Source organism: Enterobacter sp. HMSC16D10, from assembly GCF_001807145.1.
Lineage (GTDB): Bacteria > Pseudomonadota > Gammaproteobacteria > Enterobacterales > Enterobacteriaceae > Enterobacter > Enterobacter roggenkampii.
Genome location: NZ_KV787865.1, coordinates 182,894 through 239,293, shown reverse-complemented (window position 1 = coordinate 239,293; position 56,400 = coordinate 182,894). Strand labels below are relative to the sequence as shown.

The 56,400-nt window shown below is 55.6% G+C and carries 57 protein-coding genes and 1 pseudogene (1 of these 58 running past the window's edge); 20 read left to right on the top strand and 38 right to left on the bottom strand.

The features are described from left to right. The 4 genes from map to HMPREF3143_RS10200 all read left to right on the top strand — a co-directional run. A protein-coding gene (gene map, locus HMPREF3143_RS10215) for a type I methionyl aminopeptidase (protein ID WP_008501913.1) crosses the window boundary here: on the top strand, positions 1-11 show its final stretch. 784 nt of this gene lie to the left of the window's left edge; only the last 11 of its 795 coding nucleotides appear in the window; the start codon falls outside the window, past its left edge; its stop codon occupies positions 9-11. Between the two features lie 62 nt (positions 12-73). Beyond that, positions 74-2,749 carry a bifunctional uridylyltransferase/uridylyl-removing protein GlnD gene (glnD, locus tag HMPREF3143_RS10210; protein WP_070532979.1) on the top strand — a complete coding sequence of 892 codons (2,676 nt, stop codon included), beginning with the start codon at positions 74-76 and terminating at the stop codon, positions 2,747-2,749. 32 nt (positions 2,750-2,781) lie between these two features. Next, entirely contained in the window at positions 2,782-3,606 is an 825-nt protein-coding gene (gene dapD, locus HMPREF3143_RS10205) for a 2,3,4,5-tetrahydropyridine-2,6-dicarboxylate N-succinyltransferase (RefSeq protein ID WP_008501915.1), read from the top strand. 111 nt (positions 3,607-3,717) lie between these two features. Beyond that, on the top strand, positions 3,718-4,107 hold the full coding sequence (locus tag HMPREF3143_RS10200) for a DUF3461 family protein (RefSeq protein WP_008501916.1): 390 nt from the start codon (positions 3,718-3,720) through the stop codon (positions 4,105-4,107). A gap of 89 nt (positions 4,108-4,196) precedes the next feature. On the opposite strand, the gene cdaR is transcribed toward HMPREF3143_RS10200, so the two are convergent. The 3 genes from cdaR to dgt form a co-directional block, all read right to left on the bottom strand. Then, entirely contained in the window at positions 4,197-5,354 is a 1,158-nt protein-coding gene (cdaR, locus tag HMPREF3143_RS10195; RefSeq protein WP_008501917.1) for a DNA-binding transcriptional regulator CdaR, read from the bottom strand. Positions 5,355-5,501: 147 nt separating this feature from the next. Beyond that, the gene (gene degP / locus HMPREF3143_RS10190; protein WP_008501918.1) at positions 5,502-6,938 is read right to left on the bottom strand and encodes a serine endoprotease DegP; all 1,437 of its coding nucleotides are present in this window, start codon (positions 6,936-6,938) and stop codon (positions 5,502-5,504) included. A 130-nt stretch (positions 6,939-7,068) separates the two neighbouring features. Further along, positions 7,069-8,583, bottom strand: a complete 1,515-nt coding sequence (gene dgt, locus HMPREF3143_RS10185) for a dGTPase (RefSeq protein WP_008501919.1) — start codon at positions 8,581-8,583, stop codon at positions 7,069-7,071. 82 nt (positions 8,584-8,665) lie between these two features. On the opposite strand from dgt, the gene mtnN reads away from it, so the two are divergent. From mtnN to HMPREF3143_RS10170, 3 genes are read left to right on the top strand one after another with little or no spacing between them, the layout of a single operon-like run. Further along, complete coding sequence (mtnN, locus tag HMPREF3143_RS10180) at positions 8,666-9,364, top strand: 5'-methylthioadenosine/S-adenosylhomocysteine nucleosidase (protein ID WP_008501920.1); 699 nt, start codon at positions 8,666-8,668, stop codon at positions 9,362-9,364. Further along, positions 9,357-10,157 (top strand): vitamin B12 ABC transporter substrate-binding protein BtuF, encoded by an 801-nt coding sequence (btuF, locus tag HMPREF3143_RS10175; protein ID WP_021240491.1) that lies wholly within the window; start codon positions 9,357-9,359, stop codon positions 10,155-10,157. Before mtnN ends, btuF begins: the two co-directional genes overlap by 8 nt. Positions 10,158-10,184: 27 nt before the next feature. Continuing rightward, on the top strand, positions 10,185-10,808 hold the full coding sequence (locus HMPREF3143_RS10170) for a TRIC cation channel family protein (protein WP_008501922.1): 624 nt from the start codon (positions 10,185-10,187) through the stop codon (positions 10,806-10,808). A 58-nt stretch (positions 10,809-10,866) separates the two neighbouring features. Here HMPREF3143_RS10170 and erpA read toward each other — a convergent pair whose 3' ends face one another. Together erpA and clcA are read right to left on the bottom strand one after the other, a co-directional pair. Then, positions 10,867-11,211: an iron-sulfur cluster insertion protein ErpA gene (gene erpA / locus HMPREF3143_RS10165; protein ID WP_008501923.1), complete on the bottom strand. Its 345-nt coding sequence runs from the start codon at positions 11,209-11,211 to the stop codon at positions 10,867-10,869. A gap of 79 nt (positions 11,212-11,290) precedes the next feature. Then, positions 11,291-12,691 carry a H(+)/Cl(-) exchange transporter ClcA gene (clcA, locus tag HMPREF3143_RS10160; protein WP_021240492.1) on the bottom strand — a complete coding sequence of 467 codons (1,401 nt, stop codon included), beginning with the start codon at positions 12,689-12,691 and terminating at the stop codon, positions 11,291-11,293. 176 nt (positions 12,692-12,867) lie between these two features. On the opposite strand from clcA, the gene hemL reads away from it, so the two are divergent. Next, complete coding sequence (gene hemL, locus HMPREF3143_RS10155) at positions 12,868-14,148, top strand: glutamate-1-semialdehyde 2,1-aminomutase (protein ID WP_008501925.1); 1,281 nt, start codon at positions 12,868-12,870, stop codon at positions 14,146-14,148. 84 nt (positions 14,149-14,232) lie between these two features. On the opposite strand, the gene fhuB is transcribed toward hemL, so the two are convergent. The 6 genes and pseudogenes from fhuB to hrpB all read right to left on the bottom strand — a co-directional run bounded on the left by fhuB (position 14,233) and on the right by hrpB (position 25,489). Then, on the bottom strand, positions 14,233-16,215 hold the full coding sequence (gene fhuB, locus HMPREF3143_RS10150; RefSeq protein ID WP_070532959.1) for a Fe(3+)-hydroxamate ABC transporter permease FhuB: 1,983 nt from the start codon (positions 16,213-16,215) through the stop codon (positions 14,233-14,235). Then, a complete protein-coding gene (fhuD, locus tag HMPREF3143_RS10145; RefSeq protein ID WP_063417722.1) occupies positions 16,212-17,102 on the bottom strand; it encodes a Fe(3+)-hydroxamate ABC transporter substrate-binding protein FhuD in 891 nt (296 codons plus the stop codon). The genes fhuB and fhuD overlap by 4 nt, the downstream gene beginning before the upstream one ends. Further along, a complete protein-coding gene (gene fhuC / locus HMPREF3143_RS10140) occupies positions 17,102-17,899 on the bottom strand; it encodes a Fe3+-hydroxamate ABC transporter ATP-binding protein FhuC (RefSeq protein ID WP_008501928.1) in 798 nt (265 codons plus the stop codon). Before fhuC ends, fhuD begins: the two co-directional genes overlap by 1 nt. 50 nt (positions 17,900-17,949) lie before the next feature. Next, positions 17,950-20,160, bottom strand: a pseudogene (gene fhuA / locus HMPREF3143_RS10135) (ferrichrome porin FhuA). Between the two features lie 231 nt (positions 20,161-20,391). After that, positions 20,392-22,917 carry a bifunctional glycosyl transferase/transpeptidase gene (gene mrcB, locus HMPREF3143_RS10130; RefSeq protein ID WP_008501930.1) on the bottom strand — a complete coding sequence of 842 codons (2,526 nt, stop codon included), beginning with the start codon at positions 22,915-22,917 and terminating at the stop codon, positions 20,392-20,394. Between the two features lie 142 nt (positions 22,918-23,059). Beyond that, positions 23,060-25,489, bottom strand: a complete 2,430-nt coding sequence (gene hrpB, locus HMPREF3143_RS10125) for an ATP-dependent helicase HrpB (protein WP_046091654.1) — start codon at positions 25,487-25,489, stop codon at positions 23,060-23,062. A 73-nt stretch (positions 25,490-25,562) separates the two neighbouring features. On the opposite strand from hrpB, the gene thpR reads away from it, so the two are divergent. The 9 genes from thpR (at position 25,563) to panD (ending at position 32,502) form a co-directional block, all read left to right on the top strand. Next, complete coding sequence (gene thpR, locus HMPREF3143_RS10120) at positions 25,563-26,117, top strand: RNA 2',3'-cyclic phosphodiesterase (RefSeq protein ID WP_070532957.1); 555 nt, start codon at positions 25,563-25,565, stop codon at positions 26,115-26,117. Then, positions 26,107-26,811, top strand: a complete 705-nt coding sequence (gene sfsA / locus HMPREF3143_RS10115) for a DNA/RNA nuclease SfsA (RefSeq protein ID WP_021240498.1) — start codon at positions 26,107-26,109, stop codon at positions 26,809-26,811. Before thpR ends, sfsA begins: the two co-directional genes overlap by 11 nt. 176 nt (positions 26,812-26,987) lie before the next feature. Beyond that, positions 26,988-27,443, top strand: coding sequence for an RNA polymerase-binding protein DksA (dksA, locus tag HMPREF3143_RS10110; RefSeq protein ID WP_001155232.1), 456 nt, complete (start codon positions 26,988-26,990; stop codon positions 27,441-27,443). Positions 27,444-27,502: 59 nt separating this feature from the next. Then, positions 27,503-28,393 (top strand): tRNA glutamyl-Q(34) synthetase GluQRS, encoded by an 891-nt coding sequence (gluQRS, locus tag HMPREF3143_RS10105; RefSeq protein ID WP_008501938.1) that lies wholly within the window; start codon positions 27,503-27,505, stop codon positions 28,391-28,393. A 42-nt stretch (positions 28,394-28,435) separates the two neighbouring features. Continuing rightward, positions 28,436-29,833 carry a polynucleotide adenylyltransferase PcnB gene (gene pcnB, locus HMPREF3143_RS10100; RefSeq protein WP_084832167.1) on the top strand — a complete coding sequence of 466 codons (1,398 nt, stop codon included), beginning with the start codon at positions 28,436-28,438 and terminating at the stop codon, positions 29,831-29,833. Beyond that, the gene (gene folK, locus HMPREF3143_RS10095) at positions 29,830-30,309 is read left to right on the top strand and encodes a 2-amino-4-hydroxy-6-hydroxymethyldihydropteridine diphosphokinase (protein ID WP_021240500.1); all 480 of its coding nucleotides are present in this window, start codon (positions 29,830-29,832) and stop codon (positions 30,307-30,309) included. Before pcnB ends, folK begins: the two co-directional genes overlap by 4 nt. 123 nt (positions 30,310-30,432) lie before the next feature. Then, positions 30,433-31,224 (top strand): 3-methyl-2-oxobutanoate hydroxymethyltransferase, encoded by a 792-nt coding sequence (panB, locus tag HMPREF3143_RS10090; RefSeq protein WP_070532953.1) that lies wholly within the window; start codon positions 30,433-30,435, stop codon positions 31,222-31,224. Positions 31,225-31,235: 11 nt separating this feature from the next. After that, positions 31,236-32,087, top strand: a complete 852-nt coding sequence (gene panC, locus HMPREF3143_RS10085) for a pantoate--beta-alanine ligase (protein WP_008501942.1) — start codon at positions 31,236-31,238, stop codon at positions 32,085-32,087. 34 nt (positions 32,088-32,121) lie between these two features. Beyond that, complete coding sequence (gene panD, locus HMPREF3143_RS10080) at positions 32,122-32,502, top strand: aspartate 1-decarboxylase (RefSeq protein WP_006173750.1); 381 nt, start codon at positions 32,122-32,124, stop codon at positions 32,500-32,502. A 3-nt stretch (positions 32,503-32,505) separates the two neighbouring features. Here panD and HMPREF3143_RS10075 read toward each other — a convergent pair whose 3' ends face one another. The 4 genes from HMPREF3143_RS10075 to HMPREF3143_RS10060 form a co-directional block, all read right to left on the bottom strand. Continuing rightward, positions 32,506-33,753, bottom strand: coding sequence for a polysaccharide deacetylase family protein (locus HMPREF3143_RS10075; RefSeq protein WP_063616190.1), 1,248 nt, complete (start codon positions 33,751-33,753; stop codon positions 32,506-32,508). A 64-nt stretch (positions 33,754-33,817) separates the two neighbouring features. After that, positions 33,818-34,258, bottom strand: a complete 441-nt coding sequence (locus tag HMPREF3143_RS10070) for a PTS sugar transporter subunit IIA (protein WP_008501944.1) — start codon at positions 34,256-34,258, stop codon at positions 33,818-33,820. 104 nt (positions 34,259-34,362) lie between these two features. After that, on the bottom strand, positions 34,363-35,133 hold the full coding sequence (locus tag HMPREF3143_RS10065; RefSeq protein ID WP_008501945.1) for an ABC transporter permease: 771 nt from the start codon (positions 35,131-35,133) through the stop codon (positions 34,363-34,365). Beyond that, the gene (locus HMPREF3143_RS10060; RefSeq protein ID WP_008501946.1) at positions 35,130-36,056 is read right to left on the bottom strand and encodes an ABC transporter ATP-binding protein; all 927 of its coding nucleotides are present in this window, start codon (positions 36,054-36,056) and stop codon (positions 35,130-35,132) included. Before HMPREF3143_RS10060 ends, HMPREF3143_RS10065 begins: the two co-directional genes overlap by 4 nt. Before the next feature lie 107 nt (positions 36,057-36,163). On the opposite strand from HMPREF3143_RS10060, the gene can reads away from it, so the two are divergent. Then, the gene (gene can, locus HMPREF3143_RS10055) at positions 36,164-36,826 is read left to right on the top strand and encodes a carbonate dehydratase (protein ID WP_008501947.1); all 663 of its coding nucleotides are present in this window, start codon (positions 36,164-36,166) and stop codon (positions 36,824-36,826) included. A gap of 91 nt (positions 36,827-36,917) precedes the next feature. On the opposite strand, the gene hpt is transcribed toward can, so the two are convergent. From hpt to HMPREF3143_RS09970, 19 genes are all read right to left on the bottom strand, one after another. Then, positions 36,918-37,454, bottom strand: a complete 537-nt coding sequence (gene hpt, locus HMPREF3143_RS10050) for a hypoxanthine phosphoribosyltransferase (RefSeq protein WP_023293251.1) — start codon at positions 37,452-37,454, stop codon at positions 36,918-36,920. Positions 37,455-37,676: 222 nt separating this feature from the next. Continuing rightward, on the bottom strand, positions 37,677-38,012 hold the full coding sequence (locus HMPREF3143_RS25605) for a hypothetical protein (protein ID WP_072059680.1): 336 nt from the start codon (positions 38,010-38,012) through the stop codon (positions 37,677-37,679). 50 nt (positions 38,013-38,062) lie between these two features. Next, positions 38,063-38,413, bottom strand: coding sequence for a hypothetical protein (locus HMPREF3143_RS10045; protein WP_023304450.1), 351 nt, complete (start codon positions 38,411-38,413; stop codon positions 38,063-38,065). Next, a complete protein-coding gene (locus tag HMPREF3143_RS10040) occupies positions 38,410-39,024 on the bottom strand; it encodes a tail assembly protein (RefSeq protein ID WP_023304451.1) in 615 nt (204 codons plus the stop codon). Before HMPREF3143_RS10040 ends, HMPREF3143_RS10045 begins: the two co-directional genes overlap by 4 nt. Before the next feature lie 13 nt (positions 39,025-39,037). Further along, positions 39,038-40,699 (bottom strand): terminase large subunit, encoded by a 1,662-nt coding sequence (locus HMPREF3143_RS10035; RefSeq protein WP_048210791.1) that lies wholly within the window; start codon positions 40,697-40,699, stop codon positions 39,038-39,040. After that, positions 40,683-41,039 (bottom strand): phage terminase small subunit P27 family, encoded by a 357-nt coding sequence (locus HMPREF3143_RS10030; protein ID WP_023326190.1) that lies wholly within the window; start codon positions 41,037-41,039, stop codon positions 40,683-40,685. Before HMPREF3143_RS10030 ends, HMPREF3143_RS10035 begins: the two co-directional genes overlap by 17 nt. A 128-nt stretch (positions 41,040-41,167) precedes the next feature. Then, positions 41,168-41,320, bottom strand: a complete 153-nt coding sequence (locus HMPREF3143_RS26265) for a hypothetical protein (RefSeq protein WP_014072017.1) — start codon at positions 41,318-41,320, stop codon at positions 41,168-41,170. Beyond that, positions 41,313-41,756, bottom strand: a complete 444-nt coding sequence (locus HMPREF3143_RS10025) for an HNH endonuclease (protein ID WP_039274465.1) — start codon at positions 41,754-41,756, stop codon at positions 41,313-41,315. The genes HMPREF3143_RS26265 and HMPREF3143_RS10025 overlap by 8 nt, the downstream gene beginning before the upstream one ends. Then, positions 41,756-42,049: a head-tail connector protein gene (locus HMPREF3143_RS10020; RefSeq protein WP_023304515.1), complete on the bottom strand. Its 294-nt coding sequence runs from the start codon at positions 42,047-42,049 to the stop codon at positions 41,756-41,758. Before HMPREF3143_RS10020 ends, HMPREF3143_RS10025 begins: the two co-directional genes overlap by 1 nt. Then, on the bottom strand, positions 42,042-42,380 hold the full coding sequence (locus HMPREF3143_RS10015; protein WP_023304516.1) for a phage head closure protein: 339 nt from the start codon (positions 42,378-42,380) through the stop codon (positions 42,042-42,044). The genes HMPREF3143_RS10020 and HMPREF3143_RS10015 overlap by 8 nt, the downstream gene beginning before the upstream one ends. Continuing rightward, the gene (locus HMPREF3143_RS10010; RefSeq protein WP_048210790.1) at positions 42,377-43,612 is read right to left on the bottom strand and encodes a phage portal protein; all 1,236 of its coding nucleotides are present in this window, start codon (positions 43,610-43,612) and stop codon (positions 42,377-42,379) included. Before HMPREF3143_RS10010 ends, HMPREF3143_RS10015 begins: the two co-directional genes overlap by 4 nt. A 1-nt stretch (position 43,613) precedes the next feature. After that, entirely contained in the window at positions 43,614-44,174 is a 561-nt protein-coding gene (locus HMPREF3143_RS10005) for an HK97 family phage prohead protease (RefSeq protein ID WP_006178876.1), read from the bottom strand. A 51-nt stretch (positions 44,175-44,225) separates the two neighbouring features. Further along, on the bottom strand, positions 44,226-45,392 hold the full coding sequence (locus HMPREF3143_RS10000) for a phage major capsid protein (protein WP_048210788.1): 1,167 nt from the start codon (positions 45,390-45,392) through the stop codon (positions 44,226-44,228). A 233-nt stretch (positions 45,393-45,625) separates the two neighbouring features. Then, complete coding sequence (locus HMPREF3143_RS09995) at positions 45,626-45,889, bottom strand: hypothetical protein (RefSeq protein ID WP_019077815.1); 264 nt, start codon at positions 45,887-45,889, stop codon at positions 45,626-45,628. 18 nt (positions 45,890-45,907) lie between these two features. Continuing rightward, positions 45,908-46,357 (bottom strand): single-stranded DNA-binding protein, encoded by a 450-nt coding sequence (locus HMPREF3143_RS09990; RefSeq protein WP_048210787.1) that lies wholly within the window; start codon positions 46,355-46,357, stop codon positions 45,908-45,910. A 295-nt stretch (positions 46,358-46,652) separates the two neighbouring features. Continuing rightward, entirely contained in the window at positions 46,653-49,007 is a 2,355-nt protein-coding gene (locus HMPREF3143_RS09985; protein WP_070532951.1) for a toprim domain-containing protein, read from the bottom strand. Further along, positions 48,997-49,143 carry a hypothetical protein gene (locus HMPREF3143_RS09980; protein WP_227794302.1) on the bottom strand — a complete coding sequence of 49 codons (147 nt, stop codon included), beginning with the start codon at positions 49,141-49,143 and terminating at the stop codon, positions 48,997-48,999. Before HMPREF3143_RS09980 ends, HMPREF3143_RS09985 begins: the two co-directional genes overlap by 11 nt. 62 nt (positions 49,144-49,205) lie before the next feature. Beyond that, complete coding sequence (locus tag HMPREF3143_RS09975) at positions 49,206-49,400, bottom strand: hypothetical protein (RefSeq protein WP_070532948.1); 195 nt, start codon at positions 49,398-49,400, stop codon at positions 49,206-49,208. Further along, positions 49,393-49,584: a host cell division inhibitor Icd-like protein gene (locus HMPREF3143_RS09970; protein WP_048210784.1), complete on the bottom strand. Its 192-nt coding sequence runs from the start codon at positions 49,582-49,584 to the stop codon at positions 49,393-49,395. The genes HMPREF3143_RS09975 and HMPREF3143_RS09970 overlap by 8 nt, the downstream gene beginning before the upstream one ends. A gap of 217 nt (positions 49,585-49,801) precedes the next feature. Here HMPREF3143_RS09970 and HMPREF3143_RS09965 point away from each other — a divergent pair, with 217 nt between their 5' ends. Next, positions 49,802-50,005, top strand: coding sequence for a YlcI/YnfO family protein (locus HMPREF3143_RS09965; protein WP_048210783.1), 204 nt, complete (start codon positions 49,802-49,804; stop codon positions 50,003-50,005). A 310-nt stretch (positions 50,006-50,315) separates the two neighbouring features. Here the strand turns inward: HMPREF3143_RS09965 and HMPREF3143_RS09960 are convergent, their stop codons facing one another. The 4 genes from HMPREF3143_RS09960 to HMPREF3143_RS09945 form a co-directional block, all read right to left on the bottom strand. Continuing rightward, positions 50,316-51,122, bottom strand: coding sequence for an antA/AntB antirepressor family protein (locus HMPREF3143_RS09960; protein WP_048210782.1), 807 nt, complete (start codon positions 51,120-51,122; stop codon positions 50,316-50,318). Between the two features lie 20 nt (positions 51,123-51,142). Beyond that, a complete protein-coding gene (locus HMPREF3143_RS09955; RefSeq protein ID WP_048210781.1) occupies positions 51,143-51,427 on the bottom strand; it encodes a helix-turn-helix transcriptional regulator in 285 nt (94 codons plus the stop codon). Positions 51,428-51,506: 79 nt separating this feature from the next. Further along, complete coding sequence (locus HMPREF3143_RS09950; RefSeq protein WP_048210780.1) at positions 51,507-52,346, bottom strand: DUF6387 family protein; 840 nt, start codon at positions 52,344-52,346, stop codon at positions 51,507-51,509. Next, positions 52,343-53,566, bottom strand: coding sequence for a tyrosine-type recombinase/integrase (locus HMPREF3143_RS09945; protein WP_048210779.1), 1,224 nt, complete (start codon positions 53,564-53,566; stop codon positions 52,343-52,345). The genes HMPREF3143_RS09950 and HMPREF3143_RS09945 overlap by 4 nt, the downstream gene beginning before the upstream one ends. A 406-nt stretch (positions 53,567-53,972) precedes the next feature. Between HMPREF3143_RS09945 and HMPREF3143_RS09940 the strand changes: the two genes are divergently transcribed. Then, a complete protein-coding gene (locus HMPREF3143_RS09940; protein ID WP_070532945.1) occupies positions 53,973-56,363 on the top strand; it encodes a glucose/quinate/shikimate family membrane-bound PQQ-dependent dehydrogenase in 2,391 nt (796 codons plus the stop codon). Positions 56,364-56,400: the final 37 nt, after the last annotated feature.

The window sequence follows — 56,400 nt, the reverse complement described above, 5'->3', positions numbered from 1 at the left end:
ACATTGAGTGATAAGAAGCCGGCAAATGCCGGCTTTTTTAATGGCGATAGCTTTTTCTTATGGGTGGCGCACGATGAGTAATCTTTTACCCGAACAGTATGCTAACACAGCCCTTCCCACCCTCCCCGACCAGCCCGATAACCCGGGCGTCTGGCCGCCGCACGAGCTGACCTGCGCGCATATTAAATCCCATATGGATGTTTTCCATCGCTGGCTGGGTAGCGCGTTCGATGCAGGCGTATCTGCCGAGCAGCTCATTGAGGCGCGCACCGAGTTTATCGACCAGCTCCTGCAGCGTCTATGGATCGACTACGGTTTCGGGCAGGTTAGCGACATCGCGCTGGTTGCCGTCGGGGGCTATGGCCGCGGTGAGCTGCATCCGCTTTCCGATATCGATCTCCTGATCCTAAGCCGCAAAAAGCTGCCGGACGAACAGGCGCAAAAAATCGGCGAGCTTCTGACCCTGCTCTGGGACGTGAAGCTGGAAGTCGGCCACAGCGTTCGCACCCTGGAAGAGTGTCTGCTGGAAGGGCTATCGGACCTAACCGTTGCCACCAACCTGATTGAAACCCGTCTGCTGATTGGCGACGTCGCGCTGTTCCTGGAGCTGCAAAAACATATCTTCAGCGACGGCTTCTGGCCGTCAGAAAAGTTCTTCGCCGCGAAGGTCGAGGAGCAAAACCAGCGCCACCAGCGCTACCACGGCACCAGCTATAACCTTGAGCCTGACATTAAAAGCAGCCCCGGCGGCCTGCGCGACATCCACACGTTACAGTGGGTCGCCCGTCGTCACTTTGGCGCCACCTCGATGGACGAGATGGTCGGCTTTGGCTTCCTGACCGAGGCCGAGCGTAACGAGCTCAACGAGTGTCTGCACCTGCTGTGGCGCATCCGCTTTGCCCTGCATCTGGAGGTCACCCGCTACGATAACCGTCTGCTGTTTGACCGCCAGCTCAGCGTGGCGCAGCGCCTGAATTACCAGGGCGAAGGTAACGAGCCGGTTGAGCAGATGATGAAGGATTTCTTCCGCGTCACCCGCCGGGTGACCGAGCTGAACCAGATGCTGTTGCAGCTGTTCGACGAGGCCATTCTGGCCCTGACGGCGGACGAAAAGCCGCGCCCGATTGATGACGAATTCCAGCTGCGCGGTACGCTTATCGATCTGCGCGACGAAACGCTGTTTATCCGCGAGCCGGAAGCGATCCTGCGGATGTTCTACACCATGGTGCGCAACAGCACCATCACCGGGATCTACTCCACCACCCTGCGCCATCTGCGCCACGCGCGCCGCCATCTGACGCAGCCTTTGTGTTACATCCCGGAAGCGCGCTCGCTGTTCCTGAGCATGCTCCGCCATCCGGGTGCCGTCAGCCGCGGGCTGCTGCCGATGCACCGCCACAGCGTGCTGTGGGCCTATATGCCGCAGTGGTCGCACATCGTTGGGCAGATGCAGTTCGACCTGTTCCACGCCTACACGGTGGATGAACACACCATCCGCGTGATGCTCAAGCTGGAGAGCTTTGCCAAAGAAGAGACGCGCTCCCGCCACCCGCTGTGCGTCGAGCTGTGGCCGCGCCTGACCCATCCGGAACTGATCCTGATTGCCGCCCTGTTCCACGACATCGCCAAGGGCCGCGGCGGCGATCACTCGGTGCTCGGCGCGCAGGACGTGCTGAAATTTGCCGAACTGCACGGTCTCAATTCGCGCGAAACGCAGCTGGTCGCCTGGCTGGTGCGCCATCACCTGCTGATGTCGGTCACCGCGCAGCGTCGGGACATTCAGGACCCGGAAGTCATTAAGCAGTTCGCGGAAGAAGTTCAGACGGAAAACCGCCTGCGCTATCTGGTCTGCCTGACGGTGGCGGATATTTGCGCCACCAACGAAACCCTGTGGAACAGCTGGAAGCAGAGCCTGCTGCGCGAGCTGTACTTTGCCACCGAAAAACAGCTGCGTCGCGGGATGCAGAACACGCCGGACATGCGCGAGCGCGTGCGTCACCACCAGCTTCAGGCGCTGGCGCTGCTGCGGATGGATAACATTGATGAAGAGGCGCTACATCAGATTTGGGCCCGCTGCCGCGCCAACTATTTTGTCCGCCACAGCCCAAACCAGCTGGCGTGGCACGCGCGGCATCTGCTCAAGCACGATCTGTCCCAGCCGATGATCCTGCTAAGCCCGCAGACCACGCGCGGCGGAACGGAGATTTTCATCTGGAGCCCGGACCGGCCTTATCTGTTTGCTGCCGTCTGTGCCGAGCTGGACAGACGTAACCTGAGCGTGCATGACGCGCAGATTTTCACCACCCGCGACGGCATGGCCATGGACACCTTTATCGTGCTGGAGCCGGACGGCAGCCCGCTGTCGTCGGACAGGCATGAAGGGATACGTTTTGGTCTGGAGCAGGCGATTACCCAGCGCAGCTGGCAGCCCCCGCAGCCGCGTCGCCAGCCGGCAAAATTGCGCCACTTTACCGTGGATACCGAGGTCAATTTCCTGCCGACCCACACCGATCGTAAATCGTTCCTGGAGCTGATCGCGCTCGACCAGCCAGGGCTGCTCGCCCGCGTCGGCCAGGTTTTTGCCGATCTGGGAATTTCGCTTCATGGGGCCCGAATTACAACGATTGGCGAGCGAGTAGAAGATTTATTTATAATCGCCACCGCCGACCGGCGTGCCCTTAATAATGACCTGCAGCTTGAAGTGCAACAACGGTTGACAGCAGCCCTCAATCCAAACGATAAAGGGTGATATGTTTTTTAGTGAAATGGAAAGAGTAAACAATGCAGCAGTTACAGAACGTTATTGAGTCCGCTTTTGAGCGTCGCGCCGAGATTACCCCGGCAAATGTGGATACCGTGACCCGTGAAGCGGTAAACCAGGTGATTTCCCTGCTGGATTCCGGCGCACTGCGCGTGGCAGAAAAAATCGACGGTCAGTGGGTCACTCATCAATGGCTGAAGAAAGCCGTGCTGCTCTCTTTCCGCATCAACGATAACCAGGTTATCGACGGAGCAGAAAGCCGCTACTTCGATAAAGTGCCAATGAAGTTCGCTGACTACGACGAAGCGCGTTTCCAGAAAGAAGGTTTCCGCGTGGTGCCGCCTGCGGCGGTGCGTCAGGGTGCCTTCATCGCACGCAACACCGTGCTGATGCCATCCTACGTGAACATCGGTGCCTACGTTGATGAAGGCACCATGGTGGATACGTGGGCAACGGTTGGTTCCTGCGCACAGATCGGTAAAAACGTTCACCTGTCCGGCGGCGTGGGCATCGGCGGTGTTCTGGAACCACTGCAGGCTAACCCAACCATCATCGAAGATAACTGCTTCATCGGCGCGCGTTCAGAAGTGGTGGAAGGCGTGATCGTGGAAGAAGGTTCCGTGATCTCCATGGGCGTTTACATCGGCCAGAGCACCCGTATTTACGATCGTGAAACCGGCGAAGTGCATTACGGTCGCGTTCCGGCGGGCTCCGTGGTGGTTTCCGGCAACCTGCCGTCCAAAGATGGCAAATACAGCCTGTACTGTGCGGTTATCGTGAAGAAAGTGGATGCGAAAACGCGCGGTAAAGTGGGCATCAACGAATTGCTGCGCACCATCGATTAATCGGGTATAACAAAAAGCGGGGGCAACCCCGCTTTTTTTATATCTGAGGGTGGCGAAAATAGATTTTTTCGTTAATTATTCAAAGGTTATGTTGAGATCAAGGGTACCGCTATGTACGATAATCTGAAAAGTCTGGGCATTACCAATCCTGATGAAATTGATCGTTACAGCCTCCGCCAGGAAGCCAATAACGATATTTTGAAAATCTATTTTCACAAGGACAAAGGAGAGTTTTTCGCCAAAAGCGTGAAGTTTAAATACCCACGCCAGCGTAAGACCGTTGTTGCTGACGGTGTAGGACAGGGATACAAAGAAGTACAGGAAATCAGCCCTAACCTGCGCTATGTGATCGATGAACTCGATCAGATCTGCCAGCGCGACCGCACCGAAGTCGATCTCAAGCGCAAGATCCTTGACGATCTGCGTCACCTTGAAAGCGTTGTTACCAATAAGATCAGCGAGATTGAAGCGGATCTTGAGAAGTTAACCCGCAACAAATAAGCCGTTTTATTGCCCGGTGGCGCTTCGCTTACCGGGCCTACGAACGCTTGTAGGCCGGGTAAGGCGAAGCCGCCACCCGGCAAACAGCATCATCTCTGTTCATCCAACTGCAGCGCCACATACAGCAGCAGCCTGTCGTCGAAATTTCCCAGATCCAGCCCCGTCAGCTCTGAAATTCGGTTTAACCGATACTCCAGGGTATTGCGGTGGATAAACAGCGCTTTTGACGTCGCCAGCGGCTGCACGTTATGACGGAACCACGCCTGCAGGGTCCGGCGCAGCAGGCCGTTATTGTCCATGGCTTTCAGGCGCGCCAGTGGCCGCGCCAGCTCATTGGCCTGCCAGCCACCGCGCAGGCTGTCGAGCAGCACCGGCAGCATCAGGTCCTGATAAAAATAGCTGCGGCTCTCCGGCATTCGCTGCTTGCCCACCATCATGGTGGTGCGCGCGGTTCGCCAAGAGCGGGCGATACTGCCCGGACCGGTAAAGTAGTTGCCCAGCGCAACGCGAAAACGCAGCTGACCATTCTCTTTCATACGGGAAATTAACTGCTCCACGCGACGGCGATGATCGTCCGCATCCCAGCGGCCAAACGCATTGAGCGCCGGTTTGAGCACCACCATCTCCGTCAGAGAAACGATCGCCACCAGGTTATCGCGCTCCGGCGTCGCCAGTGCATTTTGCAGCTGCTGCAGCTCGGCCATCGCGCTGTCTACGCCCAGCTGGCCGCTGTCGACCTCAATGACCGCCACCACGCGCGGCTGATTCAGATCGATCCCCAGACGCTGGGCCCATTCACTGAGCGCAGGCGTATGCTCCTCTGCCTGAATAAGGTTCATCACCAGCTCTTCGCGCAGGCGGCTGTCCTGAGCCAGCAGGTGCATCAGCCGCGACTGCTCGAGCATCATCTCCGCCGTCATGCAGACCAGCTCGCCATATTTTCGCAGTGACTCAGGCTCGCCGGTGAGGCCGATTACCCCCACAATCTCACCTTCAAGGCGCAGCGGTAAATTGATGCCCTGACGGACGCCGTGCAGGTGTTTCGCTACCGCATCGTCTATATCAACCACGCGCCCCTGGGAGAGCACCAGCAGCGCGCCTTCGTGCAATTCCCCAATACGCTCGCGATCGCCACTGCCAATAATGCGCCCGCGGGCATCCATTACGTTGATATTGGTATCAATGATGCGCATGGTGCGCGCCACAATATCCTGCGCCATTTTGGTATCAAGATGCCAGCCAGCCATAGAACCCTCCCGTGAGCAGAGCTCAAGCATAGGGAAGTTCAGCGACGCCCGCATTGTGCAGATGCACAAAGAGAGAGGAAGAAGTGTGGACTTGTGTGAAAGGTCACAGAAACGAGAAAAGCCCCTGCGAACAGGGGCTTCAGAGGATTACTGCATCAGCAGGTAAATAGAGGTGTCACCACGCTGGATATTCAGCGCCAGCACGGAAGGTTTGCTGTCGAGGATCTTACGCAGTTCAGCGATGTTTTTCACCGGCTGCTGGTTAGCGCCCATGATCACATCGCCTTTTTTCAGGCCGATACGGGCTGCCGGTGAATTCGCCTTCACGTTATTCACCACTACGCCTTTATCTGCGCCTTTGTTGCTCATCTCGGCACCTTCAATACCGCTGAAGATGGTGCTGGAGTCCACCTGATTCTGGCTGCTCTGCTGCAGCTCCAGGCTGACGTTAACCGCCTTGCCGTCGCGCAGCAGACCAAGGGTCACTTTGCTGCCGATAGGCATAGAGCCGACTTCCGCACGCAGGGCAGCAAAGCTGCTGATCGGTTTACCATTCAGGGAGGTGATCACATCCCCCGCTTTAATGCCCGCTTTCGCCGCAGAGGAGTTCGGCATCACCTGGCTGACGAATGCCCCGCGCTGGGCGTCAACTTTCATTGCCTTAGCCAGTTCGGAGTTCAGTTCCGTACCCAGGATACCCAGCTCACCGCGTTTCACCTGGCCATACTGCACCATCTGCGCGGTCAGGTTTTTCACCATGTTACTTGGGATAGCAAAGCCGATCCCGATGTTGCCGCCGTCCGGTGCCAGGATCGCGGTGTTGATACCGATCAGCTCGCCGTTCAGGTTCACCAGCGCGCCGCCGGAGTTACCGCGGTTGATCGCTGCATCCGTCTGGATGAAGTTTTCATAGTTTTCGGCATTGAGGCCGCTGCGGCCCAGTGCAGAGACGATACCCGAGGTCACGGTTTCACCCAGACCGAACGGGTTACCGATCGCCACGGTGTAGTCACCCACGCGCAGCGCGTCGGAGTCGGCAATTTTAATCGCCGTCAGGTTTTTCGGATCCTGAATCTGGATCAGCGCGATGTCGGAGCGCGGGTCTTTGCCGACCACTTTGGCGTCAAACTTACGGCCATCGCTCAGCTGAACCTTAATGCTGCTCGCGTTATCAACAACGTGGTTGTTGGTGACGACATAGCCTTTCGCTGCATCAATGATTACCCCCGAGCCAAGCGCCATGAATTTCTGTTGCTGGCCGCCGCCCTGGCTGTCATCCCCTGCGCCACCGCCCTGACAGAACGGAGAGCTCTGGAATGGCGAACCGTCCTGGCAGAACGGCGAGTTGTCGCCGAAGAACTGCTGGAAGTTACGCGGCATGCGCGGCGTATTGACGGTCGTGCTACCCTCAACGTTAATACTCACCACCGATGGCATCACTTTTTCGAGCATCGGTGCCAGGCTTGGCATCTGCTGCGCGGTTGCTGCCGACGACGCGGTCTCGGCTGCAGTAGCAGTCAGAGGAGACAGCGCTAAACCTAAACTCAGAGCCAGTGCACTCATTGCTAATGTGGTTTTTTTCATGTTTCTCAATCTCGATTTACAGGTAACGCAAAATTGCTGTGTAACTCAGATTCGTTTTATACCGCTTAGTTCCGGCGATAAGTTTATGGAAAAGGTAAAAATTTATTGGCCGTCTTTACAAAACTCCGGGTTATTCCACCGCCATCAGCTTGCGATATTCATCCCAGGCATACAAATCCGTCATGCCGCTGATATAGTCCTGGATAAGACGGCAGCGGTAATAATATTCCATCACCGGCCACTGCGGTGACTGGCGATCCAGCTTGCCAATCGCTTCGACATACGCCAGACGGTGTCGGGTAGAAAGTTTTTGATAAAGTCGTGATTCAATGGGAATACGGCGCACGCGCTCGTGTTCTACCAGCTCGCTGAATTCGTCGACCGACAGTTGGAGCAGCGGAGCATAAATTTCCAATAACCCACTGATCACCCTATATCCCTGCAGCTCTAACTGTTCGACATCCGGATGGCTGAATACATGCCGCATCGCCACATGTTTATAAAGCTCGAGGAGCTGGCTGAAACTGCTGTCATCTTCCAGCAGGGCGTGGTTGAATTCCCCGCTGAAAATCAGCGGCAAATTATCAATAAAGCGTGACGCCGCGTACGGCACCAGCTTATTTAATGTATTGACCCGCAAATACATAAAGAACTGGTCTTCCGTACTGCGGCTTAATGTATTTGAGCGCGATTTTTCCCAGGCATTTTCGACAACCTGCGCAAACAGCGAGCCTTTTTCATGGGTGCCCCAGGCCGTATAAAGATGCTGATAAAGCTCCTCGACGCTGAAGATTCTTTTCTCAACGGCGTCTTCCAGATCGGCCACGCAATAGGAAATATCATCGGCGGCTTCCATAATCCAGGTCAATGGAAAACGGCCGTTTGGCGTCAATGAAAGTTCTTTACGTAACCGTTCAATATAAGCCTCTTCGGAAAGGTAATAGCCCGGTTTTTTCATTAAATAACTGTGGGACGCGGGCGTCTCCCCCATCCACCACGCGGGGCGCGTATATTTAAGAATGCAGCCGACCTGCGCCCAGGTCAGGTTCATACGCATCAGGGAATGCACCAGCCGGATCCCCTGCGCGTTACCCTCAAAGTGACAGAGGTCCTGGCGCACCTTGCGGCGCAGATCGTTCAGCCCCTCTTCACCTTCACGCAGGCGTAAATCGCGTACGATGCAGCGGTCGTCGCTCAGCGGCTGGCTTACCGCATCCGAAGGGTAAAGCCGTTGCTTAAACCAGTCATTGATAGCCGCCTCTCCAAAGTGACCGAAAGGCGGGTTGCCGATGTCATGCATCAGGCAGGCCATCTCAACGATGCTCTCAAAAGGCCCCGTCAGCTCGTCCAGACCATAGGTTTCCAGTAAGCGCTGCTCTTTGAGACGACTTAAAATCTCTTTGGCGATGTAGCGCCCGACCTGCTGCACCTCCATGGAGTGGGTTAAGCGCGTGCGCACCGCGGCGTTACGCTCCAGCGGAAAGACCTGGGTCTTTTGCTGCAGACGGCGGATGGCGGGCGAGTTAATGATCCGCCCGCGATCGCTTTCGAAGATACGCAGGATCTCATGTTCGCTCTTGTCGCCCTGCGGCGAACGGAAACGTCGGTGCCAGTTAATTTTGGTGCGAAAATCGATTGGTGACATGTGCTCCCCCGCGTGAGAATGCGTTTCCCCTTAACCGCATGATAGACTATGCATCTTAACAAGGCACATCGCGAGTAAATCTATGAAAATCGGCATTATTGGTGCAATGGAAGAAGAAGTTACGCTCCTGCGTGACAAAATTGAGAACCGTCAGACCCTCTCTCTGGGGGGTTGTGAGATCTATACCGGTCAGCTAAACGGTGTTGACGTGGCTCTGCTGAAATCAGGCATCGGTAAAGTCGCTGCGGCGCTGGGTGCCACCCTGCTGCTTGAGCGCTGCAAGCCGGACGTGATCGTGAATACCGGCTCTGCGGGCGGCCTGGCGCCGACGCTGAAAGTGGGTGACATCGTTGTTTCCGACGAAGCGCGCTATCACGATGCGGACGTCACCGCGTTCGGCTACGAGTACGGCCAGCTTCCGGGCTGCCCGGCAGGGTTTAAAGCGGACGACAAACTGATTGCGGCGGCAGAGACCTGCATTGCGGAGCTCAACCTCAACGCGGTACGAGGTCTGATTGTCAGCGGTGATGCGTTCATCAACGGCTCCGTCGGTCTGGCGAAAATCCGTCATAACTTCCCTCAGGCGGTGGCCGTTGAGATGGAAGCGACCGCGATCGCGCACGTTTGCCATAATTTCAACGTACCGTTTGTAGTGGTTCGCGCCATCTCTGACGTGGCAGATCAGCAGTCCCACATCAGCTTCGACGAGTTCCTGACCGTTGCAGCAAAACAGTCCACCGTGATGGTGGAACGCCTGGTGCAGAACCTGGCACGTGGCTAAACATCCCCTCAGGGCGCTGGCCGCCCTGCTTCTGCTCGCACCGGCGTGGCTTTTTGCCGCGCCGCGTGTGATTACCCTCTCTCCCGCCAATACCGAACTGGCGTTTGCCGCCGGGATCACGCCCGTTGGCGTGAGCAGCTTTTCGGATTATCCCCCACAGGCTGCGGGCATTGAACAGGTGGCGACCTGGCAAGGGATGAACCTTGAGCGCATCGTGGCGCTGAAACCGGATCTCGTGCTGGCCTGGCGCGGCGGCAACGCCGAGCGGCAGGTTAACCAGCTTACCTCCCTTGGCATCAAGGTCATGTGGATTGATGCCGTCAGCATTGAGCAGGTCGCTCAGGCGCTACAGGCCCTGGCACCCTATAGCCCTACGCCCAAAAAAGCCGAGGCTGCAGCGAAACAGCTGCTCAGCGACTATGCCGCGCTGAAATCCCGATACGATACCCCTGTTAAAAAGCGCATCTTCCTGCAGTTTGGCAGCCAGCCGCTGTTCACCACCGGTAAAGGGTCGATTCAGAATCAGGTACTGGAAGTCTGTGGCGGTGAAAACATCTTTGCAGCCAGCCGGGTACCGTGGCCTCAGGTAAGCCGTGAGCAGGTTCTGGCGCGCCAGCCACAGGCCATCGTGGTGGTCGGAAATGCGAGCGAAATTCCCAAAATCGAGCAATTCTGGCAAAAGCAGCTAAAAATACCGGTAATACCCCTCAACAGCGACTGGTTTGAACGCGCCAGCCCGCGTATTATCCTCGCCGCAAAACAGCTCTGTGCCGCGCTGGCAGAGAGTCACTAACATAAGACCCTTTTCGAGGATTTAACGATGCTCGTTTATTGGCTGGATATTCTTGGCACAGCCGTTTTTGCTATCTCCGGCGTCCTGCTCGCCGGAAAACTACGCATGGATCCGTTTGGCGTGCTGGTGCTGGGCGTGGTGACCGCCGTGGGCGGCGGGACAATCCGCGATATGGCGCTGGCCAATGGCCCGGTGTTTTGGGTGAAAGATCCGACCGACCTGGTGGTCGCGATGGTCACCTGTCTGTTAACCATTGTGCTGGTTCGCCAGCCCCGCCGATTACCAAAATGGATATTGCCGGTACTGGATGCCGTCGGTCTGGCCGTGTTTGTCGGTATTGGCGTCAATAAGGCGTTTAATGCGGGCACCGGTCCGATGGTGGCGATCTGCATGGGCGTATTAACCGGCGTGGGCGGCGGGATCATTCGCGACATTCTGGCACGTGAGGTGCCGATGATCCTGCGTACTGAAATTTACGCAACGGCCTGTATTGCGGGCGGCATTGTCCACGCGACCGCGTATTACACCTTTGCCATTCCGCTGGAAAACGCCGCGATGCTCGGGATGATCGTGACGCTGGCGATACGTTTAGCGGCGATACGCTGGCACCTGAAGCTGCCGACGTTTGCGCTGGATGAAACTTCAAGATAGGCGTCGTTTATAAGCCCGGTGGCGCTTGGCTTACCGGGCCTACAATCCGCATTCAGGCTTAAATGCTGAACGAAGACCCACACCCGCAGGTGCTTGTTGCATTCGGGTTGGTCACCACAAAGCGTGAACCTTCCAGACCTTCGGTGTAGTCGACAGAACCACCTACCAGATACTGCAGGCTCATCGGGTCAACCACCAGCGCGACGCCCTGTTTCTCAATGGTCATATCGCCATCGTTAACCTGATCGTCAAAAGTAAAACCGTACTGGAAGCCGCTGCAGCCGCCACCGGTAATATAGACACGCAGTTTCAGATCCGGATTGTCTTCGTCGGCAATCAGGGTTTTCACTTTGTTGGCTGCTGCTTCGGTAAATTCCAGCGGCACAGCTACGTCATCACTCATCTTATGCTCCCATGAATACTGCTATTGGGTAAAATTCACCCAATTCTTTTCGTCATTATCTAATACCCTGGTAATTCATTCAAGTATTCTGCGCGGCGGCCCGCTCCGCCTCTTGTTTTGCCAGGGTACGCGCGAGGATGGTGGAGTATAGCGGTTTTCCACCCAGGAACTGGGCTAATAGTGTCGCCCCGAGACAGGTAATGATCATTGGCAAAATGAGCTGGTAATTGTCCGTCATCTCCAGCACCAGCACGATCCCGGTCAACGGCGCGCGCAGGGAGGCGGCCAGCAGCGCCCCCATTCCGGCTACCGCAAAGGTCCCTGCATCAAGGTGATAGGCGGGAAAGCCCGCTTCAGCCGCCATACCAAACGCGGTGCCCAACAAGGTTCCCAGCGCCAGCATCGGGGCGAATATCCCGCCGGGCGCGCCGGAGGAAAAACACAATACCGTGGTGATGACGCGGGAGATAAACATAAACAGCAGCAGACCCACGCTGAAGTTCCCCGCCGCCGCAATGGGGATCAGCCCGAAGCCGCCGCCCGCGGCATTCGGCTCGATAAACCCGAGCACGCCACAGATTCCGCCAAGCAGGCCGCCCATCAGCACCCATTTAGTCGTATTCCCACCGTGAATACGCTGGAACATATCCTGAGCGCGCAGGATAAAGGTGTTAAACAGCGGTCCCACCACGCCAAAAATCATGCCGAGGATCAGGTAAAGCCACAGGGTGTTAACCGGCGCGTTGGTCAGTTTACCCACCTCAATGACCGCCCCTTCGCCATTAAAGAGGCGAAACACAATGCTCGACATAATGACGCCGGTAAACACCGCTTTAATGGAGATCAGGTTGTAGCGAAACTGCGCGCGCATCTCTTCGATGATAAACAAAATGCCCGCCAGCGGCGCGTTAAAGGCCGCCGATAGCCCCGCCGCCGCACCGGTTGCCAGCAGCGTATGGCGCGCTTCGGCGCTGCGCATCCGAAACAGATCGCCCACCATGCGGCCGACGTTCCCGCCCAGCTGAACCGTGGGTCCTTCCCGGCCAAGAACCATCCCCGCGCCCAGCGTACCCATGCCGCCGATAAATTTCACCGGAATGACTCGCCACCAGCGCACAGGACGCAGCTCCTCCAGCGCCCCTTCAATTTCCGGGATGCCGGACCCGCCCGCCTCCGGCGCAAATTTACGCACCAGAAAATACCCCACCATGGCAAACAGCGCCGACAGCCCGAACGCCGCAACCCAGACCAGCCATCGGCTGTCGGCGAAACCGGCCACGGTTCCCACTCGCCAGTTGAGCACGGCATTAACCGCTTTTTCAAACGCCACGCCCACCAGACCGGCGAGCGTTCCCACCACGGCAGCGGCCAGCAGGATCGCCAGCGGCGTTTTATCGCGATTGAGCAGCCGTCGAATACTGATTCGATGCTGGGCGCGCGTAAACTGTTGTTCTTCAAAAGACGGAGAATCTGATTTCATGTCCTGTACTTATTCGTCATACAAAAGCCGCGTGGATTTTACCAGAGACTGCCCCACCGTCTCCTGAAAATTACTTAACAAATCTTAAAGCATTACCAGGCTAAAAATTTCATAACCTTCCCCGAATCACTTAGAATAGTGGGCTTAATCATTTTATACGAACCAGGAACGACGCCATGAGCAAGTCTGAAAACCTCTACAGTGCAGCCCGCGAGCTTATTCCGGGTGGCGTGAACTCACCTGTGCGCGCCTTTACCGGCGTGGGCGGCACGCCGCTGTTTATCGAACGTGCTGACGGCGCGTATCTGTATGATGTCGATGGCAAAGCCTATATCGATTATGTCGGCTCCTGGGGACCGATGGTGCTGGGGCACAACCACCCGGCCATTCGTAACGCCGTGATTGAAGCCGCTCAGCGCGGCCTGAGCTTCGGTGCGCCTACCGAAATGGAAGTGAAGATGGCGGAACTGGTCACCGAGCTGGTTCCGACCATGGACATGGTGCGCATGGTGAACTCCGGTACCGAAGCCACCATGAGCGCCATCCGCCTGGCGCGCGGTTTTACCGGCCGCGATAAAATCATCAAGTTCGAAGGCTGCTACCACGGCCACGCGGACTGCCTGCTGGTGAAAGCCGGTTCCGGCGCGCTGACCCTCGGCCAGCCAAACTCGCCTGGCGTACCTGCGGATTTCGCGAAGCATACCCTGACCTGCACCTATAACGATCTGAACACCGTTCGCGCGGCGTTCGAGCAGTATCCGCAGGAGATCGCCTGCATCATCGTTGAGCCAGTTGCGGGCAACATGAACTGTATCCCACCGCAGCCTGACTTCCTGCCGGGCCTGCGCGCCCTGTGCGATGAGTTCGGCGCGCTGCTGATCATCGACGAAGTGATGACCGGCTTCCGCGTGGCGCTGGCGGGCGCCCAGTCTTATTACGGCGTGGAGCCGGACCTCACCTGTCTGGGTAAAATCATCGGCGGCGGCATGCCGGTCGGCGCGTTCGGTGGTCGTAAGGACGTCATGGAAGCGCTGGCACCAACCGGCCCGGTTTACCAGGCGGGCACGCTCTCCGGTAACCCTATCGCCATGGCGGCGGGCTTTGCCTGCCTGACCGAAGTGGCTCAGCCAGGTATTCACGAAACCCTGACCGACCGGACCACGCAGCTGGCAAACGGCCTGCTGGAAGCGGCAGAAGAGGCCGGCATTCCGCTGGTGGTTAACCACGTAGGCGGGATGTTCGGGATTTTCTTCACCGAGGCGAAAACCGTGACCCGCTATCAGGACGTGGTGAAGTGCGACGTTGAACGCTTCAAGCGCTTCTTCCACCTGATGCTGGAAGAAGGCGTGTACCTGGCACCGTCCGCATTCGAGGCGGGCTTTATGTCCGTGGCGCACAGCGAAGAAGATATCAATAACACCATTGACGCGGCGCGTAAGGTGTTTGCGAAGCTCTAAGGGCATTGCCGGGTGGTGCTAACGCTTACCCGGCATACGGTGTTCTCCCTCTCCCCGTGGGAGAGGGCATCAAGCCGCACCTGATTACCGACTCTGCTTTCTCAACAGATAAATAAAATACGGCGCACCAATAAAGGTCGACAGCAGCCCCGCCGGGATCTGATACGGGAACAGCACCATTCTTCCGCACCAGTCTGCAAACACCAGCATCACCCCACCCGTGAGGGCCGACATGACGATATGCGGCATCGTCCGGCGGAACCCCATCATTCTGGCGATATGCGGCGCCATTAACCCCACAAAACTCAGCGGGCCAATCGTCATGGTGGCCGTCGCCGTCAGGCACGCGGCGAGCAGCAGCAGCGCTACACGCGCTGGCGTCAGCGCCATTCCAACCGCACGTGCGGTTTCACCGCCGAGCGGCAGAATAGTCAGCCAGCGTCGGCACAGCGGCACCATCGCCAGCAGCACGACCATCACGAGCCCGGACCCGATCGCCTGGCTGCCGGTCGCGCCGTACGTTGAGCCGGATATCCAGGTCAGGATCTTCGCCATACGCGGGTCGCCGCTTGCCTGCAGCATCATCAGCAGCATGGTGAACGCGGTGCTGAGCGCCATCCCCGCCAGCAGCATGCGGTGCGGTGAAAACCCGCCGCGACCGGCGGCAATCAGGATAATCAGCAGCGTAACGGCCGCACCGAGACTGCCGGCAGGCATCAGCCAGCCAAACGCATTGCCCGGCACAAAGAACAGCATCAGCACCACGCCAAAGGCGGCGCCAGAGCTGATCCCAAGCACTTCCGGGCTCGCCATCGGGTTGCCGGTCAGACGCTGAATAATGCACCCCGCCACCGCCAGCATTACCCCTGCGATCAGCGCAGCAAAGATACGCGGCCAGCGCCACTGCAGCAGGTCGTTGAGTAAATCGCCCGTTGCCCAGTGCCAGCCCGCGGCATCGCGACCGAATGAGAGCGCCGCGAACGAGGCGATAACCAGCACCGCCAGCCCGGCAAGGCTAAACCACAGTACCGACTGACGTTCAGCATGGACTTTATCGCCCGCATCCATCGCCGGCGCGCTCATACTGCGCAGACGCGGCAGCAGCCAAAGCAGCAGCGGCGCACCGATAAGCGCCGTGACCGAGCCGGTAGAGACTTCCCGCCACACCCGCGCCAGCCAGAGAATAAGCTGATCGGAAAGCCAGAGGATCAACGCCCCAATCAGCGAGGCCAGCAGCAGACGCGCCAGCAAACGGCGCGCCCCAAGCATTTTCGCCAGCAGCGGCGCAAACAGGCCGATAAACCCGATGATGCCAACCGCATTCACCAGCAGGGCGCTCAATACAATCGCCAGCGTCAGCGCCGCCAGGCGAGCCAGCGACAGCGCCAGCCCCAGGTTACGCGCCACGCCATCATCCAGTCCCATCAGCGTCAGGGGACGCAGGAGCAGCAGCGTCAGCACGACACCGCCAGCCAGCTGCGGCCACAGGCGCAGCACAACGCTCCAGTCGGTCTGGGTGAGCGTGCCGGTACTCCACAGGAACATGCTTTGCAGCCGATCGTGGTGGAAAAGCACCAGCAGCTGGTTAATGGCGCCACAGTAGAGGCTCACCACCAGCCCGGCCAGAATGAGCGTCACAGGGGAAAGGCGTTTGCCCCAGGCCACGCCAAAGACCAGTGCGCCCACTACGCACGCCCCCGCGAGTGCCGCAAACTGCGAGGTTAACGCTCCCGGCAGCGCCCACAGCGTGGTGATAGTGATCCCAAGCTGTGCGCCGGTCGCGACGCCGAGCGTGGTTGGCTCCGCCAGCGGGTTACGTAACACCTGCTGGAACAGCACGCCCACCAGTCCTAAACCGGCACCGACTAAAAGAGAGATTGCCAGACGCGGCAGCAGGCTGTAGTGGAACAGCATCTGCTGAATATTGTCGATATCCGGCGAGGCCAGCGCGGCTCCCCATTGCGCGCGCGGTAACGCGGCAGAGAGGTTGAACCCGGTTAACGCCAGCGCGGCAAGAAAAATCAGCATCAGCAGAAGCGCCGGGAAACGGGCAATACGCGTACTCATGCTTTACCTCCCAGGGCGTTATCCAGCACGCGGGCAAAATGCATCGCCGACAGCGTCGCGCCGTAGAACCAGACCGCCGGAGCGCGCTGGAAGCGCCGCTCGCGCACAAACGGCATCGCCTGCCAGAGCGGGGTCGCCATCAGGGTTTGCATGTCGCGCTCGTTGCCGTGATCGAAGCACAGCACATCCACATCGCGAAACGCCGCGAGGCGATCGATACCCACAGCGGTACTGCCCCAGAACGTCATCTCCCCTTCCCAGGCGTTGCGAATGCCGAAGCTGTCCAGCACCTCCTGGAACAGGCAGTTTTTACCAAAGACCAGCATATGGCGGGCATCCAGCAGCGTCACCATCAGCAGCGGACGATCGCCCCGGTGAGCAAAACGCGGCTTCAGGGAGTCGATCAGGGCATCAAATTCGTCGAGATGCCGTTTGGCCTCCGCTTTCCGGTTAAGGAAATGCGCCATCTCGCCAATCGAATTTTTCGCTACGGCCAGCGGTTTTTTACCGTCGCTGAAAGCGAATCCGCGCCCGGGCGCAATGCGCGCCATCACCTCTTCTGACGGACCGTAGCCCGCGGACCAGAACAGGAACGAGGGTTTCATCTGGGTGAGCAGCTCGAGGTTTGGCTCCGTACGCAGGCCGACGTCGATCACCGAGTCCGGCAGCTTCGGCTCGTTCACCCAGAGGTTATAGTTGGGAATGTCCGCGACGCCGTAGGGCGTAACGCCGAGCGCCATCATCAGCTCGACCGGCAACCACTCCAGCGCCACTATGCGGTGCGGATCGACGGCGGCGGCACGCGCCGTATTCATTTTTAACAGCAGCGGTGAGAGGGCCATCGCCGTCAGCAGGCGACGGCGGCTAATGCGCATGTTGTCCAGCATCAGTACACGAAGCTCACCGGTGCAGCCCCGGCCGGGTGAGGCAGAATACCCATCGGAATACCATAAATCTGTTCCAGCGTTTCGCTGCGCATCAGCTCGGACGGCGTTCCCTGCGCAATCATTTCGCCGCCGCGCAGCGCAACAAGGTAATCGCAGTAGCGTGCCGCCATGTTGATATCATGCAGCACCGCAATCACCGTCAGACCGCGCTGCTGGCTCAAGCGGTGCACCAGCGCCAGAACATCGACCTGATGGGCGATATCAAGTGCGGAGGTGGGTTCGTCGAGGAGCAGGCAGCGGCTGTCCTGGGCCACCAGCATTGCAATCCACGCGCGCTGGCGTTCACCGCCGGACAGGCTATCCACCAGACGGTGCGCCAGCGGCTTAAGCCCGACCAGCGCAATCGCCTCTTCCACTTTCTCTCTGTCGGCCACGCCAAAGCGCCCAAGCGCGCCATGCCACGGATAACGCCCAATCGCCACCAGCTCTCGCACCGTCATCCCCTCCGCCTGCGGCAGCTGCTGCGGCAGATAGGCCACTTTGCGGGCAAAGGCTTTACTGCTCCAGCTCTCCAGCGGTTGGTCATCCAGCAGGATGTCGCCTTCTGACGGCGGCTGATGTCGTCCCAGCATCTTGAGCAGCGTGGACTTACCGGAACCGTTGTGACCAATCAGGCCAGTGACTTTACCTGCGGGAAACGTCAAAGAGAGCGGATGCAGCAGGGTGCGCCCGGGTACGCGAAAGGAGAGATGGTTGAGCGTAAAGGTGGTGTCGGGTTGCGTTTGATTATCCTGCATATCAGCCAACTTAAATAAAAACGGCACGGCGAACCGTGCCCGAAGAGAGATTAGAAGCGGAAGGTCGCGGTAGCAACAACCTGACGTCCTGCTCCCCAGTAGCAGGCATATTCGCTGTAGCAGCTGGAGACGTATTCGCGATCGAAGATGTTGTTCACGTTGACGCCGACAGAAGAGCCGGGAAGTCCAAAGCGTGCCAGATCGTATTTCACTGTGGCATCCGCCAGGGCATAGCCCGCGACGTTGAACGACTGGTAGGCTTTTGGCGACGAAGCAGAGTAATAGGACACGGTGTTACCGATGTAACGGGTGCCAGCCCCTACCGTCAGACCGCTCAACGCCGTCTCGTGGAAGGTGTAATCTGCCCACAGAGACGCCATATTGCGCGGCACTTCCGCCGGACGACGGCCTTCATACCAGGTATCGTGCGTGTATTTGGCATCAGTAAAGCTATAGGAAGCCGTCACGTTCACGTTGGCAGAGACGGCAGCTTTCGCTTCCAGTTCGAAACCGCGAGAGCGAATTTCACCGCCCTACACGCTAAAGCCGCTGGTTGGGTTCGCCGGATCGGCCGTCAGGTTGTTGTTTTTGGTTAACTGATAAACAGCAGCCGTGACCACAACAGGCAGATCTTTCGGTACGTACTTCACGCCCGCTTCATACTGCTTGCCGCGTGCAGGATCGAACGGTTTGCCGCCCTGAGTGGTACCCGAAATCGGTTCGAACGATTCGCTATAGCTGAAATAAGGCGTGATGCCGTTGTCGAACAGGTAGTTAATCCCGCCGCGCCACGTGAATGCCTGATCGTTGATTTCCGCGGTAGTACCGGTTGTACGCGTCAGTGCTGAGGTTTTCGCAAAGTCATAGCGGCCACCCATTGTGAGTACCCACTTATCCCATTCAGCCTGATCCTGCGCATAAAGGCCGGTTTGTTCCTGACGGTTGAGCACTTTGTAAAGGTAGTAAACGTCGACATTTGGATTGCCGTACGCAGGCTTCGTCATACTGATGGGATCGGCCGTGCCGTAGTCAGCATCAATATCATTACGCATGCGGAGGTAATCAACGCCCGTCAACAGGGTATGATCCACTGCACCCGTCGCAAATTTGGACTGAAGCTGAGTATCAACGGTAAACGAGTTGAGGTCCTCATCGGAGCGTACATACGCGCGGCTGATCTGAGCCGGTGCAATATAGCCGTTACCGTAGACGGAACGGTAAAGCGTATTGATTTTGGTGTAACGCAGGTTTTGACGCACGGTAAAGGTGTCATCAAACTGATGCGAGAAGCTGTAACCCACCATTTTCTGACGACGGGAGATCTTGTTATCTTCTTCACCTTCGTTGAAATCGGTCGGCAGCTTGTGTGCTTTGCCGTTGGCATCGTAGTAAGGCACAACGGTACCTTCCCGCGGCAGCCAGCCGTAATAGCCTGCATCCGGATCGCTCTGGAAGTTGCTCAGGAAAGTAAAATCGGTTTTATCGTCAGGACGCCAGCTGAAAGCAGGTGCAATGGCGTAGCGGGAAGATTTCACCATCTCCTGCTGCGCATTTTCGCTGCGCCCCAGACCGGTCAGACGGTATGACCACACGCCGTCATCATCAATCGCATCGCTGAAATCAAACCCGGTCTGCCACAGGTTATCGGTACCCATTTTGAACTGAATTTCTTTCAGTGGCTCGGTGGTTGGGCGCTTGCTGACCATGCTGACCACGCCGCCCGGGTGGCTTTTACCGTACAGAACGGACGTTGGGCCACGCAGCAGCTCGACGCGCTCAAGGAAATACGGATCCATAGACGCTTCAGAATAGTTATCTCCCTGCAGCTTCATCCCGTCCAGATACTGGTTAGTATTCACGGTGCTGGAGGTGGTGAACCCACGAATAGAAACAACGTCATACGTTGTAGACGCCCCGCGTGTTGCGAACACGCTCGGCGTATAGGCCAGCGACTGTTTAACCGTCCCCGGCTGCTTCATGTCCATCTCCTCACGGGTGACGACAGAAATAGACTGCGGGGTTTTCTCAATCGGGGTATCGGTCTTGGTCGCGGTGGCGGTGCGTTTAGCCGCAATCGTGGGTGCCGGTCCCCAGGCACTTTCCTGTGCCGCAGGTGCTGCGGTTACCGTAATGGTTTCTTCTTTTTTCGGGGTTTCGGCAGCATGTGTATATGCCGACATGCCGGCAACCGCTGTGGCGACGACGACCGCGATTTTACGCAGCGACGTATTGATTGGCTGAGCAGTATTGGAAAGCGCCATGGTGTATCTCTGATGGAAAAGTGAATGATAACGTAAACGAGAATTATTATTATGACCGCAGCATAATAGGCGAAACGCTGACTGCATAGCAAGCAGTAAGCGGCCCTACGAGAATTAAGGGTTTAAGAAATAACCAGGAGAGAACGAAGGGTTAATCAATATTAAAAAGAGGGTTAAAAAAAGGGGGGGAATGGGTAAAAAAATCCCCCCTTGCGGGGGGACCTCACGCGGTTAGTTACCGCCGAACATATCTTTAATCCAGCCTGCGACACCATCGCTGTCTTTCTTCTCGTTCTGCTGCTGCGGCTGTTGCTGCTGCGGCTGCTGTGGCTGAGAAGACTGCTCAAACGGGTTACCCGTTGGCTGTTCTGGCTGGCTTTGCTGGCACAGGGAATCCGGGTTGGTTGTCCAGACCGGCAGAGTACGCATTCCGCCGCCGCAGACGAAGTTACCGGAACTGTCCACGCCCATATCGACGATATCTTCCGGCGCAACCAGGTTCAGCGGCACCGGGGACTGATTCGCCAGATAGCGCTGGTAAATCGACATCGCCCCGCTCGCGCCGTACAGCTTGGTCGGCTGGTTGTTGTCGCGGCCTACCCAGGTGATCACCACTTCACGACCATCAATACCGGCAAACCAGGTATCAACGTTGTTGTTGGTGGTCCCGGTTTTACCCGCCAGATGCAGGCCCGGATACTTCGCCCCCAGCTGACGGCCGGTACCGCGCTGCACCACCTGCTGCATCGTCCACAGCGTCATATAGGCTGCCTGCGCAGGAACGGCACGTTCCGCCTGCGGGAAGCTCTGATACAGCACGGAGCCATCTTCGGCAATCACTGAACGCAGGGCGGAGAGCGGCGCGCGGTTACCGCCGCTGGCGATCGTCTGGAACGCCTGCGCCACTTCGATCGGCGTCAGGTTGAGCGCCCCCAGGATCATCGCCGGTACCGGGTGCAGCTGATCTTTCGCCACGCCCAGCTTCTGCCAGGTATCGACAATCGCTGGCAGACCCAGCGACATGCCCAGGTTCACCGTCGGCACGTTCATGGAGCGCGTCAACGCATCCACCAGCATCACCTGACCGCTAAACTGCTTGTCGTCGTTCTGCGGTGACCACACCTGGCCGTTAGGCTGGCGCAGGGAGATCGGCGCATCCGCAATCCAGGTATTCAGACGATACTGGTTTGGCTGACTCAGGGCAGTGAGATAGGTTGCCGGTTTTGCCAGAGAGCCGATCGAGCGACGCGCCTGCATGGCACGGTTATAGCCAGCAAACTGCGGCTCGGCACCGCCCACCATCGCACGAACTTCGCCGGAGTTACGGTCAACCACCACCATCGCGGTTTCAAGATCGGAGAGCTTACGCTGTTTCTTCAGCGCCGGAATGCCTTCCACCGCCGCTTTTTCTGCCGCATCCTGCGCCACGGAGTCAAAGGTCGTAAAGATCTTCACGCCGGAGAGATCTTTCACTTTATCACCCAGCTTGCTCTGCAGCTCCTGACGCACCAGCTGCATAAACGCAGGCTGAGGCGAGATCACCCCGCCGCGCGGCTGCACGCCGAGCGGACGCGCGCTCAGCATGTCGTACAGCTCCTGGTCAATCACCTGCTGCTGTTGCAGCAGACGCAGAACGAGGTTACGACGCTCCAGCGCCAGTTTCGGGTTACGCCACGGGTTATAAATGGACGCCCCTTTCACCATGCCCACCAGCAGCGCCTGCTGATCCAGACTCAACTCTTCGACCGGACGACCAAAGTAGTACAGGCTCGCCAGCGGGAAGCCGCGGATTTCGTTGTCGCCGCTCTGACCGAGGTACACCTCGTTCATATACAGCTCAAGGATACGATCCTTGCTGTAGCGCGCATCCATCAGCACGGCCATATACGCTTCGTTCGCTTTACGCCAGTAAGAGCGCTCGCTGGAGAGGAACAGGTTCTTCACCAGCTGCTGGGTCAGCGTACTTGCCCCCTGCACGGTACGGCCCGCGGTCAGGTTCGCCAGGACCGCACGGCCAATCGAGTAGAGGCTGATGCCGTCATGCTCGTAGAAGTGGCGGTCTTCGGTTGCCAGCAGGGTATCAACCAGCAGATCCGGGAAGCCGTTACGCGCCACGAACAGACGCTGTTCGCCGTTCGCCGACGAGAGCATGGTGATCAGACGGGGATCGAGACGGAAGAAACCGAACTGACGGTTGTTATCCATGTTCTCGATGGTATCCAGACGATCGCCGTCAAAGGTCAGACGCGCGCGCACCTGACCCTCTTTGCTGTCCGGGAAATCAAACGGACGGCGGATCATCTCAATGCTGTTGGCCTGCACGGTGAATTCGCCAGGGCGCGTCATTTTTGACACCTGACGATACTGGGTGGCTTCCAGCAGTTTTACCATTTCGTTTTTCGTGATGGACATATCTGGCTCAAGGTTCACCATGCGGCCATACACTGCCGCAGGCAACTGCCAGACTTTACCGTCGATACGGCTGCGGATCTTCTGATCCAGATAGACGCCGTAAATTGCCATCAGCACAACAAAAACAATAAAGAGCTTCAGCAGCAGCCAGAACCAGCCGCGTTTGCCCCGAGGCTTGCGCCCTTTGCCTTTCCCTTTACGCGGCATCGGTTCTTCATCCTCATCATCGTCTTCATAGTCATCGTCATAGTCCTCATCTCTGAGGCGACGACGGCTTACCTTTTCTTTCGCCGGACGCGTTGGTCTTCCCTTACGTCCTATTGGCTCGCGGTCATTCCCCGCCATGCTTTTTCTCCGCAACTTTCAGGCGCAAAGGCCCGATTCTCTTTTCTTCCACCGGTCTGTGAAAGAAGAAATCTCTCAAAATTAGTTCTCCCTCTCCCTGTGGGAGAGGGCCGGGGTGAGGGCATCAGGCCGCACATCCCTATCAGGAATACTTCTTCGTCCGCTTCGTCGGCGCCGTATTCGCCGGATCGTCCGGCCAGACGTGTTTGGGGTACCGCCCTTTCATCTCTTTCTGCACGTCACGGTAGCTCCCCGCCCAGAACGCCCCCAGATCGCGAGTGATCTGCAAGGGTCGATGCGCAGGCGACAGCAGTTCAAGCACCAACGGCACGCGCCCTTCAGCGATAGACGGCGTGGTTGCCTCACCAAACATCTCCTGCATTCGAACCGCCAGCGCCGGCGGATTATCCTCATGATAACGGATGGCAATCCGGCTTCCGGTCGGCACAGTGTAATGCCCTGGCAGTTCACTATCCAGACGTTGACGCAATGACCAGTCCAGTAAATTCTGTAACGCGACCTTAACATCAAGCGCTTTCAGCGCCCGCAGGGAGTGTACGCCGCTCATCTGCGGCAGTAGCCAGGTCTCCAGCGACGCGAGTAACGTTTCGTCATCCACCGCTGGCCAGGCGTACTCCGGCAACCAGCGAGCGGCACAGTGCAGGCGAATGCGGTACTGTTCAGCCTCCGGCGTCCAGTTCAGCACGCTGAGCCCTTTTTCCCGAATGCCGTTCAGCATAGCCTGATGGAGCTCGTCTTCCGACGGCTTCGCCAGCGGCTTCGTTCCGAGTGTCAGTTTGCCAATCTGGCTACGACGAAACGCCTTCAGCGTGCCCTGGGCGTCATCCCACTCGACGATGTCCGATTGCTGGAGCAGATGCGGACAGGTACGGGTCAGGGCGTCAATATCGACGGCAATCGCCTGCAGGATACGCGCATCCGGGGAGTTGCTCCCCTGCAGCAGGAGCGGCGCAATCAGCCACTCATGACGCGTAAGGGCATCATCGCTGTCCAGCATCGCCCCCATACCGTTTGCCAGCTGGTAGCGACCGTCCAGCCCGCGCCGACGCGCAATCCGGTCCGGAAACGCCTGCGCTAACAGCCGGGAGAGGCTCTCACTGTCTGGCACGCCGCCGCGGCTGTTAAGCCGCTTACAGAGCTGCTGCGCCCGCTGCTGCCAGTTCCCCTGATTGCGCGAAAACGCCTGCCCCAGATCGCTGCTGCCTCCGCGCGGCGGCTCCTCAAGGATAGCCGCCAGTTTGGCCGCCGTGGCAATCTCATCTTCCCCCTGCGCGGCCACCAGCATCGCGGCCAGACGCGGATCGTTGCCCAGTGCCGCCATTTTCTGGCCGCGTACCGTCAGACGTTCGCCTTCCAGCGCACCAAGCTGGGTCAACAGGTTGCGCGCAGCGGTGAGGTTCACGGCTGGCGGGGAATCAAGCCAGGTAAGCTGTCCAGGATCCGGGCAGCCCCACTGCAGCAGATCCATCACCAGGCCAGACAAATCGCTTTGTAAAATTTCCGGTGTGCTTTGCTGCGCCGCGCGTTCCGCCTGCTCTGCGCTGGTCAAATGCAGGCAGATACCCGGCTCAAGTCGCCCCGCGCGGCCCGCGCGCTGCACCATTGATGCCTGGCTGATGCGCTGCGTCAGGAGTTTAGTCAGCCCGGTGCGCGGGTCAAAGCTTGCCACCCTCTCCTGTGCGCTATCGACCACCAGGCGAATACCTTCGATGGTCAAACTGGTTTCAGCAATATTGGTTGCCAGTACCACCTTGCGCTGTCCCACCGGGGCAGGAAGGATAGCTTTACGCTGCTCCTGCAGCGACAGCGCGCCGTAGAGCGGGCAGAGCAGTACATCACCGCCTACGCGAGAGGAAAGCTGCTCCTGCACGCGCTGGATCTCCCCGACGCCCGGCAAAAACAGCAGCAGCGAGCCGGGTTCCTGACGCAGCAGTTCTGCGGTGGCAATGGCGACCGCTTCGTCAAAACGCTGATGGGAGGGAAGCGGTTGATAGCGGCGTTCAACTGGAAACGCCCGCCCTTCAGAGCTGATGACAGGCGCATCGGGTAACGCCTGCCGTAGCCGCGCATTGTCCAGCGTGGCCGACATTATCAGCAGCCGGAGATCGTCACGCAGTCCCTGCTGAACGTCCAGCAACAGCGCGAGGGCCAGATCCGCCTGCAGGCTGCGCTCGTGAAATTCATCCAGGATCACCAGCCCGACGCCGGTCAGCTCCGGATCGTTTTGCAGCATGCGGGTGAGAATGCCCTCGGTGACCACCTCAAGGCGCGTTGTCGGACCCACGCAGGTCTCGGCGCGCATCCTGTACCCTACCGTTTCGCCCGGTTTTTCATTCAGCAGTTCCGCGAGGCGCTGCGCTACGTTGCGCGCGGCCAGCCTGCGCGGCTCCAGCAGGATAATTTTCCCGCTGATGTTCCCCTCTTTCAGAATCTGCAGCGGCAGCCAGGTGGACTTACCCGCCCCCGTCGGGGCATTCAGCAAAACCTGCGGGGAATGGCGTAAGGCAGCGAGAAGGTCAGGAAGAACAACGGCGACCGGCAATGAGGACACTAACAGCTCCAGAGGGTTAACATTCGTCGGCGTACATTGTAGCATCGGCGCATATCATTACCGAGTCCTCCGTATGCCTGAGTCGAAACGGCTGTTTTTTGCCATTGAATTGCCCACCCCCTTACAGCGTCAAATTGTTCGCTGGCGCGCTGACCACTTCCCGCCGGAGGCCGGTCGCCCTGTCGCGGCGGCCAACCTGCACCTGACGCTGGCCTTTTTGGGCGACGTCAGTGCCGAAAAACAGCGGGCGCTAGCCGCCATGGCAGGGCGTATTGCCCAGCCGGAATTTACGCTGCACCTCGACGACGCGGGCCAGTGGCTGCGTTCGCGCGTGGTCTGGCTGGGTACGCGACAGCCTCCGCGCGGATTATTTCAGCTGGCGAACATGCTGCGCGCGCAGGCGGCGCGCAGCGGCTGTTATCAAAGCCCACAGCCGTTTCATCCGCACATCACCCTGCTGCGCGATGCCGGTCAGGCCGTTGCCATCCCGCCGCCGGGTTTTCACTGGGCCTTTCAGGTCAACACATTCGCGCTTTATGAATCCGTCTTTATTCAGGGACGCACCCGCTATACGCCGCTACAGCGCTGGACGCTGGGCGACACCGAAAGGAATTCTGATGAAGTTTAGTCCTCCCCTGCAGCACGCTACGCTTGTCCAACGCTACAAACGCTTCCTCGCCGATGTGATCACGCCAGAAGGCGAACAGCTCACCCTGCACTGCCCCAATACCGGTGCCATGACGGGCTGTGCGACGCCGGGTGACAGGGTCTGGTATTCCACATCAGAAAATACTAAACGCAAATATGCTCATACCTGGGAAATGACCGAAACCCAAAACGGGGCATTTATTTGCGTTAATACCCTGCGCGCCAATCAGTTAGTTAAGGAAGCGCTGACCCATGGCGTTATTCCCGAACTGGTTGGTTATGGCACGCATAAAAGCGAAGTGAAATATGGCGATGAAGGCAGCAGAATTGACTTCATGTTACAGGCGGAAGACAGGCCGGAGTGCTATATTGAAGTAAAATCAGTGACGTTAGCGGAACAGGAAAATGGCTACTTCCCGGATGCGGTAACGCTACGTGGTCAGAAGCATCTGCGAGAGCTAATGAGTGTTGCGGCGGCGGGCAAACGCGCCGTATTGCTGTTTGCGGTATTGCATTCAGCCATTGAACGTTTCTCCCCTGCCCGCCATATTGATCCTAAATACGCGCAATTGTTGAATGAGGCACAAAAGCAGGGGGTAGAGGTTTTCGCTTATAAAGCGGAACTTTCTGCCGATAATATGACTCTGAGATCCTCTCTTCCCATTGTCTTATAAGGGATTAGACGATTGACTATTAAGTGTTCTGGCCGCGTGCGCAAATACGCTTTTCCTCACAGGCTTGTCAAGTGTTACGTTTAGATAATTGCCATACGGAAAAGCATCTGCTATTTATAGCGACCTGATTTTTCCCCCAACACGGGGATCGATAGTGCGTGTTAAGGAGAAGCAACATGCAAGAAGGGCAAAACCGTAAAACATCGTCCCTGAGTATTCTCGCCATCGCTGGGGTGGAGCCGTATCAAGAGAAACCGGGCGAAGAGTATATGAACGAAGCCCAGCTGTCGCACTTCAAGCGTATTCTTGAAGCATGGCGTAATCAACTCAGGGATGAAGTCGATCGCACCGTTACTCATATGCAGGATGAAGCTGCTAACTTCCCGGATCCGGTAGACCGTGCCGCTCAGGAAGAAGAGTTCAGCCTCGAACTGCGTAACCGTGACCGCGAACGCAAACTGATCAAAAAGATCGAGAAAACGCTGAAAAAAGTCGAAGACGAAGATTTTGGCTACTGCGAATCCTGCGGTGTTGAAATTGGCATTCGTCGCCTGGAAGCGCGTCCAACCGCCGATCTGTGCATCGACTGCAAAACGCTGGCCGAAATCCGCGAAAAACAGATGGCCGGTTAACACCAGCGCTGTTTACACACTCCAAAGGCGGGAGTCTCTCCCGCCTTGTTACTGTTGATATGTCTGAATCACACTATATTGGGCGCTTCGCGCCATCTCCTTCCGGTGAATTACACTTCGGCTCATTAATTGCCGCGCTCGGCAGCTACCTGCAGGCTCGCGCCCGTCAGGGAAAATGGCTCGTCCGCATTGAAGATATTGACCCTCCGCGTGAAGTTCCCGGTGCAGCAGAGACGATTCTGCGTCAGCTGGAACATTACGGTCTTCACTGGGATGACGAGGTTCTGTGGCAGTCGACACGTCACGAGGCGTATCGGGAACGTCTGGCCTGGCTTCGCGCTCAGGGGCTTTCCTATAACTGCACCTGCACCCGCGCGCGTATCCAGAGCGCAGGCGGCGTCTATGACGGCCACTGCCGCACGTTGAACAACGGTCCTGAAAATGCCGCCGTGCGAATACTGCAGCGCTCACCGGTGACGCGCTTTCACGATTTACTCTCCGGTGAGATTCATGCCGATGAACGTCTGGCGCGTGAGGATTTTATTATTCACCGTCGCGATGGCCTGTTCGCCTACAACCTGGCCGTGGTGGTGGACGATCATTTCCAGGGCGTGACGGAAATTGTGCGCGGGGCGGATCTGGTCGAGCCCACCGTACGGCAAATCTCGCTGTATCACCAGTTTGGCTGGACGGCACCGGACTATATTCATCTGCCGCTGGCGGTTAATGCGCAGGGCTTAAAATTATCAAAGCAGAACCACGCCCCGGCCCTGCCAGACGGCGATCCGCGTCCTGTTTTGATCGACGCGCTGCGTTTTCTCAACCAGAATGTAACCAACGAATGGCAGGATCTGCGTATTGACGAACTGCTGAAAATGGCCATCGCCAACTGGACGCTCAGGGCTGTGCCAAAAATCCAGCATTCTCAAATGCGTTGCGCTGAGCTATGATTAGCCGCTTTTTTCATAACAAAACACACTACGAGGTGTACCATTTTTACCCGAGTCGCTAATTTTTGCCGTAAAGTGCTAAGCCGCGAAGAGAGCATGGCGAATGATGCTATTGCACAGCCACACATGTCGGTTATTCCGCGTGAGCAGCACTCTATTTCCCGCAAAGATATCAGTGAAAATGCCCTCAAGGTACTCTATCGTCTGAATAAAGCGGGCTACGAGGCCTATCTCGTCGGCGGTGGGGTGCGTGATTTACTGCTGGGCAAAAAACCGAAAGATTTCGACGTGACGACCAACGCCACGCCTGAGCAGGTGCGCAAATTATTCCGCAACTGTCGTCTCGTTGGCCGCCGCTTCCGTCTGGCTCACGTGATGTTTGGGCCGGAAATTATCGAAGTGGCGACCTTCCGCGGCCACCACGAAGCGGGCGCATCCGATCGCACCACGTCGCAGCGCGGCCAGAACGGTATGCTGCTGCGCGACAACATCTTCGGCTCTATCGAAGAAGATGCCCAGCGTCGCGACTTCACCATCAACAGCCTCTATTACAGCGTGGCGGATTTCACCGTGCGCGATTACGTCGGCGGCATGCAGGACCTGAAAGAAGGTCTGATCCGCCTGATCGGCACGCCGGAAACGCGCTACCGTGAAGATCCCGTGCGTATGCTGCGCGCCGTGCGTTTTGCCGCCAAGCTCAATATGCGCATCAGCCCGGAAACGGCCGAGCCGATCCCGCGTCTGGCGACGCTGATTAACGACGTGCCGCCTGCTCGCCTGTTTGAAGAGGCGCTGAAGCTGCTGCAGGCCGGCCACGGTTTTGAAACCTATAATCTTCTGCGCGAATACAACCTGTTCCAGCCGCTGTTCCCGACCATTACCCGCTACTTCACCGAAAACGGTGACAGCCCAATGGAGCGGATGATTGCGCAGGTGCTGAAGAATACCGATACCCGCATTCGCAACGACATGCGCGTGAACCCGGCGTTCCTGTTTGCCGCGATGTTCTGGTATCCGCTGCTGGAAACGGCCCAGCGCATTACCCAGGAGAGCGGGCTCGCCTATTACGATGCGTTCGCGCTGGCCGCCAACGACGTGCTGGACGAAGGCTGCCGCACGCTCGCCATTCCGAAACGGATTACCACTCTGGTGCGCGACATCTGGCAGCTTCAGCTGCGCATGTCCCGTCGTCAGGGCAAACGCGCCTGGAAGCTGATGGAGCATCCTAAGTTCCGTGCCGCCTTCGATCTCCTGTCGCTGCGCGCTGAAATTGAACGCAACCAGGAGCTGCAGCGTCTGGCGCAGTGGTGGGCTGAATTCCAGGTCTCCGCCCCGCCAGAGCAGAAAGATATGCTGACCGGGCTGGATGAAGAGCCGGAACCGCGTCGCCGTCATCGTCGCCCGCGCAAACGCGCGCCGCGTCGTGAAGGGACAGCATGACCCTCGCGTATATCGCCATCGGCAGCAATTTAGCCTCACCGCTGGAGCAGGTGAATGCTGCCGTAGAGGCGCTGGGTGAGATCCCGCAAAGCCGCATCGTGGCGGTCTCCTCGTTCTATCGCACCCCGCCGCTGGGGCCGCAGGATCAGCCAGACTACCTCAACGCCGCCGTGGTTCTTGAGACTGAGCTGGGTCCCGAAGCGCTGCTGGACAATACCCAGCGTATTGAGCTTCAGCAGGGCCGCGTACGCAAAGCCGAACGCTGGGGGCCGCGCACGCTTGATCTCGATATTATGCTGTTCGGCCATGAGGTGATTAACACTGAACGCCTCACCGTACCGCATTACGACATGAAAAATCGCGGGTTTATGCTCTGGCCACTGTATGAAGTTGCCCCTTCCCTTACCTTCCCTGACGGGCTCTCGCTAAAGGCCGTTCTCAACAGTCTCGGTGCGGAGAAACCCGCCCGCTGGTAAGGCTGTTTTTTTAGCGATTAACCATAAAATATTTATGGTTAATCGTTTACCTAAAATCATTGTTCCCTCGAATGTTACTGTTAGAATGCGCAAAGATTCGCTTTTGGGCTATCAGGAAACAGTATGAAACCAACCCCCATCTCCTTACTGCAGAAATGCAAACAGGAAAAAAAACGCTTCGCCACCATCACCGCGTATGACTACAGCTTCGCCAAACTGTTTGCCGAAGAGGGGATCAACGTCATGCTGGTCGGGGACTCGTTAGGGATGACGGTACAAGGACATGATTCCACCCTGCCGGTAACGGTTGAGGATATCGCTTACCATACCCGCGCCGTGCGCCGTGGCGCCCCAGCCTGCCTGCTGCTTTCCGATCTGCCGTTTATGGCCTATGCCACGCCGGAACAGGCATTCGAAAACGCGGCGGCAGTGATGCGTGCCGGTGCCAATATGGTCAAAATTGAAGGCGGCGCCTGGCTTGTGGATACGGTGAAGATGCTCACCGAGCGCGCCGTGCCGGTGTGCGGGCATTTAGGCCTGACGCCGCAGTCCGTCAATATCTTTGGCGGCTATAAGGTGCAGGGCCGTGGCGATGCCGCCCAGACGCTGCTGGATGATGCCCTGGCGCTGGAAGCCGCAGGTGCCCAGCTGCTGGTGCTGGAGTGCGTGCCGGTTGAGCTGGCGAAACGCATCACCGACGCGCTGTCCATTCCGGTGATTGGTATCGGTGCAGGCAACGTCACCGACGGTCAGATTCTGGTGATGCACGACGCCTTCGGTATCACTGGCGGACACATCCCGAAATTTGCCAAAAATTTCCTCGCCGAAGCGGGCGACATGCGCGCTGCGGTCAGGCAGTATATTGCCGACGTTGAATCCGGTGTTTACCCGGGTGAAGAACACAGTTTCCATTAAGGAGTCTCGTTGTGCTAATCATTGAAACCCTGCCGCTGCTTCGCCAGCATATCCGCCGCGCGCGACAGGAAGGTAAACGTATCGCACTGGTCCCGACCATGGGCAATCTGCATGACGGCCACATGAAGCTCGTCGACGAAGCCCGTGCACGGGCAGATATTGTGGTGGTCAGTATCTTCGTGAACCCCATGCAGTTTGACCGCGCAGACGATCTGGCACGCTACCCGCGTACCCTGCAGGAAGATTGCGAGAAGCTCAAAAAACGCCACGCGGATATCGTTTTCTCACCTGCACCGGCGGATGTTTACCCGCAGGGTACCGAAGAGGCAACCTACGTTGACGTCCCGGGCATTTCCACCATGCTCGAAGGCGCGAGCCGCCCGGGCCATTTCCGCGGCGTTTCCACCATCGTCAGCAAGCTGTTCAACCTGGTACAGCCGGACGTAGCCTGCTTTGGCGAGAAAGATTTCCAGCAGCTGGCGCTGATCCGCAAGATGGTTGCGGATATGGGTTACGATATCGAGATTGTCGGCGTACCGATTGTACGCGCCAAAGACGGTCTGGCACTCAGCTCGCGAAATGGCTACCTGACTGCCGAACAGCGTAAAATCGCGCCGGGCTTAAGCAAGGTCATGAACACCATGGCAGAGCAGATGCTGGCAAAAGAGTTAACAGCAGAAGAGATTATCGCCCTTGCCGAGCAGGCGCTTAACGATAAAGGCCTTCGTGCTGACGACGTACAAATTCGTGATGCTGATACGCTGCTGGAATTAACCCAGAACAGCAAGCGCGCAGTCATCCTGGTGGCGGCCTGGCTAGGTCAGGCGCGTCTGATCGACAATAAAGTGGTTGAGCTGGCGTAGTTCCCTTCACCCCTGATAATGATAGGTAAACGTAATGATTCGCAAAATGCTGCAAGGTAAGCTTCACCGTGTGAAAGTCACGCAGGCCGACCTGCACTATGAAGGCTCCTGCGCCATTGACCAGGATTTCCTTGATGCAGCAGGTATCCTCGAAAACGAAGCGATTGATATCTGGAACGTGAACAACGGTAAACGCTTCTCTACCTACGCGATTGCCGCCGAGCGCGGGTCCAAAATCATCTCCGTTAACGGCGCAGCCGCGCACTGCGCGGACGTGGGTGATATCGTGATCATCGCCAGCTTCGTGATGATGTCTGACGAAGAAGCCCGCCGCTGGCAGCCTAAAGTCGCCTACTTCGAAGGCGAGAATGAAATGAAGCGCACCGCAAAGGCGATTCCGGTTCAGGTTGCATAAGCACTACCCCTGCGGCTGATTGCTGATCAGCCGCGACATCGTCTCCAGCGAATCCGTTCTTAAGATGTACAGGCGTTTCAGTAAGAACGGATTATCCCCCGGCTTCACCTTTCCTTTCACCGTCGTCACCGCCAGATGGAAACCGGCATCATTCGCCGCCTTTATCGCTTTACTGTCGTAGCCGCCGAAGGGGTAAGAGACATACAGCACGCGCGGGTTAAACTGCGCCAGCGCGCGACGCGAGCGTTCAAAATCAAACAAAATCACGTGATAGCTGCGGCTCAGTAAAATCGGATGCTTATTGGCATCCACGCGGTGCAGGAAGTGGGTATGAGACTGAATATCGAACACATCCTGAATCCCCTTAATCTCCTGCACGCTCATAAACTGCAGCGATTTAGGGTCCCACTTCTGCGGATGGCCTTTTATGCGGGAAGAGATAATAAACGCGGTAGCATTGAAGCCGTACTCTTTCAGCACTGGATAAGCATAGCGGCTGACAGATTTCAGGCCATCGTCAAAGGTTATCACCACCGATTTCGCAGGCAGGTTCATTTTGTTACGCACGTACCCTTCCAGCTGGTACATCGTCAGGGTGGTATAGCCCTGATCGCGAAGCCATGCCATCTGGTTATTGAACGCACGTACGCTGGTCGTCGTGGACGTATGTCGAAAGCGCGTGTTTTCTTCATCACGCAAAATATGATGGTAGGTCAGAACAGGAAGGCCGTTATCTTCCTGCGCATCCAGGCTGCTGATCCACGCCAGACGATTACCGATGCGGATCTGAAACCAGGTCTGGTTTAAACGGTCTTTAAGTTTGTTCAGGATCGGATAGCGAAGATTGGCGCTTAAGGTGCCGAAGGGTGCGCTGCCGTTGTTCGGGGCGTTATAAACGGGCGTGTCTTTCCACGTTATCAGGTTTTGATTGCTCAGCGGTTTATTCAAATCCCCCAGGCCATCCTCGACGCGCTGTTTGCCCTGAACCGGCTCCAGATGCCCCTTGTCGATAAAGCCCGTGCCAAATCCGAAGCGAAATTCATAGTAGTCCGCCGCCGCAGGCACCACCGCGAGGATCTGCCCTGCCCGCACGTTGCCAACGTTAATGACGCTGTTGCCGATCTGCGCCCAAATCGCCGCATCTTCGGTGGTTTGCATATATTGAGCAGGCAGTCTTTGCTGACTTAATAAACTGGCCGAAACAGTGCCGGACACGAACATCAATAGCAGGAAAACAATACGCGTGAACATGAGGGTCTTATTCGAAGCGGAAATACTTACGCCATTGTAGCAAAAGCGACATCAATACCAATGTTTAATTCTTATACAGGTCATGCAGCAGGACAAAGGGAGGATTTTTTTGCTGTTGATGCCACAAGCTGCTGACGCCCGGGGTACCCAGCGAAACGATAGCGTTACGGAACGCTGCGCTGGTTAAGGTCTCGCGATGGGGATACATCATTTCAAGCAGTGGAAAGCTAATACCGGAGATCACCTCGCAGCAGTCGTGCTTATGGCTCATCAGGGCCGCAGCACGGTACGGCGCCGCGCCGGATTTATCGGTAAGGAAAATCACGCCGTCTCCGGTGTCGGTTTCATGAAGGGCATCGCACATCATCCGGCCAAGCATGTTGGTACTCAAGCCGCGCCAGTAGTTAACCGCGCGACACTGTGGCAGCGGACCAAACCTGGCTTCCAGCTTCAGCAGCATGTCCTGCGCCCGTTCATCGTGGCAGGTGATAACCCATCCCAGCATAACTCTCTCCTTAGCAGGCAAGTAGTTTAGCGGAGTGAAGGTTAGCTTTCGGTGATAACTGTCAAAGAAAGTGCCCGGCAGACAGAATGTCGCCGGGCTGAGGGCTAGCTGCGCAGACCGCGTCCGCGCTGGATCAGATACCAGCACAGCAGGTAGAAGACGATGATGAACACCACCAGCACCGCCACCGTGGTAAACAGCGGCACATCGGTGATGCCGAGGAAGCCAAAGCGGAAACCGCTGATCATGTAGACGATCGGGTTCAGGTGCGACAGCGCCTGCCAGAACGGCGGCAGCAGCGTCAGGGAGTAGAACACCCCGCCGAGATAGGTCAGCGGCGTCAGCACGAAGGTCGGGATCAGGCTGATGTCGTCAAACGTTTTGGCAAACACGGCGTTCAGCAGACCGGCCAGCGAGAAGAGGATCGCCGTCAGGAGCAGGGTCAGGGCCACGAAAAGCCAGGAGTGCACCTGGAACGGCACGAAGAACAGCGAGATGGCCGTCACCAGGATCCCAACACACAGACCGCGCGCCACGCCGCCACCGACGTAACCGGCAATGATCACATGCGTTGGCACCGGTGCCACCAGCAGTTCCTCGATATTGCGCTGGAACTTGGCGCTAAAGAAGGACGACGCCACGTTGGCATAGGCGTTGGTGATCACCGCCATCATGATCAGGCCAGGCACGATAAACTGCATATAGGTAAAGCCGTGCATCTCACCAATCCGGGAACCAATCAGGTTACCGAAGATGATGAAATAGAGCGTCATCGTGATGACTGGCGGCACCAGGGTTTGCACCCAGATGCGCATAAAACGGTTAATCTCTTTCGCCCAGATACTTTTCAGCGCGACCCAGTAAAGATGCGTCATGCCTTGTCTCCTTGTTTATCCTGCACCAGAGAGACAAACAGCTCTTCCAGTCGGTTCGCTTTGTTACGCATACTTAAAACCTGAATACCCTGCGCGCTCAGCTGGGAGAACACGCTGTTAATCCCCTGCTCACGCAGCACTTCCACTTCCAGCGTTGAGGTATCCACCAGACGATACTGGTACCCTTCAAGCTTCGGTAGCGGGCTCTTTGCCGCCAGATCGAGAATAAAGGTTTCTGATTTCAGCTTGGAGAGCAGGTTCTTCATCGAGGTGTTTTCCACCAGCTCGCCGTGCTGAATGATGCCGATGTTGCGGCACAGCATTTCCGCCTCTTCCAGGTAGTGGGTAGTCAGAATGATGGTGGTGCCTTTGTCATTGAGGTCTTTCAGGAAGCCCCACATGGAGCGGCGCAGCTCAATGTCTACGCCCGCCGTCGGCTCATCGAGGATCAGCAGCTTTGGCTCGTGCATCAGCGCACGGGCAATCATCAGGCGGCGCTTCATCCCGCCGGATAACATCCGGGCGCGTTCGTTACGCTTTTCCCACAGATCGAGCTGCTTGAGGTATTTTTCGCTCCGCTCCAGGGCCTCTTTACGCTCAACGCCGTAATAACCCGCCTGGTTAACGACGATCTGCTGCACCGTCTCAAACGGGTTGAAGTTGAATTCCTGCGGTACCAGACCCAGCTGGCGCTTGGCGTTGACCACATCTTTTTGCAGGTCGTATCCGAACACGCTGACGCGGCCGGAGGTTTTGTTCACCAGCGAGCTAATGATGCCGATGGTAGTCGATTTCCCCGCCCCGTTCGGCCCCAGAAGCGCGTAAAAATCACCGGCCTCTACTTTAAGATCTATTCCGCGCAGCGCCTGAACGCCGCCCGGATAGGTTTTTTTAAGCTGCTCAAGCTCCAGTGCAATTGCCATGAAATTAACTTACCTTCAGTTCTGACACACGTTGTGTGGTTTCATTAAAAGTCGGGTTACCCTATAGTAGCGCAACGCAATTACTCGGTTACAGGTCGCTAACCTCCATGAACAACATAGATACACTCATCAGCAACAATGCACTATGGTCAAAAATGCTGGTGGAGGAAGACCCCGGATTTTTTGGAAAACTCGCGCAGGCGCAAAACCCACGCTTTCTCTGGATTGGATGCTCCGACAGCCGCGTACCGGCGGAGCGCCTGACCGGCCTCGAGCCCGGCGAACTGTTTGTTCACCGCAACGTTGCCAACCTGGTGATTCACACCGATCTCAACTGTCTTTCTGTTGTTCAGTATGCCGTTGACGTTCTGCAAGTCGAGCACATCATCATCTGCGGCCACTACGGCTGCGGCGGCGTGCAGGCGGCGGTTGAAAACACGGAGCTGGGGCTCATTGATAACTGGCTGCTCCACATCCGCGATATCTGGTTCAAACATAGCTCACTGCTGGGCGAAATGCCGCAGGAGCGCCGCATGGATACCCTGTGCGAACTCAACGTGATGGAGCAGGTGTATAACCTGGGCCACTCAACGATCATGCAATCGGCGTGGAAGCGCGGGCAGAAGGTCTCGATCCACGGCTGGGCGTACGGTATTCACGATGGTCTGCTGCGCAACCTGGAAGTGACCGCCACCAACCGCGAAACGCTGGAGCAGCGTTACCGTTCAGGAATTGCCAACCTTCAGCTTAAGCACGTAAACCATAAATAAACAAAGCCGGGTGGCGGCTGCGCCTTACCCGGCCTACATGTGCCCATTCGTAGGCCCGGTAAGCGCAGCGCCACCGGGCAACAAACCGCAATTACTCGTCCAGCAATACCACTTTCCCAACATACGGCAGATGACGATAACGCTGTGCGTAGTCAATACCGTAACCGACGACGAACTCGTCCGGGATAGAGAAACCAACAAACTCCACCGGCACCTGCACTTCACGGCGGTCAGGCTTATCCAGCAGGGTACAAATCGCCAGCGATTTTGGCTCACGCAGGCTCAGGATCTCGCGCACTTTTGACAGCGTGTTGCCGGAGTCGATGATGTCCTCAACGATCAACACATCTTTGCCACGAATATCTTCATCCAGATCTTTCAGGATTTTCACATCACGGGTGGTGGACATGCCGCTGCCGTAGCTGGAGGCGGTCATAAAATCGACCTCATGGGGCACATGCACCTCACGGCACAGGTCTGCCATGAACATGAAAGAGCCGCGCAACAGACCGACCAGCACCATTTCGCTGCCGCTGTCCTTGTAATGTTCGGTGATTTGACGACCCAGTTCGGCGATACGCGCTTTGATCTCGGCTTCCGGGATCATCACTTCAACAATATGTTTCATAATCTTTATATCTCACTGATTAATATCAGTTAATAGCCATTTCACACCATGCAAACCAGTGATTATTGATACACCGATTGATATACGGATTATCGCACAAATCCGAAAAGAAGCGATAGCATGAGTACGATAGAAAGCGGGCGAGTATACAGCATTCCTTAAAGGAATAAAAAAAGCCCCATCAGGGGCTCGTTGAGAGGTACCTTACAGGTGCAGTCAATTTTATAGGCAGGACATCGCCATTTTACCCCAAGGGTTTCCGTACCCGGCTGTAAAAGCGTGCATTTTTACCTCTGAGCCCTCACCATCAGCATTCACAAGGGCAACAACTGAAGCGCCTACGTCAGAAACTGATACCACTATTCTGTAGCCCGTTTCAGTTTCCATTGCTACTGCTGATGGGTTCAGATCTGACATTTTTGGCGCTAAACAGCGAACCACCTCAGCTGGTTTTTTTGGGCTTTTACCAGTGAAAATTGGAGGTTTGCTTGTAATCGTATCAACTGAACAACCAGCCAATAAAATTGATGCTACGAACAAGGTAATTTTCTTTCTCACGTCATCCCCTACTTAATGTTTTAGTCCAACCGTATAACGAGTATGCAGGCTTAATTGATAGTGTTTGGCGAATGGATAAATGACTCTTTGTTTTTCTCCAGTTGCGCCTTCATATGCTCACACCAACCGGCAAAAATAGCTTCATCTGTACCAGGGTAAGCTGTCAGAAAGCACATAAGTATTTCGTCGGTGAGTTTGTCCTGCTGATCCCAGTCAACAATGAACTGTCTAAACAGAGCGTAAGCCTTCGCCGGGTCCCTGTTCTGCCATGTCTCCACAACGTTATCGAAAGGAGGAACGATGTAAGTTACCTCCACCGGCAACGGCTCGTATTTCGTCGGTATCAATACCTCTCGGGTAAATACCTCACCTTCTGGCCAGAGTTGCACCTGATTTGTCAAAGCTGATCCTCCACATAGATACCCGCCGATATGATTGCACCGCCGATACGGCGCTTTCCATATAGCAATGGTACCGGATAACCCTGCGCAGCAGTATTCGTAACGCCGCCAAATGCGTATGAAGCCTTATTATCCGCACTTTGTTTGCTTGCAAGACCGGTAGGTTGTGGAGAAAGTAATTGCACAACACCGCCCGCAATCATAGCCGCGCCGAGTTTCCAGGCAACGGGGCCCCACGTGCCACCGCCCCATGCCTGACCAACCGTAACCCCAATTGCCCCTACCACCACCAGTACCGCGCCGAGAATAGTTTGTAACATCCCTGCTTTTTTACTTCCAATTACCACCGGCACGATATGAATCTCGCGCCCATTGTTCGGAAATTCCAGGTCATCTGCTCCAATGTTCTTTTTCCCGACATAAATCGCGTACGTTAAACCGCGAGCCCTGCTTGTATTCATGTATTTTTCGAATCCGGGAATCGTTACGGCCAGAGCCCGGAAAGCCTCATGCGTAGTCCGCACCAAGCGCTGGTGAGTTCTACCGAAGGTTTTGCCGAGCGGGCCAAACATACGGATGGTCGCAAGTGTTTCATTATTAGCTGTATTCATCATTCTACTCCTGTCAGATACCGTTAAATGTCGCCAGCCGTTGTTTGTGGCTGTCGCTCATATCGAAAGCAAAATCCTCGTGCTCAGCCTGGAAGGTACCGAACGCCATCAGCGCAGATACAGCCGGGTCTATCTTGTTGGAGGACTTCTTCTTGTTGGGCTTAATGTTGGCGTTAGCGTCGGACTCCATCACCACGTTACCAATCGCCCAGGCCAGAACCGGATCGCCGCGATGGCGCACCACTCTGCGGTTAACGAACACCTCAAAGGATTTCGCTACCGGACTGAATTTGAGATAGGTTTGCGGGAACGGCTCCACATCGAGGCCCGCCCCCTGTAGCTGGGTGCGCAGATGTGTGGCGTTCCACGTATCGAAGCCCACCAGCCGGATATTGAAGGTTTCAGCATCGCGCAGAATATCGTCACGGATGCGGTCATAGTCGATGCAGTCGCCGGGCGTGGTGCGTATCCATCCCGCTTTCACCCACTGGCGGTAGATGGCGCGGTTTTTGTTGGCGACGTTAAGCAGCTGCGCTTCCGGCAGATAATGGCGGGTCAGCAGGCGGATCTCCCTGTCGAACGGGAAAGCGTAACTTACGCTGGTAATGTCACTGGTAGAGGACAGGTCAAACCCGGCATAACACTCCATTCCGGCCAGATCGTCTTCGGTATAGTCGAGCGCACAGGCATCCCATGCACCGGCGCCCATCCACGGTGTGGAGCCCTGACACCAGATATTGAAACGTTTGGTCAGCATTTCCACCCACTGCGACGGTATGCCCCGCGCTTTCTGGATGGTGGACTCCAGTTTCGCCGCGTCAACGGACACATGCAGGTTAGGGTTAGCCTTGATCCACATTTCCGGCTGCTCAACCTCGCTTTCGTCGTCCAGCTCGTAGATCAGGACAAACAGCGAATCGTTGCTCTCTTCCCCGGCCAGAATCTGGCAGCAGTAGTCATAATGCTGTTTACAGGCAGAGACAACGTTACTCCCGGCGGTCGTGATGGCGAACAAAATCGCCTCCGGACGTGCGCCCATACCCAGCTCAAGCGCGGAATAAACGCCGTTATCCGGGTGAAGATGGTATTCATCAACAATCGCCAGGCTGGGGTTAGTCCCCTCAATGGTGGCCGCTTTCGCCGCCAGCGGCTTTAACAGGCTGTTGCTCTTCGGGAAAATGACCTTATGCGCCTGAATATTGACGCGCTTTTTTAGCGGTTTTGACAGCAGGCACATCTGGCGGGCATCGTCGAACACAATACGGGCCTGATCCCGGCTAACCGCCGCCGTGTAGATATCCTGCTGGCCCTTCTCCATTACCAGAAACCAGTTAGCCAGCATGGCGGCTACGGTGGATTTGGCGTTCTTACGCGGTACCTCAATAAAGGCGCTGCTGTACTTCCGGCGCCCTGACTCCCTGACCTTAAAGCCCAGCAGGTTAGCAAAGGCGAACTGCTGCCACGGCTCAAGCTCTATTGGCTGGCCCCGCAGCGGGCCTTTGACGTGTGGACAGAGCCGGGAGAACGCGATAAATCGCTCTACGGTCGCCGTATCAAACTCATAACGGGAGTCATTCAGGTCTGAAAAGTACCTTTCTACGGCCTGTTTTACGCGCTTACAGGCCGGAATTTCACCGGATTTAATGGCGTTTGCGTAATCATTCCAGACGGTCAAGCTCGTCCTCCTCTTCCGTTTCTACCGGATTCCGGCGACGGCTTACCGGATCAAAGCCCAGCAGCGACGACATTTTTATGAGAATTTTTTCGGCATCAGCTTTTGCGCTCAGTGCCGGGTTACGGCTCTCACCGCCCTGGCTGTTCACTATGCTGAATCCCCGCGTGGCAAGGTCTTCCACGGCTTTGCGGTACATCGAGTAATTGACGCAGTACAGCTCAAGGTTGTTCCAGTCGGCAGGCGTCAGATCCCCACGCTCCGCCAGCTGCTTCGCCTTTGCTTTCCACTGCTGCGCCGCGATTTCATCAAGGTAGGCGGGCGGTTTGGGTGGTCTTGCCATAACTTACTGTTTTCCTTTCTGTTTTATTTTCAAAAAAATCACCGTGCGTAAAAATTTGAGGGGGCGGGTGGTTCCTCGCCCGGAGGGGTTTGTCCTGAAAACCTCCCCCACCCCGTCCATGCGCCCTGTCAGCGGTTGCGGAAGCATTCCATAAGCTCCCGGTCACGCTGGCTCATGCGCTTTGCTACGGGCTTCGTGTGCGCTCTCTGTCTGGCTGGTTGCCATGCCTCGCGCTGCTTTATCAGCCCACTAATCAGGCGCTGCTGTTCCTGCTCAGTCATTGTTTGCCTCATAGATCCAGTCGGTGCGATGACGTGCTGCTTCTTCCTGCTCACGGAACTTACCGGCTTTACGCTGCTGCTTAGTCACCGGGTCTGTTGTAGTTGTCTTCCGGCCATGACAGGCAGCACATAACGACTGGTGATTACTGGCAGGCCAGAACAGCACATCGGCCTCACCCTCGATAGGGATGATGTGATCGACGATAGTTGCCGATGTATAGACGCCAGCCTTGAGACAGTGGACACACAGCGGATTAGCTTTCAGAAAATGACGACGGTATTCACCCCAGCGGTTGGAGTATCCACGCTCTGTTCGTGTACCTCTTCGGCTGTCGCTTTGTCGGCGGGCATCCCGCTTATGCTCATCACACTTGCCGGACTTCACCCGCTTATTACATCCCGGCTCAGTGCACCGGCGCATTGGTTGCCACGGCATCAGTACACCCCCACATCTCGGTAGACAGACCACAACGCAGAGACAGCCATCGGTATCTCTTTGGCGTCGGTATCACCAATCATCGTGCGGTACTCGTACAACTGAGATACGTACATCAGACAGCCAATCTTGATAGCTGGTGTAAACTCCAGCCCGTTATCGAACCGCTTACCGATATGCTTCTGGCAGACCTCCAGCGCCGCATCGATGTACGCCTGTATCAGCGTATCTTCGTAATCATCATCAATACGGCAATGCAGCTTTGCCTCTTCCAGACCGATTAACTCACTCATTGAAAATGCCTCCCTTGCACAGCAGCTCAAGCCGGGTGTGATCCACATCAGGAATGACGGCCACAATGCCGTAAACCTGCCCCCGGACGTTTGGAGAGCGGTACAGAATGCGGTTTGCGGTGGTTATATCGTCGCGGTAGCGCGTCCAGATTCGCACTGTAGCCTCGGAGTAAAGTGCCCCGGAAGACATGCGCTCACGCCCGCTGATAGCTCGAATTTCAGCCCAGACGGTGGCAAGGTCAGCCCATTCATAGATAACCTGACCAGTCGGGTCGCGGTGAGATTCCGACTTCTGAAAGGTAACGCGGCGTTTCATCTTTCCGGCTCTCATGCGTCACCTTCCTTGCCGTCCTTACTGATCTTCACTTCCTGCTTCCATGCCTGGCTAAATTCGTCACCACCTTCACGCGGCGGCATACCCTCACGTTCACGGGCTTCGTTCGGGTTCATGATCCCGTTCTTAATGCCGCGCTCATAAGTGGCATAACGTTCGGTTGGCGTGGCGCGGAGAAGGTCAGCAGAGTCAAATTCCACCTGATAGCGGGTTCCCGGAACCGGAGAGGCCACCAGCAGCGCAGATTTGATTTGTTGTTCGAAGTTTGCCAGCCACGGGCGCATCGTCATGGTGAGAAAGGCGCGGCTCGCTTCGCTGAAATTGCTGTAGGTGCTGTTGCTGTATTCCTGCAGGAAGATAGGCGACACGTTGAACATGCGGGCAATGTCTTCAATGGTGAAGCGACGGGAGGCCAGCCATTCGGCATCCTGATTGCTCATGCCAAGCTGCTTGTAGTCCATGCCACCTTCAAGGATCGGCGTTTTCCCGGCGTTTCTGGCACCTTTGTAGCGCTCCAGTGCGTCCAGAGCCTGTTTGCCCTTCACGCTGTCGAGCCATTCGGCAGTAGTAACCACGCCAGCCGCCATCATGCCATCTTTCATAATGCTGGCACCGTGGCGCTGCTGGGCCAGACCTAACCCCAGCGCCTCACGGCAGGTGGTGATCGGCGAGCGCCCCAGAAAACCATCATCGGTCGAGTAACGCAGGTGCAGGATCTCTTCTTGCAAGTAGGTGCGCACAACCCCGCTAAACGGCTCAGTAACAGTGTATTTGTACTTATGCTGGCCGATACGCTCAGGTACAACCGCCCCCGGCGCATACGGGTGCAGGGATTGCGGCTGGCCGTCGCGGCCCCACTGGATCACCGCATAGGCGTTACCGTTCAGCAGGCAGTGGCGCATCATCGTGCGTTTAAACTGGTAAGGCGTCTGGCAGTCGTTCGGCTGCTCGTTCAGCAGAAAATCCACTGGGTGATTGCTCAGCCATTCCCGCGCCTCTCGCCCGTTATCGTTGCGCACACGGTAGAGATAGCAGGGCATTGTTGCCACCGCCTCACTGATAACTGATACGGCGTTCATGACCGCCGGCAGAGATTCCGCAGTACCCGCAGACACATACTCGCCTGATCCGGTATTTGGAATCCCTGCCATCGCCAGAAATTCATCAATGGTCATGCTGCGTTGCTCTGAGGGTTCAGACTTACGGCCAAACGGCCAGATATTCCACATATCAGAGCCCCGCTAAATCAGCCCAGCGGCGACGGTTATCGCCAGCGCGGCGCAGTTCAGGATGTTGGGAGAAAAGCGAACGGTGCGCGATTTCCACGCCAGACTCAGGATAAGCAGGCATAGAGGTAACGGTAATCTCCCGCAGTTCGGCAGCGGTAACAGTGCGCAGGTATGGAGACTGGCCGATATCCCACGCTTCTTTCAGCGCCCGGAAACCAAAGCTCATGCCGGAGATATCCCCGCGCTCCACCAGCTCCAGCACATCGTTGCCAAGCTGGGTATTAGGCGGGGTCAGCTCGAAGCGCAGCCCGGTATCGTCTTCGGACAGCACCAGCGTGCCGGATTTAGTGCGGCCCAGAAGCTGGGTATAGTTATGCTCGTACAGCGCACGCACATCGCTACCGGATGCCAGGCTGTCTTTAAACGCTCCCGGCGCAAACTGCTCGCGGAACTCGTCCCAGATAATTTCTGAGAGACTGTTCCAGCGCACGGCATAGCCCACCAGCTTTTTGTTGCTGGCGCTCACTTCGGAGGTACGGATTTCAAAATCGATTGTTTTCATTACTGGACTCCACAGAGGGCAAAAAGGGGCCGCAGCCCCTTAAACGTCAAATCAGGAACCGGAGCCGGAAAGCTCAAGCACCTTGATGGCGTTGGAGTCCACCACGCCGCCGCCCAGGTATTTATCGGTATGCACCTTGTAGAAACCCGGCTCGGTGATGTTGTCAGGACGGGTACGCACGCCAGTGGTGTGATCCACGATGAAATAGCCGCGCTTGAAGTCGCCAACAGCGAGGAACGCTTTACCCGCCTCCGCATCCGGCATGGTTTCCAGATACTGAACAGGACGGCCCAGCAGCGTATCGGGAGAACCGGCAACCAGACGATCGCGCCAGATGTAATCCCCGTTGCCGTTTTTCAGCTTTTGCAGTTTGGCGGCGGTGTTGGAATTCATCACCCATACGGCGTTTTTGCGGTATTTGGCTTTCAGCTTATACAGCAGGTCGATCAGACCATCAGAGGAAACGTCAGCGGCTTCCATCTTCTCCAGCGTACCGAACGGACGGGCTTTATCGGCAGTGGCCGCGCGAGGGTAAGACAGGAACCCTTTGGATTTTTTATCACCGTCGCCGTTCACAAAGTCACTTTCTTCGGTAGCGGTGAAGGTGTCAGCGATTTCAGAAGACAGCCAGCCAAGAATATCCACCTCGGAGAAGTCGAGAATCTCCTGGGTGGTTTTCGGGTAGGCGTAGATCGGGTTGAGTTTGATATCAACGCGCTCCATCTTCGGCGTGCTGGTTTCGGTGCGTGGTTCACCTTCGGTACCGCGATTAACGGTAGTGCCGCCCACAGATACCAGCTTCTGGTATTCGTTGGTTTTGGTCGTCTTCACCGTTGCGATGGAGCGCATCACGCTATCATCCTGCAACTGGCGCATAATCTCTTTGTCCAGCTCAGGGATAACGGTATAACCGCCGTCAGCCTGCACCAGCGTGGAGAGAGAGCGGGTATCACCGGTCATGATGTAGTGGCGCAGCTCGTCGTTGCTTACTGGCTCACCTTCAACGGAAGTGCCAGGCAGATTGCGCTGATCGTCGGCGACGGCTTCAAGACGGGTGATTTCAACTTCAAGCGCATCAGCCTGGGCGCGGAGTTCGTCGAACTTTTTGCCCTCTTCTTCGTTCAGGCTGCGCTTTTCGGTGTCGGCTTTGTCCAGCATGGAACGCATCTGGGTTTTGAGTGCGGCTTTCTGCTGGCGTAATTCGAGTAGTTTCTTCATGGAGTGGTTTCCGTATCAATTAACGTAGAGACGTGAAACCAGCGCTTGGAGGGGAGGCCGTTAAATCTTTTTCTGCCTCTCGCAGGCTGTACTCGCTACAGCTTGACTTAACGGCCAGTGGCGGCTCACGTCTGAGTGCCACTCTTGAAGATATACATGAAAAATATAAAGAAAACCCCCGTCAGAGACAGGGGCAATCACGGGTAAACATGAGTACGAATAATTTACAAAATTTATTTATTCAGCAAATCCCGCATGTTCTTTTCCGGCATATCCTTACGCATTTTCTCCAGATGCGCTATGAGGAGATCCAGTTGTTCGCCATCAGCAGCCAGAGCCATTCCCGTGAACGAATCCACAATGAAGCCGTGAGAATCAATCATCACCACCGCATCTTTATCAAGCGCAGCAGCGTACTCCTTTACTCCCATATCCTGTACGGCATTTTCAATGCCATGCACCTTGCGATGTTCCAGAACATCCTTATAAGTAAACATTTTCTTTGCTCCTTTCAGTCAGAAATCATCTTCATGTTGTGGGCGCTGGTCAAAATCTTCCGGCGTATTGTATAGTTCCCATCCCGGCGCGGCGGCGGTTGATTGTTTTGCGTCGTCAGTATCAGTTATGGGCTTCCGCCCGCCGCCCGGTCTCACCGTTCTGGCGCTGATCACACTGTCTGCGAGTACCTGATATCCCTGCTGTGCGGTGCCATCCTGCCCCGTCCACTGATTAAGCTGCATATTGCCCGCTACGCTCACAAGGTCGCCTTTAAAATGCCGCGCCAGCGCATCAGCCTGCTTACCAAATGCGAGAACACCCAGCCAGAAAGTAGCCTGTCCATCCTCAGCAGCATTACATGGCAGTGATACTGCCAGCCGCGCCATTGCCATATTTGTACCCTTGCCCGTTGTTCTGGTATTCGGATCGGCCACCAGACGCCCGTAAGCTGATATCTGTGCTGTCATTCTAATACTCCCCACAGTTATAAATTAAAATTTGTACCTTAAACTGTCTACCTGTCTACTCTTTGATTTTTTACTTTAATATTCATTGTGTTACATGGTAGAGAGTTACCTTTTAAAGTGTCTACTACTGTCTACCAGACTCTCTACCATTGTGCAAAAAACAAACCAAAAGTAGACACGGTAGATACCTTACCAAACACTGTCTACCAAGTGTCTACCTATCTAACCAATTGTTATTTAATATATTATTTGTAACAGTAGACACGGTAGACACTTTATCGGTAATTTTTAAATTCTACCCCTGCTCACGATTATTATTTCCTGTTGCTGCTGGTAACCATCCATCAGCATCATCACCTAACAGGACATTTGAGATCGTACGCCCTTTATCCGGCCCCCGGGTGCACTGTTTGCGCTTGTACTCTTTGCCATACTCAGACATTGCCCCCGGCATATCAGTGCCGAACCGCGTCAATGATACGGGTTTACCCAGGCCATGCGCTGACATGTAGGCAAGGTATGAGTGGTACAGATAACGCCTCGGGCTGAATGGCACCATCTCAGCATTGCCAACAATCATTCCCTCGCACTCAACAAGCGCCATCAGGTAGCCGCAAAAATCCACCAGTGAATCACCTTCTCTTTTGATGGCCAGCGCTTCTTCTGATTTCTGCTGCTCATGCAAAAGCTGTTTGGCTTCGTTCTGGCTGGAAAATCGCACAAGAAGATGCCGGATGATTACCGCAAGCTCTCCTTCAATCTTCTCGGCCAGCATCGGATCGCGTTCGTTTACCGGCACTACTTCGGTGAAGTTGAAAATCACCCGTCGCCGTGAAATACCGCCGCTGCGGTCACTGAACGTCATAGCATTGTTATTGACGGCCAGCACCACCGCCGGGATACGGGTTGAATATGGCGCTTTGTGTTTTGGGTCGATAGCCACCTTATCCCCGCCAGTGATCGCTTTAATCCCTGCGCCGTCGCCAGCGTATCGGGTCATATCAGGCATGATAATCAGCGAATAGCCCACCACCAGCGCCCTTTCCCTTGGGTTCTCCAGCGCCGCCATGCTCGCCGATACGGTGTTGGCCTTGCCCGCCAGCATCGTGCAGATCTCCGCCATAACACTTTTGCCACTTCCGCCCGGCCCCGTTACCTCAAGAAACAGCTGCCAGTCGTACCGGTTCGCCAGCACCATAAACAGAGCAGCCAGTACGCGGTCTGCTTTTCGGTCATTATCCGCTACAGAGCGGCGGAGCCATTTCCAGAAGTTCGGCGCATGGGTTGCGAGGGTCTCGCCTTCTGCTGGTTCGCTGAACGGCAGATCACTCGCAACGAGAAGCCAGTCTTTTCGGTTGTGAGGCCGGAACTGTCCTGAGCGGGTATCAAAAACCCCATTGCTGAAACCAATCAGGTTACGGGCTGTTGTACCCATTACCGGGAGTCCCAGCTTCATTGTATCGACTGCTGATTTGATAGCGTTCTGTGAATACGCCACCTCCGCATCAATGTAGATCTGCGCCATTTCTCGCTGCAATTCTTTATCTGTCAGAGGAACCCATACCACACCGTTGTAATGGTGTACCGTGTCGGAATCTGCATGGATCGCAAGGTCGCCATCGTAGTGAGCCAGCAGGACTTCTCCGCGCTGGCTAGCCCCCATCTGATTAAGTGCAGGTGTAACAGCTTCGTGTTGATTCTCTTTTCCGCCGTCAATTGCCTTAAGTTTTACCACCACCTTTTCGCCCTCCGGCTGGTACATCGAATCATTAAATGCTGCTGCGGCTGCTTCCAGCCCGTGTTGCTGGTGAAAATCATTCCAGTCGGCCTTTTCCTCAGACTGAGGTAAAGCCACCCGGCCAGAGACAGCTTTAGCGGCTTTTTCTGCGGCTGATTTACCCGTGTTTGGTTCGCCAGGCTTAATATCGTTATCAGCGGCGATGATGATCTGCGCATCCGGGTAACGCTGTCGTATCACCTGCGAAACTGGCAGCAGGTTCCCGGCGTCAATTGCTGCAATAATTGTCGCATCGGGGCGGAACTGCTGAACCGAAAGCGCCGTTGCCAATCCTTCGGCGATAATCACCGTCTCCGGCATTTCACCGGAATTAACCACGCAAAAAGAGCCTTTCTTCACCGTTCCGGCCACCAGCCGCTTACTGCCATCTGGCTTAATCACCTGTGCGCCTGTTGTTGCGCCAGCGCCGTTTTTCAGCACCAGCAGCAACGACCCATCGGACAGCATCGGGAAGGAGCATTGAAGCCCCTTTGATGCAAGGTAAGCAGACTTACCCGGAGAGGCTTTCGCGACCAGCGCCGCAACTTTCCCGGCGATATCCGTTTGAGGCTTCTCTCTGGCTGGCTTCGGTTCCGGCATAGGCAGCGCCATCGCTTCGGCCACCAGCTCAGCCGCTTCTCTCGCACCGCACTGATTGACCTTCATCACCAGATCCAGCCCGGTACCCGCGCCACAGTGCGAACAGAAATACGTTCCCCGGTTATCTTTATTGTCGAACCGGTAGCGGGTTTTGCCGCCGCAAGCCGGACACGGCCCCTCACCGCGATTCGTCGGAATCGCCAGGCGTTCCAGTATTGACGGCCAGTAGCCATTTGCCTTACTGCGCACATCGCTTACAAAGTCATTTTGCACTGTAAGCCTCCCGCGCTTTCACCAGCTCGCCGATAGATTTATGCAGCAGAGACATAATTGCGCCGACACGGCAGGCTTCTTCACGGTGTTCGTCACCGTCGGGAATGCTGTCAATCCACATGCTCAGTACAGACATTGCGCACTCACTCTCTGAAAGTGCATTTTCAGCGTGCATCAGGACTTCAAAAGGAACCTGTCTCATTTCGCTTCTCCCATACCCAGCTCGGCGATTAATTCCCGGTGTATTTCCTGATTAAGATCACATGCCAGAGAGATATGGTTCAGCAGGGTTTCCGAGCACTCGGCACAGGCTTTTTCCAAAATGGTTTCGAAGAGTGAAGCGGCCAGCGCTGATTTATATTCGGCCTGGTCTAAGCTGATTGGCTCACGCATGACGCACCTCCCGAACTGGCAGACGGCCAGCGAATACCATCACGCAGCCTGCCGGTGATTGCTCACGGGCTTCGCGCTCAGTGGTAGCTGTGATGTGAATGACGTTGCGCCCGATGGCGCTCAGTGCGAGAAAACGCCAGATGTAGTTATTCCGCCCTTGCGGGTGTGTGGTATGATCTTTCATAGCTGCCTCGTTATCTACGTTAACGGCGGGAGTCAGAAGCCCGGAAGGTGTTAGCGCACCTCTGGGCTTCGCTGCATTTGATACTTCCTGTGCCTTACCTGTGGATAAGGTGTGTAGCCACTTTATATTTTGGTGTGCGCCCACGTCAAGCATTTTATTTCGGCTACCTTTGATGTATGGTGTGCACTCACCAAAGATAATTAAGAGGTTGTCCACAATGGCTACAGGTAATAAAAACAATAAATCTTCGCGTGTAGGTATCCGTTTTCCGTATGACCTGATTGAAGAGATTGACGCCAGCGTAGAGCGAGAGAAAGCAGATAACGCCGGAGCTAATTTCTCTGCGTGGGTTCTGGATGCCTGCGGGCGCAAACTCAAATCTGAGCAGCGCAAGAAAGCCAGATCGGAACCTGAAAGCTGAACAGGGTTACTCCCCGTAATGCTGTGAACTGCCCCTCTTAAAGAGGGTTGGTTATCTTCACAGCTCTCTACGTTATTCGTCGGAACCTCTGAACCTAAGCAGTGTTGATGTTCAGGAGAACCCGAATACTGTTCGTGTTTGCTGCTCACCAATTCTCGCGTTTCGCGATAATTAAAATTATTCAATGGGTTGCGATGTCCGTACGTTAAACGTACGCGGTTGTTCAAACTCGGCATATCACCGAGTTTGATTTGCGCGTGCGAATTTCGTCGGCTCAAATTCTGCGCAACCCTGATTGAGTTATGCAAAATCACTCAGCACCTCCAACACGCTTAACCAGCCAGCGTTGTGCCAGTTCTGTGAGTTTCGCCTTACGGGTTGCTGTACGGGTATCAAGATCCAGCAGAGCACAATCACGGCTTTCCAGATAAGCCAGCAGCGCGAGCTGATCGGCGTTCATATGGTCACGCACCTGCTTAACCGGGATTTCTTTCTGTTTCGCCCACACTCGCGGGTGCATACCCAGCACAAGGCTATTCAGGAACGAGCATTCATTGCTGTAGGCAAAGCCGTGCTGCCTGTCGCCGGTGCGCTCGATGTAGCCCTTCATTGCATCGGCCATACTCTTATGATCTTCGCAGGCAGCCACGCGATTTTTACGCCAGCCCAACAACGCCGCCTCATGTTCCTCTGGCGCTACGCGGCGCAGACGTTCTTCACAGTCGATGAAATACTGGCGGGCCATCTTGCCTTGCGCGTTGCGCTCAACCATAGAAAGCTCTTTAGCCATATTCAGGCTGACAATGTAATCGTGCTCAACTTGTTGGCGAGATTTTGCGCTCCCCCGTTTTGGGGTGCTCAAATCTTCAACAATTACGTAATCAACCCCTTTAACAAACCCGTACTGTTTGATACGTGCTTTCATCCAGGTGGTAAAGTCGCGCCCTACAGCCAGAAACGTATGCAGCTTACGACCACTTACAGACTGAGTTTCTTTCCCACCAATAGTGCTCATGGTTACAGGGATCCGGGCAGCAAAATTATCGCTGGAAATATCTTTCTGGCTGGTTTCGGGGTGAGTTTGGCCGCTGCCAGCCAAGGCAGTTATTTTTTCCATATTCGATTACCTGTAGTTAATTAAGCAGATTTGCGGCTGTACGGGTTATTGACGTTCTCTACTGCAGGCGGATTACGTACCCACCAGAGCACATCCGAAAGAAGCCAGGCACAGCTATTGCGCCCAAAATGACAGCGTGGCGGGAATCGGCCTTGCTGCTCCATTTTCCAACGGCTGGAACGGGAAAGGCTGGTGATCTCGCTACATTCTTCTTCACGGATTCGACGGTCGAACTTAAAGCCGTACTCTTCTAAAAGGGTGCGGCGCTGCTCAGGATTTGGCGGGGTAAAGGTGATATTTTGCATGTTGCCTCCACTGTTTCTACGTTTTGTGGAGGCTATTTTCCTGTTGGCTTCAATGCCTTACATCATGTGAAATTTAAGTTTATTCGTCTTCCTGAGTTGGCGTATGAAAATAATCTGCTGGCCTTTTAGGTAGTAAACCTCTGTCATTTAATTCGCGCCGAATTTTTTCTATAGAATAAAAGTTGAAGATTTTTTCCAGATTAGGCTTGATCGTTTGGGTGATATTGTTTTCCCCATACTCGCCATCTGGGTACACCGCCACGGCCTTAACAGAGTGAGTGATGGTATTCTCTGTTTTAGTTTCCCAAATCAACATATCAATAAGTGGGAACAATGAATAATCGATAAGTTTCTTTTTTGCCAAATCCCAGCCATAACTCAAACATTGAGCCTGTGAATTATAATTCAAGCTTTCTCGCCACATTGGTAAAAGTTTTTGAATGTCAGCGATAATTAAATTATCAGGCCAATTCAAATCAACTTTCATATACATATAATGTTCACTTTCCCTGTCTAAAATCCCGTTCACACTTCTAGGATGATAAAGGAATTTAGAAAGTAGACCGGCATTCAAATCCAGCTCATTTTCTTTCGCATACGCATTCACATCAACATGCAAACTATAATGGTCATAGATGGACAAAGGCGAAACGGCCCTTGACTTTGAAAGCATCCCAAACGATTCAACCCCATCATCAATATCCCCTCTGACCAGTTCAGATTTCAGCTCTGCATCAGAGATAACACATTCATTCAGGCTTTTTTCAATTTCGGATAGTTCTTCAAGAGCACTAAATACATATAAATCCCAACGAGCTGATAATTGAAAAAACAATTCAGCATCAGACATTCTTTCGAAAGCATGATACTTTTTCAAATCAAACCATTTAGGTAAATCGTTCTTTTTGCTAATTCTCATTTTTCACCAGCCTTTAAAATAACAATATTCGAGTGATTACCCGCCAAAATATCGAGACGGTCATACCATTTATTCAGCGCATCCAGTTTCTCAGGCAAGTACAGACTACGGTTATAAATCGCCATGACTCCCGGCAAAGCATGGCCCAGCAGCAACTCGACTATATGTGGTGCTATACCCATATTGTTCAGCCCTGTGGAGAACGTGCGGCGTAAATCATGCAACGTCCACGGCTCATTATGGTGAAAATCTTTAAAAAGCCTGCGCCCTTTCAATGATACAGCCTGACGGGTACGATCTTCTCCCAATAACAAGCCTGTTTTCCCTGTCTCGCGCTTTAACTCTTCCAGCCACGGCCGTATAGCTTCTGGTATCGATCTCACGATTTTCTCGCGAGTTTTGCTGTGCTCTTTCGGTACTGTCCAAATCCACGAGGTAAAATCCCATTCTGACCATCGAGAAAGGCGAACCTCCATCGTTCGTGCACCAAAGAGCACCAACATTTTAAGAAGACGTGAATAATACGGCTGCTGCTCATCGCTGTCTGTGCAGCGCCATACATCAGCCAGTTCGCTATCTGACAAAACGCGGTCACGTTGGCCGGATGGCTGCCCTACATCCTGAATGGTGAGAAATACCAAGGCATCACTGGCAGCATAGCGGCGAACTTTGCAGAAACGTAACGCCTGTTTAGAAATCTGAAACATGCGACCGGCGGTCATGGGTTTAGTCTGGTTTATTTCATCAAAACAGGCCACCCAATGACGGGTTTCACATCTCGCGATTGGGTAACGACCAAGCCGCGGGTAAATATGCTTGCGTAGCTGTGCTCTTACCAGCTCCTCGTCGCTTCGCTTTCTCCTGGCGTAATTCACCAACCAGTACTCAAGAGCATCCTGGACTGTCACAGGCTTGAGCGTTTCTTCGGTGCTCAGTTCAAGCTCTGTTTTTGGATCAAGACCACCAGCCAGCCATTGACGGCACTTTTCCCGCTTTTCTCTCGCAGCTTTTAGCGACAAATCCGGGTAACGGCCAAGCGTTAAACGTTCGAGTTTGCTCCCCCTTCCACCCAACCGGTACGAAAAAACCCAGCTTAATTGGCCTTGTTTTGATGCCCTGACGCTTAAACCTTCACCATCAGCATACATTTCTGGCGCATTGCGGCTGGCCCCCTGGAGTGCCTTGAGCTTTTTATCACTTAGCTTGTTAGTGCCCGCCATAGCCCGCCCTACTTGGATTCGTGAATGCGATTGATACACCGATTGATACACCGTTCGTTGCTACAGTCGAAAAAATCGCATAAACATACGAACATAAAACATCGTATCTTACTGATAATAAAAATCAAAACACAGAAAACATGAAATCACCTAAAAGCATGAAAACACGAAGTTTTTTGCTTCAACAGTATGTTTCATATTACTAACCAAATGATTTTAATGAAAATCTCTCAATACGGATGCGTTAATATCCAGCACTGATACGCAAGCCAGCCATTATATCAGCAAATGGATAACCCTGGCGTATGAGTTATAAAAAGCAAATATTGTGATTCCGATCACACTTGTTAATACCTATAATTAGTTGCTAGCAAATTATTAACAAAAACTGACGAGTACACTTTCTATGGCTGAAACAAACTCTAAACAGCCGCGTCTACTGGTGACATTAACAGCGCTATTCGCCGCCTTCTGCGGCCTGTACCTGTTAATCGGTGGCGTCTGGCTGGTCGCGATCGGCGGCTCCTGGTACTACCCGATTGCGGGCCTGGTTATGCTTGGCGTAACCGTCCTGCTCTGGCGTAGAAAACAATCTGCACTGTGGCTGTATGCCACACTCCTTCTTGCCACCATGATCTGGGGCGTCTGGGAAGTCGGCTTTGACTTCTGGGCGCTGACGCCGCGCAGTGACATCCTGGTCTTCTTCGGCATCTGGCTGATCCTGCCGTTCGTCTGGCGTCGCCTGATCGTGCCTTCCAGCGGTGCGGTCGCGGCGCTGGTGGTAGCGCTGTTAATCAGCGGCGGTATCCTGACCTGGGCTGGCTTCAACGATCCGCAGGAGATCAACGGTACGCTGAACGCAGAATCGACGCCTGCGGCGGCGATCTCTCAGGTTGCTGACGGCGACTGGCCTGCCTATGGCCGTAACCAGGAAGGCCAGCGTTACTCTCCGCTGAAGCAGATCAACGCGGACAACGTTAAGAACCTGAAAGAAGCCTGGGTATTCCGTACCGGCGATCTGAAGATGCCGAACGATCCGGGTGAACTGACCAACGAAGTGACGCCAATTAAAGTCGGCGATATGCTTTATCTGTGTACGGCGCACCAGCGTCTGTTCGCGCTCGACGCGGCCACTGGTAAAGAGAAATGGCACTTCGATCCGCAGCTGAACTCCAACCCGTCCTTCCAGCACGTGACCTGCCGTGGCGTCTCTTATCACGAAGCGCGCCCGGGTAATGCGAGCCCGGAAGTCATTGCCGACTGTCCTCGCCGCATCATGCTGCCGGTGAACGATGGTCGTCTGTTCGCCATCAATGCCGAAACGGGCAAGCTGTGCGAAACCTTTGCCAACAAAGGTATCCTGAATCTGCAGACCAATATGCCGGACACCACGCCGGGTCTGTATGAGCCGACCTCCCCGCCCATCATCACCGATAAAACCATCGTGATTGCCGGTTCGGTAACAGATAACTTCTCCACCCGCGAAACCTCCGGCGTTATCCGTGGTTTCGACGTGAACACCGGTAAACTGCTGTGGGCCTTCGACCCGGGCGCGAAAGATCCGAACGCGATCCCGTCGGACGAACACACCTTTACCTTTAACTCGCCAAACTCCTGGGCGCCTGCGGCGTATGACGCGAAGCTGGACCTGGTCTACCTGCCGATGGGCGTTACTACGCCAGATATCTGGGGCGGTAACCGCACGCCGGAGCAGGAACGTTATGCCAGCGCTATCGTGGCATTGAACGCGACCACCGGTAAGCTGGCCTGGAGCTACCAGACCGTTCACCACGATCTGTGGGATATGGATATGCCGTCCCAGCCGACGCTGGCGGACATTACCGTAAACGGTAAAACCGTTCCGGTGATTTACGCTCCAGCGAAAACCGGCAACATCTTCGTGCTGGATCGCAGCAACGGCAAGCTGGTTGTGCCTGCACCGGAAAAACCGGTTCCGCAGGGTGCGGCGAAAGGCGATTACGTTAGCAAAACCCAGCCGTTCTCCGATCTGAGCTTCCGTCCGAAGAAAGACCTCAGCGGGGCAGACATGTGGGGTGCCACGATGTTTGACCAGCTGGTGTGCCGCGTGATGTTCCATCAGCTGCGCTACGAAGGCATCTTCACGCCGCCTTCTGAGCAGGGCACGCTGGTCTTCCCGGGTAACCTGGGGATGTTCGAGTGGGGTGGGATCTCCGTTGACCCTAACCGTCAGGTCGCGATTGCCAACCCAATGGCGCTGCCGTTCGTTTCCCGTCTGATCCCACGCGGTCCGGGCAACCCAATGGAGCAGCCAAAAGACGCGAAAGGCAGCGGTACCGAAGCCGGCATTCAGCCGCAGTATGGCGTACCGTTCGGCGTTACCCTGAAACCGTTCCTGTCTCCGTTTGGTCTGCCGTGTAAACAGCCTGCCTGGGGTTATATCTCCGGTCTGGATCTGAAAACTAACCAGATCGTATGGAAAAAACGTATTGGTACGCCACAGGACAGCATGCCGTTCCCGATGCCGGTTCCGGTGCCGTTCAATATGGGTATGCCAATGCTGGGTGGCCCAATCTCCACCGCAGGTAACGTGCTGTTCATCGCGGCAACCGCAGATAACTACCTGCGCGCGTACAACATGACCAACGGTGAAAAACTGTGGCAGGGCCGTCTGCCAGCGGGTGGCCAAGCCACGCCGATGACCTATGAAGTGAATGGCAAGCAGTACGTTGTCATCTCCGCGGGTGGTCACGGCTCGTTTGGCACGAAGATGGGCGACTATATTGTCGCGTATGCACTGCCTGACGAAAACAAGTAAATGAAAAGCCCGGTGGCGCTTACGCTTACCGGGCCTA

Excerpts from the sequence above, each read along its gene's own strand:
- glnD (WP_070532979.1), top strand. The coding sequence starts at position 74 with ATGAGTAATCTTTTACCCGAACAGTATGCTAACACAGCCCTTCCCACC.
- dapD (WP_008501915.1), top strand. The coding sequence starts at position 2,782 with ATGCAGCAGTTACAGAACGTTATTGAGTCCGCTTTTGAGCGTCGCGCC.
- HMPREF3143_RS10200 (WP_008501916.1), top strand. The coding sequence starts at position 3,718 with ATGTACGATAATCTGAAAAGTCTGGGCATTACCAATCCTGATGAAATT.
- cdaR (WP_008501917.1), bottom strand. The coding sequence starts at position 5,354 with ATGGCTGGCTGGCATCTTGATACCAAAATGGCGCAGGATATTGTGGCG.
- degP (WP_008501918.1), bottom strand. The coding sequence starts at position 6,938 with ATGAAAAAAACCACATTAGCAATGAGTGCACTGGCTCTGAGTTTAGGT.
- dgt (WP_008501919.1), bottom strand. The coding sequence starts at position 8,583 with ATGTCACCAATCGATTTTCGCACCAAAATTAACTGGCACCGACGTTTC.
- mtnN (WP_008501920.1), top strand. The coding sequence starts at position 8,666 with ATGAAAATCGGCATTATTGGTGCAATGGAAGAAGAAGTTACGCTCCTG.
- HMPREF3143_RS10170 (WP_008501922.1), top strand. The coding sequence starts at position 10,185 with ATGCTCGTTTATTGGCTGGATATTCTTGGCACAGCCGTTTTTGCTATC.
- erpA (WP_008501923.1), bottom strand. The coding sequence starts at position 11,211 with ATGAGTGATGACGTAGCTGTGCCGCTGGAATTTACCGAAGCAGCAGCC.
- clcA (WP_021240492.1), bottom strand. The coding sequence starts at position 12,691 with ATGAAATCAGATTCTCCGTCTTTTGAAGAACAACAGTTTACGCGCGCC.
- hemL (WP_008501925.1), top strand. The coding sequence starts at position 12,868 with ATGAGCAAGTCTGAAAACCTCTACAGTGCAGCCCGCGAGCTTATTCCG.
- fhuB (WP_070532959.1), bottom strand. The coding sequence starts at position 16,215 with ATGAGTACGCGTATTGCCCGTTTCCCGGCGCTTCTGCTGATGCTGATT.
- fhuD (WP_063417722.1), bottom strand. The coding sequence starts at position 17,102 with ATGCTGGACAACATGCGCATTAGCCGCCGTCGCCTGCTGACGGCGATG.
- fhuC (WP_008501928.1), bottom strand. The coding sequence starts at position 17,899 with ATGCAGGATAATCAAACGCAACCCGACACCACCTTTACGCTCAACCAT.
- mrcB (WP_008501930.1), bottom strand. The coding sequence starts at position 22,917 with ATGGCGGGGAATGACCGCGAGCCAATAGGACGTAAGGGAAGACCAACG.
- thpR (WP_070532957.1), top strand. The coding sequence starts at position 25,563 with ATGCCTGAGTCGAAACGGCTGTTTTTTGCCATTGAATTGCCCACCCCC.
- sfsA (WP_021240498.1), top strand. The coding sequence starts at position 26,107 with ATGAAGTTTAGTCCTCCCCTGCAGCACGCTACGCTTGTCCAACGCTAC.
- dksA (WP_001155232.1), top strand. The coding sequence starts at position 26,988 with ATGCAAGAAGGGCAAAACCGTAAAACATCGTCCCTGAGTATTCTCGCC.
- gluQRS (WP_008501938.1), top strand. The coding sequence starts at position 27,503 with ATGTCTGAATCACACTATATTGGGCGCTTCGCGCCATCTCCTTCCGGT.
- folK (WP_021240500.1), top strand. The coding sequence starts at position 29,830 with ATGACCCTCGCGTATATCGCCATCGGCAGCAATTTAGCCTCACCGCTG.
- panB (WP_070532953.1), top strand. The coding sequence starts at position 30,433 with ATGAAACCAACCCCCATCTCCTTACTGCAGAAATGCAAACAGGAAAAA.
- panD (WP_006173750.1), top strand. The coding sequence starts at position 32,122 with ATGATTCGCAAAATGCTGCAAGGTAAGCTTCACCGTGTGAAAGTCACG.
- HMPREF3143_RS10075 (WP_063616190.1), bottom strand. The coding sequence starts at position 33,753 with ATGTTCACGCGTATTGTTTTCCTGCTATTGATGTTCGTGTCCGGCACT.
- HMPREF3143_RS10070 (WP_008501944.1), bottom strand. The coding sequence starts at position 34,258 with ATGCTGGGATGGGTTATCACCTGCCACGATGAACGGGCGCAGGACATG.
- HMPREF3143_RS10065 (WP_008501945.1), bottom strand. The coding sequence starts at position 35,133 with ATGACGCATCTTTACTGGGTCGCGCTGAAAAGTATCTGGGCGAAAGAG.
- HMPREF3143_RS10060 (WP_008501946.1), bottom strand. The coding sequence starts at position 36,056 with ATGGCAATTGCACTGGAGCTTGAGCAGCTTAAAAAAACCTATCCGGGC.
- can (WP_008501947.1), top strand. The coding sequence starts at position 36,164 with ATGAACAACATAGATACACTCATCAGCAACAATGCACTATGGTCAAAA.
- hpt (WP_023293251.1), bottom strand. The coding sequence starts at position 37,454 with ATGAAACATATTGTTGAAGTGATGATCCCGGAAGCCGAGATCAAAGCG.
- HMPREF3143_RS10040 (WP_023304451.1), bottom strand. The coding sequence starts at position 39,024 with ATGAATACAGCTAATAATGAAACACTTGCGACCATCCGTATGTTTGGC.
- HMPREF3143_RS10030 (WP_023326190.1), bottom strand. The coding sequence starts at position 41,039 with ATGGCAAGACCACCCAAACCGCCCGCCTACCTTGATGAAATCGCGGCG.
- HMPREF3143_RS26265 (WP_014072017.1), bottom strand. The coding sequence starts at position 41,320 with ATGACTGAGCAGGAACAGCAGCGCCTGATTAGTGGGCTGATAAAGCAG.
- HMPREF3143_RS10025 (WP_039274465.1), bottom strand. The coding sequence starts at position 41,756 with ATGCCGTGGCAACCAATGCGCCGGTGCACTGAGCCGGGATGTAATAAG.
- HMPREF3143_RS10020 (WP_023304515.1), bottom strand. The coding sequence starts at position 42,049 with ATGAGTGAGTTAATCGGTCTGGAAGAGGCAAAGCTGCATTGCCGTATT.
- HMPREF3143_RS10015 (WP_023304516.1), bottom strand. The coding sequence starts at position 42,380 with ATGAGAGCCGGAAAGATGAAACGCCGCGTTACCTTTCAGAAGTCGGAA.
- HMPREF3143_RS10010 (WP_048210790.1), bottom strand. The coding sequence starts at position 43,612 with ATGTGGAATATCTGGCCGTTTGGCCGTAAGTCTGAACCCTCAGAGCAA.
- HMPREF3143_RS10005 (WP_006178876.1), bottom strand. The coding sequence starts at position 44,174 with ATGAAAACAATCGATTTTGAAATCCGTACCTCCGAAGTGAGCGCCAGC.
- HMPREF3143_RS10000 (WP_048210788.1), bottom strand. The coding sequence starts at position 45,392 with ATGAAGAAACTACTCGAATTACGCCAGCAGAAAGCCGCACTCAAAACC.
- HMPREF3143_RS09995 (WP_019077815.1), bottom strand. The coding sequence starts at position 45,889 with ATGTTTACTTATAAGGATGTTCTGGAACATCGCAAGGTGCATGGCATT.
- HMPREF3143_RS09990 (WP_048210787.1), bottom strand. The coding sequence starts at position 46,357 with ATGACAGCACAGATATCAGCTTACGGGCGTCTGGTGGCCGATCCGAAT.
- HMPREF3143_RS09980 (WP_227794302.1), bottom strand. The coding sequence starts at position 49,143 with ATGTCTGTACTGAGCATGTGGATTGACAGCATTCCCGACGGTGACGAA.
- HMPREF3143_RS09975 (WP_070532948.1), bottom strand. The coding sequence starts at position 49,400 with ATGCGTGAGCCAATCAGCTTAGACCAGGCCGAATATAAATCAGCGCTG.
- HMPREF3143_RS09970 (WP_048210784.1), bottom strand. The coding sequence starts at position 49,584 with ATGAAAGATCATACCACACACCCGCAAGGGCGGAATAACTACATCTGG.
- HMPREF3143_RS09965 (WP_048210783.1), top strand. The coding sequence starts at position 49,802 with ATGGCTACAGGTAATAAAAACAATAAATCTTCGCGTGTAGGTATCCGT.
- HMPREF3143_RS09960 (WP_048210782.1), bottom strand. The coding sequence starts at position 51,122 with ATGGAAAAAATAACTGCCTTGGCTGGCAGCGGCCAAACTCACCCCGAA.
- HMPREF3143_RS09955 (WP_048210781.1), bottom strand. The coding sequence starts at position 51,427 with ATGCAAAATATCACCTTTACCCCGCCAAATCCTGAGCAGCGCCGCACC.
- HMPREF3143_RS09950 (WP_048210780.1), bottom strand. The coding sequence starts at position 52,346 with ATGAGAATTAGCAAAAAGAACGATTTACCTAAATGGTTTGATTTGAAA.
- HMPREF3143_RS09945 (WP_048210779.1), bottom strand. The coding sequence starts at position 53,566 with ATGGCGGGCACTAACAAGCTAAGTGATAAAAAGCTCAAGGCACTCCAG.
- HMPREF3143_RS09940 (WP_070532945.1), top strand. The coding sequence starts at position 53,973 with ATGGCTGAAACAAACTCTAAACAGCCGCGTCTACTGGTGACATTAACA.